This window comes from Aeromonas sp. 603607, assembly GCF_049171595.1.
GTDB lineage: Bacteria > Pseudomonadota > Gammaproteobacteria > Enterobacterales > Aeromonadaceae > Aeromonas > Aeromonas veronii.
Map to the genome: position 1 here is coordinate 1 of NZ_JAAKOV010000026.1, position 47390 is coordinate 47390.

The window sequence follows — 47390 nt, forward strand, 5'->3', positions numbered from 1 at the left end:
GGGTGGAGCAGCTCGGTAGCTCGTCGGGCTCATAACCCGAAGGTCGTCGGTTCAAATCCGGCCCCCGCAACCAACTTCCTGATAGTTTTCTTCTTTTCCCCCTCATTACATTGAATATATCTCCATCGGGTATGCAACCGATGGCGATTAATGCTGTTTCCTGCGCTTTTTCAAGACCATAACTGGTCGTCTCGACCATTTGTTAGGTATCATCAGATATCTCTTCATGGATGAGGCACGCGCCTGTGATCACTCCTTTTACCTATCTTCCTCCTGCTATTGAAAGCCGGGATGCCACGCTGACCGAGACCCTTTCACAGGGCTTGCCATTGCAACTGCTGCTGATCGCCGAAGAGCAAAAGGAGGTATTGCTGTCGCTACCGGCCCTGTCGGGGATCAACACCCAGTTGGCGCTTGGGCAAAAAGCACCTTTCACCCTGATGCATGGTTCCACCCTGTTGCTGGTCATATTGGTGACCGGCAATGTGACGCGGGATCACCGTCTTTATAAGCAGGTCAGAGGTTGGATAGCCCCGCTCTCCGGGCTCAAGGTAGAGCGGCTCGGGCTGCATCTGGAGGGGTTCTCCCCCTCAGAGCGGGTGATGCTGGCTGAATTGATGTTGTCGGCTCTGTTGGCCGCCAATCTACCGTTGCCGACCAGCAAAAGCCGTAGCGAAAGTGGCTGGAACTATCAGCATGTGTCGGTCTCTCCTGCTGTAGTGCTGGATCTCGCTCGTATCTACAGCGAAGCAGGGGGCAATGGGCTGGCTCGTCATTTGGCGGTGTTACCCGCCTCGGAGCTGACTGCGGCCAGCTATCGCGAGTTCGTCAGCCAGCTGGCTCAGGATGAAGGTTGGCAGTGCCATCACTACGATCAGGCGCAGCTGGCCGAGCTGGGAGCGGGGGCTTTTTTGGCGGTAGCCCGCGGTTCGGAAGATAATCAGGGGGCCATGGTCAAGCTCAGCTACTACCCGTCCAAGCCGGTACGCCGCATTGCGTTGGTGGGCAAGGGGATCTGCCATGACTCAGGTGGCTATAACCTCAAGGTTTCCGGCAGCATGTATGGCATGCATCTCGATATGGGGGGCAGTGCGGTGGCGTTGGGTACCCTTTATGCCATCAGTCGGGCTCAGCTGCCCTATGAGGTTCACTGCTGGTTGGCGATTGCCGAGAATCATATCGGTCCCCAGGCTTATCGTCCGGGTGAAGTGGTGACAGCGATGAATGGTCTCACCATCGAAGTGGTGGATACCGATGCGGAGGGACGAATGGTGCTGGCCGATACTCTGACGATGGCGGCGCAGGATACCCCGGATCTGCTGATCGATTATGCGACTCTGACCGGCGCTTGCAAGCGGGCACTGGGCAGTCGCTATAGCGGCGTCTTTACCAATCGCCACGAATGGCTGGCATCGCTGGTCAAGCTGGGTCAGCACAGCGGTGAACGAGTCTGGCCCTTTCCGCTCGATGAGGATTACGATGAAAATATCGAGAGCGAGTGGGCCGATCTGTTGCAGTGTGCACCAGGCAGTTCGCCGGATCACATTGATGCGGCTCGTTTCCTCGCCCACTTCGTGCCCGAGCAGACCCCCTGGCTGCACTTCGACCTGAGCGGTTTTCGCAACAAGGGGGGCAATGGGGTGGTCTCCAGCGAAGTGACCGGCTTTGGTGTGCGGCTCACGCTGGATCTGCTGGCTGGCCCACTCGGTCGAGTGGGGCACTCAGCTTCCGAATAATCTGACTGATAAAAGGATTTCTGTGAAACAACCAAGCTATGACTGGGTGCTGTTCGATCTGGATGAAACCCTGCTCGATTTCCCGGTCGCCGAGGCACTGGTGCAAACTCTGCAGATCTATGGTGTGGAGGCCGATGACGCCAGCATGGCGCAGTACCATGCTATCAACCATGAGCTCTGGCAGCAGTACAACGATGGCGAGATCGATGCGACAGTGCTGCAGCAGACCCGCTTCTCCCTCTTTGCCCAGCAAGTTGCCGCCGACCCCATGGCGATGAACAATACCTTTCTGGAGCAAATCATTGCCCTTAGCATGCCCCTCGAAGGGGTGGTCGAGACCCTGCAGCAATTGCGCAGCAAGGTGCGGATGGGGATCATCACCAATGGTTTCAGCGTCCCCCAACGTGGCAGACTTGGAAAACTGGGCTGGAGCGAGTGGTTCGAGCCCCTGGTGATCTCTGACGAGATCCGGGTGACCAAGCCGGCGCCGGCTATTTTCCAGCACACCCTCTCCCTGATGGGGAAGCCGGATCCGGCCAGAGTGCTAATGGTGGGGGACAATCCGAAAACTGATATTGCCGGGGCTGCGTCACAGGGATTGGCCACCTGCTGGTATAACCCGAGGCGGCACTCGGGGGAATGCGATGCGACCCACGAGATCCACCACTTCGCCCACCTTGCCGACATTGTGCTGGGACGCTGACAGGCAGGAGTAATCCATCACGTTATCGGTGACCAAAACGTCCTGGCAAGTTGCAACCAGGGCTGTTTGAGACAGGATTGGGTTTGCTTGAGACTGCAAGGGGAGCAGATACTCCCCTTACTTATGAGTGTTTTCCTGTGAATGCAGGGATTTGAACTGGTAGCGATCGAGGATCTGCTGATAGTCGGGACTCTGTTTCAATTTATCGATAGCCTGATTGATCCGCTGCAGTTGCGCTTCTGTGGTGCTCTCTTTGCTCAGCATCAGGTGAACCGGTGTCTGTTCGATATGCAGCAGAATATACAGCTTGTCCTGCACGCCATCCTTACCCTGCCACTCCTGCAGTCCGTGGGGGTCCAGAATAAACCCCTGGATCCGACCCCCTTGCAACATCTTCAGCAACTGATCCAGCCGCAGGCGCATCTGCAAACGGGGCTGCAGCTCGGGCCTTGCCATCAAATGGCGGAAGGTATTGCCGTAATCAAAGCCCTTGAGCACCCCGATATGGAAGTCAGGGGTGTTGATCAACTGCTCCAGGGTGTTGATCCCGCGCCAGCGATCGGCATCTTGCCGACGGATGACGATGGCCGTCTCCTCTTCCCGATAGGGGTGGCTGAAGCGGGCATATTGCTGCCGCTCGGCGGTGATATTGGCTGACATGGCCAGTTGAACCGTGCCGAATTTCAGCTCGTGCAGCACGCGAGCCCAGGGCATTTCACTGAATTTGGCCTGATAACCGGCCCGCAGGAAGATGGCGTTGAGCAGCTCCACATCCAGTCCGCGGAGCTGTTGCTGTTCATTGCGATAACTGAAGGGCTGCCAGTCGACCCAGCCTACGACCAATGACTCCTGTGCCGTAGCCTGGCAACACAAACACCATAACAACAAGAGTCTGTACACAACGCATACCCTCGAACAGGCTGATACGGTGAGTATTGGACAGGAACGACGGAGTAACCAGTGCTGAGGGTTGAGCGGATGCACAGATGTGCATCCCTCACAGTTCGTGGGCGTGGAATCCCTTGCGATAGCGGGCTTCGCAGCGCGGGCAGCGTTGCAGGGTCGGATCCTGTTCCAGCTGTTCGATGGAAAGCGGCTCTTCACAATCGGAGCAGAGGCCATAGAGGCCGAGATCCATCTGGCAGAGTGCCGCATCGATCCGCTTGAGGCGGGCCACGCTCTGCTCAACCTTCGGCAGATCCAGCCGGCTGGTCAGTTCCACCAGTTGATCCTGCTCGCAGTGACCGACCTGTTCGGCCCACTCGTCACGGCGGCAGGCTTTGAGCTGACCGATCAGCGTTTCTCGTACTTGGGCCCAGTCTGACAGCAGGCGATTACGCCAGACAGTCAACTGTGCTTGCGTCATTTCACACACATTATCCCCCACAGGACAGACGACAGATTTGGGGCAGTATAGGGATCCGATAACTCTATCAAGATGATATGCGTCAAGTTAAACGTGGTTAGCCGTGGCTTTTGGCTGCTTGCAGCAGGGCATCGCGGATCGGATCCGTCTCTTTGAGCACCCGGATCTCCTGAAACAGCTGGTCCGCTTCGGGATATTCCCGCTTGAGATAGCTGAACCACTGTTTGATGCGGCTGGGGTAGTAGTCGGCTTTTTCGCTGGCCAGATCCTGCTCGGTATAGCTCACCATCAACTGCAGCACCTCGGCCCAGCTCATGTGCGGGCAGCCGGTTTTCATCACGTTGGCCAGATTGGGCAGGGAGATGGCGCCGCGCCCGACCATCAGGGCATCACAACCCGAGGCCTTGGCGCAGGCGAGGGCATCTTTGTGATCCCAAATTTCGCCGTTGGCGGTGACGGGGATGGGCAGGGCGCGGCGAATGGCGTCCACATACTCCCAGTGGGCGGGGGCCTTGTACCCTTCGCGCTTGGTGCGCGCATGAACGGCCAGCTCGTTGGCGCCCCCCTGGAAGACCGCCTGAGCGTTCTCCAGATAGAGATCCTTGTCATCGTAACCGAGGCGAATTTTGGCGCTCACCGGCAGATGGGCGGGCACCGCCTCGCGCACCGCCTTGACGATGCGGTAGATGGTCTCGGGCTCTTTGAGCAGCACAGCGCCACCCTTGCTCTTGTTGACCGTTGGGGCTGGACAGCCGAAGTTGAGATCGACGCCGGGGGAGCCCAGCTCGATGGCGCGCACGGCGTTCTCGGCCAGCCACTCGGGGTGTTGCCCCAGCAGTTGTACCCGCACCGGGGTACCTGCGCGGGTTTTGCCATCTTGCAGCAGTTCAGGGCAGAGGCGGTAGAACACCTTGGCGGGCAGCCGCTGATCGACGACCCGGATAAACTCGCTCACGCAGAGATCGTAATCATTGACGGAGGTGAGTACCTCCCGCATCAGGTGATCCAGTACCCCCTGCATGGGGGCCAAAATAACGCGCATAACAGCTTTCCGACGAGAGTGGCAAGAAAAAAGAGCGCAGATTGTAGTGGGGTTGCGGCCCGCTGTCAGCACCCGCTCAAACTCTGTTAGGCTAGAGGGAGATAAATCACGCAAGGAGACGGAATGAAGCGTTGGTGTCTGATGGCGCTCGGGTGGCTGGCATTTGCCACCGGTATTGTGGGCATTGTGCTGCCGCTCTTGCCGACTACCCCCTTCATGTTGCTGGCTGCCGCTTTGTTTGCCCGCTCGTCGCCCCGTTTTCATCGCTGGCTGTTGACCCATCCCTGGTTTGGCCCGCCCATCGTGGATTGGCAACAGTATCGCGGCATTCGTCGTCAGGCCAGACGGCGCGCCATTATCTTCATTTTGCTCACCTTTTCGGTGTCGCTGGCGGTGGTGCCACTGCTGTGGGTCAAGGGGTTGCTGGTTATCATAATGGTGATCCTGCTCACCTGGTTAATGCGCCTGCCGGTGCTGGAGCCAGTTGCAATGGTGAAGTGAAGTCCCTAAGCTATTGCAGCAATAATGCTATGGAGTCGGCCTGTCATTTTTGCGTGACAGGCTTTTTTATTTCCCGCAGAAGGGAATTGAGAAAAAATGGCCACCCCTGGGTCAAAAAAATAAGCGGTCAACACATGAATCCGGAAACCCTGAAATTTATCGAAGCAAGCATCAAGACCATTCCCGACTATCCGAAGCCGGGCATTCTGTTTCGTGACATCACCAGCCTGATCGAGAACGCCGAGGCCTTCAAGGCCACCATCGATCTGCTGGCCAATCACTATCGTGATCAAGGGATCACCAAGATTGTTGGCACCGAAGCCCGCGGCTTCATCTTTGGCGCCCCGGTTGCCTATGCCATGGGGCTGGGCTTCGTACCGGTCCGCAAGCCGGGCAAGCTGCCGCGCGAAGTGATCGAGGAGTCCTATGCCCTCGAGTACGGCACTGACACCCTGCAACTGCACACCGATGCCATCGTGCCCGGTGACAAGGTGCTGGTCGTGGACGATCTGCTGGCGACCGGCGGTACCGTCGATGCGACCGTCAAGCTGATCCGCCGTGCCGGTGGTGAAGTTGCCGATGCGGCCTTCATCATCTCCCTGCCGTCTCTGGGTGGCGATGCCCGCCTGACTGCTGCTGGCATCAAGGTAGTCTCACTGGTCGAGCTGGCCGGCGAGTAATGCCTCTTCGGCCCGATCCTCTGCATCGGGCCTGCATTGAACCGGTGCCCGTGCGGGCATCGGTTTGAAAATCAAGCGATCCCTCCCGCTCTCACCGATAGCCGATACAGCCAGCCCGCCATTTGTGTTAGCATCCGGCCTCAATGCCCTGTCTTCCCTGCATGATGGATTTATGAGCTATCAGGTTCTGGCGCGTAAATGGCGCCCCCATACGTTTGAACAAGTGGTAGGCCAGCAACATGTGCTGACCGCCTTGACCAACGCCCTGGATCAGGGACGGCTGCATCACGCCTATCTGCTGAGCGGTACCCGTGGGGTCGGCAAGACCACCATCGCCCGTATTCTGGCCAAGAGCCTCAACTGCGAGCAGGGGATCAGCAGCCACCCGTGCGGCGTCTGCGATACCTGCCGCGAGATCGATCAGGGCAACTTTGTCGACCTGCTGGAGATTGACGCGGCCTCCCGCACCAAGGTGGAAGATACCCGTGAGCTGCTCGACAACGTGCAGTACCGCCCGGCCCGCGGCCGCTTCAAGGTCTACCTCATCGATGAAGTGCACATGTTGTCGCGCCACAGCTTCAACGCGTTGCTGAAAACCCTGGAAGAGCCGCCCCCCTATGTGAAGTTTCTGCTGGCCACCACGGATCCGCAGAAGCTGCCCATTACCATTCTCTCGCGCTGCCTGCAGTTTCATCTGAAGAGTCTGGATCAGACCCAGATCGCCAAGCAGCTCGAATGGGTGCTGGATCAGGAGGGGCAGCCCTTCGAGCCACGCGCCCTGCTGGCCCTGGCCAAAGCCGCCGACGGCAGTATGCGCGATGCACTAAGCCTGACCGATCAGGCGCTGGCCCACGGCAATGGTAGCGTGCGCCTCGACAGCGTGCTGGCGATGCTGGGCACGCTCGATCACCGCCATCTGCACCAGCTGCTGGAAGCCATTTTGCGGCAAGATGCGCCAGCGACCATGGCCAAGATCACCGAGATCGCCACCCTGGGCCCCGATTTTGATCAGCTCCACGCCGAGCTGGAAGGCTTGCTCCATCGCATCGCCATGGCGCAGCTGCTGCCTGCCAGTGTGCAGGAGCAGGGGGCGGATGCCGATTCCCTGCTGCAACTGGCCAAGGCGATGAGCCCAGAAGAGGTGCAGCTCTGCTACCAGATCGTGCTGGGTGGCCGTAAAGATCTGCCCTGGGCCCCCGATGGCCGCACCGCGCTGGAGATGACCTGCCTGCGGATGCTCGCCTTCTCGCCAAGGCGCGATGCCCTGCATCCGGCCAGCCTCACTGCATTGCCCCCGTCAATGACGAGCAGTGCGGCGAGCAGCGCCACTCCGGTAGCCTCCTTGCCGGGAAAGCGCCCGGCCGCTGAATCGGCCGCACTGGCACCGATCAGCGGCGCCGTGCCCGCACCGCTAGCCAGCCCTGTTGCCAGCACGCCTGTTGCTATCAGTGCAGTGCCCGCAGTTGATGTCTCCCTGCCTGCGATGACGGATGACATCGGCAACCCCGCCGACAGCGAGGAGGAGACCCAAGCCGCCGAGCTGTTCAGCCAGCAGGATGAGCTGCTGCGCGAAGCCGCAGGCATGGGGTATCAACCCGAGCCCGCGTTGACCCATGTGCAGCCCGATGTGTCTGCGCACTCGGTTGCACAGCCCGCAGATGCTGATGAACAAGCTTCTGCCGCAGCCTACGCGGACCATTCCCGTGGCGAGTCGCTGACTGCCAGCATCGAGCCCGCGCTCGAGCCGACAACCGCGCCGGTTAGCGCACCTGAAGCTGTTTCAGCGGTATCGAGCATGCAGAGCCTGCTTGGCAAGCGAAATATGCTGCGCAGTCGCCAGCGTGGTCAGGATGCCCCGGCGGTACCCGCGCCGCGCGCTGTGCCGGTTGCGCCAGCGCGCCCTGTCGCGCCCGCCGCTGCACCGGTCGTCACCCAACAGCCAGCTCCGGTCAGCCAACCGGCCGGGCAGGGGATGGCGACGATGGGGCACTATGATGATCTGCCACCGGTGGATCTCTATGGCGACGGTTACGAGCCGCAGGGTGACAACGGGGAATACGAAGAGTACCTCAATCAGGGCTTTGCCGGGCAGACTCCGGTGATGAGCCACGCCCCCGTCACGGCACCGGCCCAGCCAACCGATCTGCCACCTTGGGATCTCGACGGGCAGCCGAGCTATCTACCCGGTGAGCGCAGTGCTGGGGTACTTGCGTTGACGCCCGCCCCAGCGACCCAGCCACCCGTTGCCAGCACGGCGGTGGCTGCTACCCCTGTGACGCAGGATGAGCCCGTTCAGCCGGTGATGGAGACCATCGACTGGGATGAGCTCGAAAGCGACAGTGAGCCGCAAGAGGGAGAGGCGACTCGCCTTATCCCCTCCTCGCTACTCAATGGTTGCGGTGACGCTTGGGCCGAGTTGATTGCCCATACTCAGGTAGGAGGGCGGCTGCGCCAGCTGGCCATTAACTCGGTGATGACGCGAGAAGGGGACAAGGTACTGCTAACCCTCAAGCCCGAGCAGCGCCATCTGGTGAGCGACAAGGCTCGCGCCGATCTGGCCGAGATCATCGGGCCGGCGCTGGGTCAACCGGTGCAGGTCGAGGTGACGCTCGGTGTGGTGCCTGACCAGGAGACCCCCCTCGAGATCGAACACCGCCTCTATCTCGGGGTGCGCGAGCAGGTGACCCGGGATCTGGAGCAGGATCCCAACGTGCAGTTTTTAGTTCAGCGGTTTGGTGCCGTGCTCCATCACGAGAGCATCGAGCCCCTCAACCGCTAAATTCCGTGGCCGGGAGCTTGCTTCCGGTTGAAAAGCAGTTTGGCTGTCCCCATCTAGGACAGACAAGCCCACAGCCCGGCGCTGGATGCCGGATTTCAAGACGAGAGACGACATATGTTTGGTAAAGGTGGAATGGGGAACCTGATGAAACAGGCCCAACAGATGCAAGAGCGTATGCAGAAGGCGCAGGAGCAGCTGGCTCAGATGGAAGTGACCGGTGAAGCCGGTGCTGGTATGGTCAAGGTCACCATGACCGGTAGCCATAGCGTCCGTCGCATCGAGATCGACCCCTCCCTGATGGAAGATGACAAGGAGCTGCTGGAAGATCTGGTCGCCGCCGCTTGCAACGATGCCGTGCGCCGTGTGGAAGAGCAGAACAAGGCCAAGATGGGCGAACTGACCGGTGGCATGCAACTGCCGCCAGGCTTCAAGATGCCGTTCTAAGGCGACTCTCCCCGCGCATTCTTGCTCCCTTGTCGCTGGCCATTCGGGTCACGGCAAGGGGGACGGCCGAGAGACCCAAAGACGCAGCGTTATTGCTCAGGCGATACGCTGCGTTTTTTTATGGGCGCCATGCTGGCGCGGGCGTGCTCTAACTATCCCTTCTGGGGAGAGGTTGCCACAGCGAAGGCCGATTACGCCATGAAACGCAGCGCCTTGTATAGGCGGCACTATTTGTCGATACCCGCTATCGGATATCCCGGTTTGGCGTGGCCGGGCTGGATCGGCATAATGGCGGCTTGCCGTATCGAGGAGATTGTATGAAATATATCGGAGCCCACGTCAGTGCGGCCGGCGGGGTGGAGAATACCATCGCCCGCGCCCAGGCCATCGGGGCCAACGCGTTTGCCCTCTTTACCAAGAATCAACGTCAGTGGCAGGCGGCCCCCTTGTCGGATGCCACCATCCGTGCCTTCAAGGCGGCTTGTGACAAGGCCGGTTTTCTGCCGGAGCAGATCCTGCCCCACGACAGTTACCTCATCAATCTGGGCCACCCGGATCCCGATGGTCTGGCCAAATCCCGCGATGCGTTTCTCGACGAGATGAAGCGCTGCGAGCAGCTGGGGCTCTGTTATCTGAACTTCCATCCCGGCAGTCATCTCAAGCAAATTCCCGAGGCGGCCAGCCTCAAGCTGGTGAGCGAGTCCATCAACTGGGCGTTGGAGCGCAGTGAAGGGGTGACGGCGGTAATCGAAAATACCGCCGGGCAGGGGACCAACCTCGGCTGGTCGTTCGAGCACCTTGCCACCATCATCGAAGGGGTGGAGGACAAGAGCCGGGTCGGGATCTGTTTCGATACTTGCCACGCCTTTGCCGCTGGCTACGATCTGCGCACTGCCGAGAGCTGCGCTGCCGTCTTTGCCGAGTTCGACCGCACGGTGGGTTTTCATTATCTCAAGGGGATGCATATCAACGGCGCCAAGTGCACCTTCGGTAGCCGTGTCGATCGCCACCACAGCTTGCGCGAGGGCAATCTGGGGGAGGCAGTATTCCACCACATCATGAATGATGATCGCTTCGATCGCATTCCGCTGATCCTCGAGACCATAGACGAGTCTATTTGGGGCGAGGAGATCTGCTGGTTGCGCAGTCTGGCGCAGTGATACCGAACAAGCGAATCAAAGAGAGGGAGCCGTGGCTCCCTCTCTGCTTTTCCGTTATTGGCGGGCGGGTCTACCAGCGGCGTTTCGAGCGGGCGTTACTCTGCACGGCTCACTTCGGCATTGTTCACCTGAGCCCGGCAGAAGTGGATAAAGTGGCGCAGGGAGGTGGAGTGATACTTCTGCTTGTGCCAGATAAGGGAGAGCTGGCGAGGGAAGCGGCGGGAGAGGGGCAGGGCGATCAGCCGCCCATCTGCCAGGCGATCCGAGGCTGCCAGCCGGGAGATAAAAGAGATACCAAGCCCTTTCTCGACCGCCAGCATCACCGCCTCCAGGGTGTTGAGTTCAAGCCCTGGTTGCCAGCGGGGCAGCTCGGGCTGGACCTGCTGGATAAACTGCTCGCGGCTGCCCGATTGCGCTTCACGCAATACCCAGGTCTCGCCCCCCAGTCGGGAGAGGGATAGCTCCTTCTTGTTGGCAAGCGGGTGACCGGGGGGAGCCACCACCAGCATCTCGTCCTGCAGCCAGGGTTCGGCGAGCAGGTCGGGGTGGTGGTTCTCCCCCTCGATCAGCGCCATATCCAGCTCGAAGTTGGCCAGCGCATGGCAGAGCAGGTGAGTGTTGTTGATGGTCACCTTGGGGGGGAGTCCCAGCTCCTGTTTGCTGCTGGCGAGCAGGGTGGGGAGCAGGTAGTTGCCGATGGTCTGGCTGGCACCAAGGCGCAACTGGCCGCTCGGCTCGGCATCGGGGCTGAACAGGTTCTCGATATCCTGCATCCGGGTCAGCAGCTCTTCGGCGGCCGGTTGCAGCAGGCGCCCCTCGTTGTTGAGCTGCAATCTGGGGTGAATGCGGTCAAACAGCGGGGTGGAGAGCTGGCGCTCCAGCTCCTGCAGCGACTGGGAGACGGCCCCCTTGCTCAGGCAGAGCTCGTTGGCGGCAAGGCCAAGGTTTCCATAGCGGGCAATGGTGGCGAACACTTTCAGCTGCTGCAGGGTCAGTTTCATCGTGTTTGGTTTTCCTGAATGATTGATTTAATTCATTTAGATATCGTAAACGATAAGGGACCATTATCCTATCGCCATCGTCATCAATAGAAAGGTGTCATCATGATCGCAAGAACCCGTAAATCACTGGCTGCCGCCCCAACCCCCATGGCGGGTCTGGCGCTGGGCATCGCCAGCCTTGGTTGGTGTTGGGAAAATGCCGGTCACTTCGATGGCCGGATGCAACTGCTGGGCGCTGCCATTGCGGCCGTGCTGCTGGTGATCCTGACCTTCAAGTTTCTGCTTCACCCCCGTCTGCTGTTGCAGGATCTCGCTCACCCTGTGGTGGGTAGTGTGGTACCGACCTATGCCATGGGCACCATGGTGGTCTCCAAAGCGCTCGGTATGCTTGCGCCGCAAGCGGGCGAGGCCCTCTGGCTGTTTGCCGTGGCGGTTCACCTGCTGTTCCTGGCCACCTTTATCTGGCATCGTGCCAAAGAGTTTGAAATTCACCACATGGTGCCGAGCTGGTTCGTGCCGCCGGTGGGGATCATCGTGGCTGACGTCGCCTTCCCGGGGGGGCAGTTTGCCCCGCTGGCCAACGGTCTGCTCTGGTTCGGGATCATCTGCTATGGCCTGATGCTGCCGCTGATGCTCTATCGCCTGATCTTCAGCCATGAAGTGCCGGATGCCGCCAAACCGACCATCGCCATTCTGGCGGCTCCTGCCAGCCTTTCTCTGGCCGGTTACCTGACCGTCAGCCAGGAGCCGTCACTGCTGCTGGTGGCCGTGCTGTTGGGGATTGCCATCCTGATGACCGGTATCATCTATTTGGCCTTCATCAAACTGCTGCGTCTGCCCTTCTCGCCGGGTTATGCCGCCTTCACCTTCCCGCTGGTGATCGGTGCCACCGCCCTGTTCAAAGTGGCTCATCTGGTTGAAGGGTTTGCGCAAGGCAGTCACTACGTCGAGCAGATCAGACTGCTGGCCCACTTCGAGCTGGGGGTGGCTACCGTCATCGTCGGGTATGTGGCACTGCGTTACCTGATGTTTTTTCTGCCGCAGCGTGATACAGAAATGAACAACGGCATGGCCTGCCAGGGCGCTCACCGTTAAATCTTGAAGAAGATGTGACATCGGGAAATGGATAAGCAGTGCGCTCCGAGAGCGACGGGATAAACGACCAGTCATACGATGGATGGACAAAGAGCCTCCACCCTGGTTGTGTAACGAGCAAAATGCCCCGCAGTGCGGGGCATTTTTTTATGGTTTTTTGATGTGGCACCCGTGGCGGGCTATTTGCTATGGATTTAACTGGTATTACCTGTCAGGACGACTACAATGCAGCACCACTTTTTCGCTCGACCCCGATACATGTCGTCCCAAGATCCCGTATTTGACTCCTCTTTTGAAGCCCGTTTTTTGCATCCCCGCTACTGGTTCAGCTGGCTGGCGCTCGGCGTGCTGATGTTGCTGGCCTTTGTGCCGGTGAGATTGCGCGACCGTTTGGCCGAAGCCTTGGCACCGCTGGTGTTTCGTATCTCGAAAAAACAGATCTATATCGCCAGAACCAATCTGGAGATCTGCTTCCCGGACAAGAGCCCGGAAGAGCGGGATGCCATTGCACTGACCTCGATCCGGGTCGGCCTCAAGAGTCTGTTGGGATTTGGCGAGTTCACCATGCGCAGCCAGCGTTATCTGATGAGCCGGATGCAGGTGATCGGTTGGGAGCATATCGAGGCGGAGCGGGCGGCCGGTCGTCCGGTGATCCTGGTGGTGCCCCATACCTGGCCGGTGGATGCCGCCGGTTACTGCTTCACCCAGCGCGGGGTGCCGATGTGCACCATGATGAAACGGGCGCGCAATCCGGTGTTTGACTGGCACCTCAACCGGGCACGAGCCAAGAACGGTTGCCGCGTCTATGAGCGCAGCGCCGGGATCAAGGCGGTGATCAGGACCATCAAGAGCGGTCGAAGCTTCTTCTATCTGCCGGATCAGGATCATGGCCGCGAGAAGAGCATCTTTGCCCCCTTCTTTGGCTATCCCAAAGCGACCCTGCCTGCCTTGCCCCGTCTGGTGCAGGTCAGTGGCGCCAAGGCGGTGCCGCTGCTCGCCTGCTATGACGAAGCGAACCACTGCTACCGGCTGGAGATTGAGGCACCGTTCGACAACTATCCCACCGAGGATGTGATGGCCGATACCTGTCGCATGAACGACATGGTGCAACAGCAGCTGATGCGCCATCCGGGCCAGTACATGTGGTTCCTCAAGATCTTCGATACCCGTCAGGATCAGGAGGGGCTGGATGGCCTTTACGAGGCGGGGATCCAGCGGATCCGCAAGGGATTGTCGCCCCACGGCTGACCCAGAATTTGCGTTGATTGAAATGGCCCCAGGTGGGCCATTTTTTATGATAACTAGTCTGATCAGTGCCTTGCAGGTCGATGGCCAGCCTCCCCAGGGTAGAAAAAAATGTCAGGATAACTACAATAACCGTTTGTTTTTGATGACTTGATGGCCGCCATGTCTGCGTTAGATCCGGTATTTGATACCTCATTTCATAGCCGCCTGCTGCATCCCAAATGGTGGGGCAGCTGGTGTGCGCTGGGCCTGCTTTCCCTGCTGGCATTTACCCCCGCGAGACTGAGGGATCGCTTTGCCGATATGGTCTCTCCAACCCTGCTGCGTTTTTCGAAAAAGCAGGCCTACATCGCCGATACCAACCTCAAGATCTGCTTTCCCGAGCTGGATGCCGCAGCACGTCAGGCGCTGCTGCTCAAATCGATCCGGGTCGGGCTCAAGACCTTTATGGGCTTTGGCGAGCTCAGCTGGCGCAGCAAGGCGCGGCTGACCCGCCGCATCAAGGTCACCGGCTGGGAGCATGTGCAAGCGGAGCAGGCTGCGGACCGCCCAGTGATCCTGGTGGTGCCTCATACCTGGGCGGTCGACATGATTGGCCGCTACTTCTCCATGATGGGCATTGAGATGTGCACCATGATGAAGAGCCCGAAAGATCAGGTGTTCGACTGGTACATCAACCGCGAGCGGGCCAAAGGGGGCAAGGTGTACGAGCGCAGCGCCGGGATCAAGCCGGCGATCAAGTCGATCCGCGCTGGTGCCAGTTTCTTCTACCTGCCAGATCAGGATCACGGCCGCGAGGCGAGTGTGTTTGTTCCCTTTTTTGGTCGCCCCAAGGCAACCCTGCCAGCCTTGCCCAAGCTGGTGAAGCTGACCGGTGCCAGAGCGGTGCCCATCTTCGCCAGCTATGACGAGGATGAGGGGCGCTATCTGCTGGAGATCGAGCCGCCGTTTGACCCTTATCCCACCGCCGATCTGCTGGCAGACGTCAACGCCATGAACCGGGTGGTGGAGATGCAGGTGGCGCGCCATCCCGAGCAGTACATGTGGTTTCTCAAGATCTTCGAAACCCTGGAGCACCAGGAGGGGGATGACGGCCTCTATGAAGCGGGGATCCAGCGTATTCGTCAGGGCTTGCCGCCCGAACCTTGAAAATTGGCCCGCTTGCGGGCCATTTTTGTTGGCACTGGCGCCTTTCGTATTTGGTCTGCTGCTGGTGGTTTTTAAGGCGAACGGGTGGACAAAAACAGCGCAAACAGGGGATAACAGGGTGTCTTATGAAAGGGAGAGGCAGGTGAGCGTGCGCGGAGCTATCTTCGAGAGCGGAAATAGGGTAAAAGGGCGGCCATGAAAATTCCAAATCGAATCCAACCTTTGGTTGATGACGGCCTGGTCGATGAGGTCGTCAGCCGGTTGATGAGCGGCAAAGAGGCCGACGTCTATGTGGTGCGCTGCGGCGACGAGATCCGTTGCGCCAAAGTCTATAAAGAGGCGTCCAAGCGCAGCTTCAAGCAGGCTGTGGTCTATCAGGAGGGGCGCAAGGTGCGTAACAGCCGCAGCGCTCGCGCCATGGAGAAGGGCTCCAAGTACGGCCGTAAACAGCATGAAGAGGTGTGGCAGAACACCGAGGTCGACGCCCTGTTCAAGCTGGCGGCGGCCGGTGTGCGGGTGCCGCAGCCCTATGTTTGCCTCGATGGCGTCCTCTTGATGGAACTTATCACCGATGAGGATGGCAATGTCGCGCCGCGCCTTAACGATGTGGCACTCACCCCCGAGCAGGCGGTCATCGACCATGCCAAGGTGATCCGCTATGTGGTGCGGATGCTCTGCGCTGGTCTTATCCACGGGGATCTCTCCGAGTTCAATGTGCTGGTGGATGAACAGGGCCCGGTCATCATCGACCTGCCCCAGGTGGTGGATGCCGCCGCCAACAACCAGGCCAAGGCGATGCTGGAGCGGGACGTCAACAACATGCGCAACTACTACGGCATGTATGCCCCCGAACTGCTCAAGACCCGCTACGCCCGGGAGATGTGGGCCCTGTATGAAGATGGCAAACTGACCCCCGACAGCGAGTTGACCGGCTTGTTCGAGGAGAGCCGCGAGCAGGTGGATCTCGATTCTGTATTGCACGAGATCGAGAGCGCCCAGGAGGAGGCACTGGCTCGTCAGGCCAGGATGAAGGCCGAAGAGGAAGACAGCTACTGATCTTGTTGGTGGCCGTGGTCAATGGAAAAAGAGCGCCTAGTGGTGATCTTTTTTATTGTCTGCCGCACAGCCCTGGCCTCTTGGCCGGGGCCAGCCGGTAAAACCGGACCCAGCAGAGATCGCCGGTATGATAGCGGCGATCCAGCCATTGTCCATCTGCAGCTTCAATGACCTTGAGCGAGGCGGGATTTGTCTTGTCACAGCTGATGAGCACAGGTTCGCTGAGCACATGGCGCTGCACTCAACCGAGCAGGATGCGGGCGGCACCTTCACCCCGGCGGGTGGGATGGTCTCGTAATCGATATAGCCAAGCCACTGGTGGGTGGCTTGGCTTGTCGCCGTGGCGCAGGCGCAAGGTGGCGAGGAGCGCTTCCCCTTCGAGGGCAAAATAGGTGGTGGTCGGTAGGTAGCCCGGCGGCAGATGCAGGCCATTGGCATGGGCGAGCAACTCCTGCAGCCACTGAGTCGAGCCGAATTGCGCCACCTGATAGAGCGGCAACCCGGCGGCGCCACATTCGGCCTCGTAGCGGCGGTAGGCGGGGGCGTCGGTCAGCCGAGCGGCCCGGCACTCGATGAGGGGTTGCATCAGGTCTGGGTGGCCAGAGGCCACAGCGGCCAGGGTTCGCTGTGGTGTGGCTCCTGGATGCAGGCGCGCTGGCGGCCAGCCTGTTTGGCGGCATAGAGTGCCCGATCCGCGCGCGAATAGGCCTGCTCAAAGCTCTCGCCCTGCTGCAGCGAAGTGAGCCCTATGCTGAGGCTGATGGGGCCACCGGCCAGCGACCGAGTGGCGTCTGCGACCCGCTGCTGCAGGGTCTGGCAGCAGGCCGGCAGCGTTTGCGAAGTCTCCATCACCAGCAGCGCCAGCTCGTCGCCGCCAAGGCGCCCGGCTAGCCCCGCCGTCGGCAGGCTCTCCCGGATCACCCGTCCCACCGCCCGCAGCATGGCGTCGCCAGCGGGATGACCGTGGCGGTCATTGATCTGCTTGAAGTTGTCCAGATCGATCAGCAGCAGCTGGCCGGGGCTAGCCATCTCGCGGGCACGCAGGGCCACCTGGTGTTCGAAATAGTGTCTGCTGTCCAGTCCGGTCAGGGCATCCAGGTTGGCGCGCCGCTCCAGCTCGCGCTGGGTGGCCAGCAGGGCTTGTTGTTGGCGGGTGTGGACCAGGCTCAGCAAAATGAAGCTGCGGGCAATGGTAAAGAGCAGGCTGAGCAGGATCACCGGGCCGAGCAGGGGATCGGTCAGGCTGGAGGCAGCCGACTCCGGCCACCACTGATGCTTGGCCATCCTGATCAGTTGCAGGGCCAGTTGCAGCGCAAGCAGCAAGATGGCAAAGCGCAGCACCCGGTAGGCGGGTGCCAACCGCTGATAGCGCCAGAGCTGCCACAGCAGCAGGCACATTTGCAGCGAGATGGCCCCGGATAGCACCACGATCCGGCTGTGTATGTCATCCTGCGGTAGCTGTGTGGCGGTGACAGCGAATAGCAGGAAGCCGGCGAGGGCAAGGAGCGGGCAGAGCCAGCCGAAACGGTCGGCCTCGCGCCGGAAGAAGTGGCGCAGCCCCCGCTCATAGAGTAGCGGGGTGGCGATGATCAGCAGATTGGTAAGCAGGATATTGGCAAGGGAGATCTCTCCCGTAAGGGGTCGCAGCAGCAGGCAGCCAAAGGCGGCGGCGATGGCCAGTTCGCTGGCCGACCAGTAGAGCAGGGAGCGCAGCTGTCGCTGGGTATGCCACAGGTAGGCGAAAATGGCCGCGACCCCGATGTGCGACAGGCTGACGAACAGCACCAGACTCAGCAACTGGGCCGAGGAAAACAGACTCTGCATCAAGGGTTTGGGCTCTTCCTGCCGAGAACGGCGCAGCGACCTCAGGGCCGGGTGACTGGGCCGGATCACAGCATGAATTGCGCCGTTGAGCAATGGTTCAAGTGATCCGGGCACGATCGCGGCAACAACCGCCACAAGAGGGCTGCTGACTCGATTAATCAGGGGCGGGGCATGACGCCGGAGCGTTTATGCTTCCCACACTCTTGGGTCAGTCAATAATGACCGGCAGCCGCATGACGTTGGCCTCCCGACCGAGGTGGGCCAGCAGGCGGCGCACATCGTCGAGGCGGATGATCAGGGTAGCGGTGTTGACCAGCGGATGGCACTGCATCTGCTCGGCTTGCCAGATGGCCTCGTCCACCACCAGCTCTACCGCATTTTCCCTGTCGCGCACCATGGCGAGCAGGGTCACCGAGCCCGGGGTGAGGCCGAGTACCGCATCGAGCCGCTCGGGGGAGCCAAAGCTCAGCCGCTTGACGCCGAGCATGGCTGCCAGCGCCTTGAGATCGACCCGGCGCTCCTCCGGACTCACCACCAGAAACAGCCGCTCGCTTTTCGGGTCGCGTAAAAAGAGGTTCTTGGTCTTGGCGGCGGGCAGGTCGGGCAGCAGCTTGCTCGCCTCCTCACAGGTAAATACGGGGGGATGATCGACACGCTAGTAGGGGATAGCCAGCTGATCCAGCAGGGAATAGATTGCCACAAAGACTCCTTTTGTCGGCGAAGAGTGGTCAGAACGGGATGAGCGGGAATAACGACCGGATCGAGCTTACCAGTTTGACTCCCGCCTCGCAGCCAGCATGACGATTGCGAGTAGGCACTGTATGAACGTACAATAGTCCCATTCTCGGACAGCCCCTTTACGCTTCATGACTGCAACCCAGCCCACTGTACCCGCCACTCCGCCCCTCGACGGTTTTATCCTGACCCGCCACGGTCGGGACGTGCGCGGCCGCAACGGGCAGGCAGCCACCACCGAAATCGTGATGTGGCTCTGGAGCGCGCAGGGGCCGGTACGGGTGGTGGTGCCGGGACAGGAGCCGGTGTTCTTCCTGCCGCAGAGCCATATGGCAGAAGCCGCCGAGCTGTTCAAGGGGGCCGGGGTGAGCGGGCGGTTTCGCCGCCTGCCAATGCACACCTTCGACGGTCGCCCTGTGGTGGGCTGCTATTTCGCCACCCTGAGCGCCTTTCACCGCGCCATCGAGCTGCTGCTTATTCGCGGGCTGGAGCACTTTGAGGCGGATATCCGGCTGCCGGAGCGGTTTCTGATGGAGCGTTTCATCACAGCTGGTGTGCGTTTCGATGGCCGGGCGGTGAAGAAGGGAGGCAAGCAGGGCTACTGGGAGGTCAACGAGGCGCGCTGCGCGCCGCAGGCGGTGACGCCAACCCTCTCCTGGGTGTCCCTCGACGTGGAGTGCGCCATGGACGGTGCCCTCTTCTCGGTCGGCCTTTACAGCGAACAGGATGCGCGGGTCATCATGATCGGCACCTCGGAGGCGGATGCTGAGAGCTGGGGCACCCAGGTCCAGTGGGTAGAGGACGAGAGCGCCCTGCTGAGTGCGCTGGAGAGCTGGTTCAGCCAGCATGACCCCGATCTGGTGATTGGCTGGAACGTGGTCAATTTTGACTTTCGCCTGCTGCTGCGCCGCGCCGAGCTTAACAAGCGGCGGCTGCGGCTCGGGCGGGGTCGTGAGCTCTGCTTCTGGCGCTCGTCACGGGGCGATCCCCAGACCGGCAACGTCATCATTCCCGGGCGCATGGTGCTCGACGGCATCGATACCCTGAAAAGCGCCACCTGGCAGTTTGCCAGCTACAGCCTGGATGCGGTGGCGAGCGAACTGCTTGGCCGTGGCAAGGATATCGAGGATGTGGCCAATCGGGGGGAGAAGATCACCGAGCTGTTCCACTCCGACAAGGAGGCGCTGGCTCGCTACAACCTGGAAGATTGCAAGCTGGTGTGGGAGATCTTCGACTACTGCCACCTCATCCCTTTTGCCATCGAGCGCGCCTCCCTCACTGGTCTTGAGCTGGACAGAGTAGGGGGCTCGGTGGCGGCCTTTACCAACCTCTATCTGCCGCGGCTCCATCGTGGCGGCTACGTGGCCCCCAATTTGCCGGCCGACGGTGGGCTGGCGAGCCCCGGCGGCTATGTGATGGACTCCAAACCCGGTCTCTATCGCCATGTGCTGGTGCTCGATTTCAAGAGCCTCTATCCCAGCATCATCCGCACCTTCTGCATCGATCCCATGGGACTCATCGAGGGGTTGCAACACCCCGACCACGCCATTCTAGGTTTTCGCGGCGCCATGTTCTCCCGCGAGCGGCACTTTTTGCCGGATCTCATCGCCACCCTGTGGGCGGCGAGGGACAGAGCCAAGGCTGCCAGCAACAAGGCACTCTCCCAGGCCATCAAGATCATCATGAACTCCTTCTACGGGGTGCTGGGGTCGGGGGGCTGCCGTTTCTATGATCCGCGACTTGCCTCGTCAATTACCTTGCGTGGTCACAGCATCATGCAGCAGACCCGCGAGTGGATTGAGGCGAAGGGGTTCGAGGTGATCTATGGTGACACCGACTCCACTTTTGTCCATCTGGGGCGCGAGACCAGCCCGGATGAGGCGGACGAGATTGGCCAGCGACTGGCGCAAATGATCAACGATAACTGGGCTGCACTGATCAGGCGAGAGTTCGACCTGCCGAGTTATCTCGAGATCCAGTACGAGACCCACTATCGCCGCTTTCTGATGCCCACCATCCGCGGGCTGGAGAAGGGCAGCAAGAAGCGCTATGCGGGGCTGGTTGGCAAGGCCAGTGAGGGGAGTGAACAGCTGGTGTTCAAGGGGCTCGAATCGGTGCGCACCGACTGGACCATGCTGGCCAAGCAGTTTCAGACCCGCCTCTACGAGCTGGTGTTTCACGATGAAGATCCCAGCGGCTATGTGCGCACCATGGTGGATGAGACCCGCGCCGGTCGTCACGACGATCTGCTTATCTACCGCAAACGGCTGCGCCAGAAGCTCGAAGAGTATCAGAAGAATGTGCCGCCCCATGTGCGTGCGGCGCGGCTGGCCGATGAGGAGAACCTGCGCCGCGGGCTGCCCCAGCGCTATCAGCATCGGGGCGCCATCGCCTATCTGATGACCCTCAATGGCCCCGAGCCGCTGGAGTACCGGCGCAGCGCCATCGATTACGAGCACTATATCGACAAGCAGTTGCGGCCCATTGCCGATGCCATCCTGCCCTTTATCGGCGAGTCGTTCGACCGGATCTGTGGTCAGCAGCTGGATCTTTTCTGATTGGTGCAAGTTGGCACTTTACTTCCCATGAATACTGGATAAAAATACAGTTATAAATCATGGAGAAGTTTCCTATGCGTCTTGAAATCATCATCGACAGAAAACATCAGATCCCGACCTCGACCATGGAGGCGCTGCGTCAGGAGCTGCTCAAGCAGCTTGGCGAAAAATTTCCCGACATCCATGTGCGGGTCGCGCCGGGCAGTACCATGGCCCTGACCGTCAGCCGTGCCAGCAAGGAAGACAAAGAGCTGGCCGAAGCTATGGTGCAGGAGGTGTGGGAGAACGCCGACAGCTGGATGCCGGAAGAGAACGTCGCATCCTGATCCCCATGGTCAGTGGATAATTCTGGGCGGTGGATAAATGGGCTGCGGATAAACGGGCATGCCTGCTAATGCACTGCTGATACCCATACAACAAAAAACGCAGCCAGGTGGCTGCGTTTTTTGTTGGTGGTGAGTCGCAGTGGCTTGTCTGGCTCTGGGTTGAGCCATGCCGTTACAGTCCCGCCCAGCTTTTCAGGCTCTGCTGCTGCACCCGGCGGTTGGCTTCGCGGATCTCCCCTTTGGCGCGCAGGTCGGCCAGCGCAATGGGCAGTGCGGCGCGGATCTCGGCACTGCTCATTCCGGCTTTGAGGGCCGGGTGATAGGCCATCTTGAGCAGCACATAGTCCAGCCCGGTCAAAAAGCTGTCGATGCTGTTGTCATTGAAGATGGAGGGAAACACCTTGTCCGAGTCGTTGGGCAGACCCATCACCTGGGTGAACTCCTCCACCACGCAGTCGAGAAAACGCCCCTTGGCTCTGCTGTAGTCTACCGGAATGATGATGGTGGCACGGCTGATCTCGTGTTTCGCATTGGTTGCGAAGTTGGCAAGGCAGAGCCCTTCCTTGAGTGCCATCTTGACTGATGGATCCCCCCCCATGGTGCGGTTGGCCCAGCTCTTCATCTTGCTGTAGTCGGTCATGATCAGGGTGAGGTTGGGCTTTGCGGTCACCATGCTGATGGAGTGGCCGGTGATGCGGGCCAGATGGGCTGCCTGTACCTTCACCACGTCGGCCTGCAGCGGCTTGTCACCCGATTCGTTGATAAGTTGCAGCCGGATCGGCTGCTGCCAGCGGGCAAAACGGGTCTGCCTGGCTTCGCCATATTCCCGCTCCATGGCGATGGCCATAAAGCTCTCGGTGAGATAGCTGTCGCTCTGCCAGCGCTCATCGGCCCGGGCGCTGTGGCCCGCGAGCAGAAGCAGCAGGGCCAGCAGCCCACGTGACGCGCTGCGGGGATAGTCAGCGCGGCCCAAGCTGGTCATTACCAAAGTGGCAATAAGGCGGGTGGCACCAAAGGGGGTGGCGGCAAATGACATGTTTCCTCCCTGAAACGGTTGTCTACCTAGCGGTTGGCCTTGTCGATATCGCGCCAGGTGAGCCAGAGCCTGAGATCAAACTCCAGTTGATGATAGTCGGGCTCCATGTGCTGGCAGAGCTGGTAGAAGCTCTTGTTGTGATCCTTCACTTTGATATGGGCCAGCTCGTGCACCACGATCATTTTCAGGAATGGGGGCGGTGCCTCCTTGAACAGGGCGGCGATGCGGATCTCGTTCTTGGCCTTGAGCTTGCTGCCCTGCACTCGGCTGACGTAGGTGTGCAGACCGAGGGCATCCTTGATCACGTTGATCTTGCCATCGAACACCACCTTTGACAGGGGCGCCGAGCTCTTGAGGTAGCGGTTCTTCAGCTCCATGGTGTAGGCGAGCAGCGCCTTGTCGCTCTGGATCTGGTGGCTCTCCGGATAGCGTTTGGCCAGCATCTCCCCAAGCTTGCCCGCCGCAATCAGCTGTTGTACCTGTGCCTTGAGGGGGTCGGGATAGCCGCCCAGATAAGTCAGTTCCGCCATGGTGTCACTCGTTACATCAAAAAGAGCGTCATTGTAGTTATCTCGGGCGGGCTTGCCTACTGCGGGCCGCTGCTGCAAGGGGGCTCTGGCGCAAGAAAAAGGGCGGCCATTGCAACAATGGCAGCCCTGCGGGGCGTATTGACGATCAGCGTCGGCGATAGAGACCCGGATCCACCTCTTCATAGTGGCTGGTCAGGTATTGATAGAAGGCGAGATGGGAAGGGGAGCTCGGCTTTTTCAGCTCCTCGCTCACCCGATCCGGCTTGGCGATGATGAACTTCGGGCTCTGGCGCTGGATATCGGCCAGCACCCGCTCGCGCACGTCATAGGGCGGATTGACGTTGGCAAAGAAGAGGTAGGCGGAAGCCGGCTGGCGATCGGTCCAGAGATAATATTGCGGCTGGATGCCATCGACCCAGATCTTGTCGCTCGGGACTGTCTCGGCCTTGATGCGATCAACCCGTACCTGAGCTGCCGGATTGAAAGGGCGACCTTTGAGGGTGCCTTCCCAGGCGTTGTTGATCATCAGCAGCAGCATGGCCAGCGTTGCCAGCCAGGGGGTGGCACTGCGCACATCCCAGGCGCGCCAGAGAGGGATGAGGATCAGCACCGGCAGCGCCCACAGCAGGCTGGTGCCGAGCACCTCGTTGACCCGTTCGAGGGACCACTCCTTGGTGCTCCAGCCAAAGGCGAGCTGCTGGGCCAGCAGCCAGCTGGCAGTGAGTACCACCAGCGAGATGCAGAGCAGGCCGATCGCATCAGCCTGTTGTTCGCTGCGATCCAGCAATACCGCCAGCGGCAGCACTGCCAGTTGCAGATAGAGCACGTCGTAGTGATCGAACACATGGCCGGAGACCGAGTTGGCGATCAGGGTAAACAGTACCCCAAACAGGGTCGCCAGCAGGGCGGGCAGATACCACTCCTGACGGCGGCTCAGCATCAGAATGATGAAGGCGGGTAGCAGCATGATAAGGCCGGTGCGCAGCAGGCCGACGGCGCCCACCATGGGGGAGAAGCCATTGCCGTAGCTCCCTTCGAAGAAGATGTCGAAGGCGTAGTATTTGAAGGCCGCCAGCAGATCATGCTGCTGGAAGTAGGCGTAAAGCGGGCCGCCAATCAGCGCCAGCCCCAGCAGGCTGGAGATGAGCAGCAGAATGGCGTCACGCCACTTCTCTTGCAGACACCAGTGGCAGAACAGCACCAGATACCAGGCCCCCCAGAAGGCGCCGTTGTTGGTGCGCATCCAGGCGACGATGGCGAAGGTGAGTGCCGCCACCAGTGCCGGCCACCAGCGAAATCCCTTGTCCAGCAGCAGGGTAATGAAGGCCCACTGGGCGATGAGGGCGAGGTGGAAGGTCCAGTCCTCAGTCATGTTGCCGTAGTAGTAACGGGTGCCGTAGAGAGCCAGCACCGCCAGCATGGCGCCGAGGCGTGCCTTGAACGAGAGTCCGAGCTGTGCAAAGGCCTGCCAGCTGGCCAGCAATCCGAGCCAGCAGAGCACCCACTCCAGTGTCCAGATCCCGACAAATCCCCCCATTCGATAGCCCAGCGCATCGAGGGCGAAGATCATCGGCCCCTTGATGTCGATCATGTCGCGATAGAGCACGCCACCTTCGCTCCACATCTTGCCCATCACCGCGAACAGCGAGGCATCAAAGCCTGGCGCCATGGTATGGAAGAGCGGGTTGCGCAGACAGAAGAGCAGCGCCAGCAGGGCGGTAAGCAGCACGATGGCTGGCTTGATACCCGGGTTGACGCGAGGGGGAGTGAAACGGATGGAGTGATTCATGAAGTCGCCTGTTCCTGCAGCTGGTCTTGAAAGCGGGCCTATCTTGCCGAGCTAGTGAGTGCGATGCAATGGGGCGGGCCCGTGTGGGGCAAATATTCTCGAAAAAGCCCGGTTCTTGCAGGGAACCGGGCGCTGGCTGCGGCAAAATTGGCCGTCAGGGGATGTAGCAAGCCATCCCCCCTCTGCATCAACTGAGGTACTCAAGCAGGGGCGGCTGCGCTTCCAGTGTCGGCAGGTGACGGGCCCAGCGGATAAAGGCGTCGGCCAGGGTGATGCCGAGCTCCTGATTGTGCTGGGTCAGGGTACGCGCCAGTGCGGTGTAGCCCTCCTTGCCGGAGGCGGTATAGGCGCTCGACACTCCGCGATAGACCTGTTCGGCATTGACCGCTTGCCACTGGCCGGGGGCGGCTTCCCACTCCAGTCGGGTGATGCGCTGGCCCTTGGGCCGATCGGCCTGATAGGTGAATCGCACCCCCGCGGTGTAGGGGAAGCTGCCGTTGCCATTGCCGACCACGCCGTTGTTGGTGGCGTTGTCGATGGCATTCTCCAGTGCCTCCGCCAACTCGTGACCGTGCACCCGATAGAGGGTGAGGGGAATGGCAAACGGCAGCAGGCGACCGGCGATATCCGCTTCGCTCAGGGGGCCCGGCTCCAGCGAGCAGCGCACGCCGCCAGCATTGTGCAGGGCAAAGTCCACCTCGCCTACCTGTTCACGGGCGGCGGTCAGCATGGCGCGGGCCACCAGCGGGGCGAGCTGGCTGCCGTGGGGCTGGGTGGCATCCGGCAGCCGCTGATGGGGAAGTGGCGCCGCCAGTCGGGTGACGATGCGCTGGCTCATGGTTTCAATCTCCGGCCGGTAGCGTTTGGCCAGATGTTGTTCAAGCTGTGGGTCCGGCTCACAGAAGGTGAGCCCGACAGGTGGCGTGGAGGCGTACGGCCAGGGCTGCCAGGGGAGCCACTCCAGCTGACCCTGACTCTGCACGACGCGGCCCGCCTCATCGAAGGTGAGCTCGCAGACACCGAGGCAGAGGGCGCTGTGGCCAGCATGCAAAATAGCCACCCCGTTGTTCATCAGCGGATAACTGCCTTCGCTTGGCAGACCCAGCGGCGCGAGATCGCCGAGCAGGCTGTGGGTGTGGCCGCCGATGATGAGACTGAGCTCGGGGAAGCGTTCGGCCAGCAGCTTGTCCTGATCCAGCCCGAGGTGGCTCAGCAGCACGATATGCTGGATCCCTTCGCGCTTGATCTCCTGCAACACCCTGGTGAGGGTGTCGGCGACCGCGTGGAAACGGGTGTGGGGATCCGGGTTGGCGATGGCAGCCATCTGGGCGAGGGTGATGCCGAGCAGTGCAAAGGGAACCCCGTCGATCACCCGACGATGCCAGGGCTGATGGGCGTCGTAGAGGTGGGGAATATCCCACAGCCCCAGCGGCGTGTCGGCTGGCTCCTGACTGTTGTCCAGATTGGCGGCCAGCACCGGAAAATCGAGCTGGCGCAAGAACTCCACCAGCGGGCCGTTGCCCAGATCGAACTCGTGGTTGCCAAGTACCATGGCATCGGGGGCCAGCATGGCGAGCAGGTCGGCGTTGGCGCGCCCTTTGAAGCGGTTGAAATAGAGCGAACCCTGAAAGGAGTCGCCACCGTGCAGAAATAGAAAACGCTGGCCGGCTGCTGCGGCTTTGGCACGCAGTTGGGTCAGTCGGGTCAGGATCCGGGCATAACCGCCGCACTGGGTGCGCCACTGGCCTTCACCGACAGGGGAGAAGCTCATGGGCGCGCCATCGAAGTGGGAGTGGCAATCACTGAAATGGGCAAGTTGAACCGTAATACTCATCTCGGTCCTCCTTAGGGGGAAAATGAGCACCGAGTCTACTGCAAAGGAGGGGTAGGATACCAGCCCGGCAGGGTGCCGGGCTGGTCAGCGATCAGGCGGGTACCATGATCTGGGTGGCGACGATCACCACCAGCAGGCCGACGGCGACCGGCATACTGGTGCGCTTGACCACCTCGAACGGCGAGAGCTTGCCCATCCCCGCACAGGCGACCACCACCCCGGAGACCGGAGAAATGGTGCGACCCAGGTTGGAGGCTTGCAGCATCGGGATCACCAGATAGGCCGGGTTGATGCCAAGGCTGCTGGCCAGGTTGGGGATCAACTCCACGAAGGCGTAGAAGGGAGCATTGCCCGAGCCGGTGGTGAAGGCGGCCAGGGTGGTGATCACTACCAGTGACAGCATCATGATCAGACCACCCGAACCGAGATCCTGCGCGTGAGCCAGCAGGGTGTCGATAAAGCCGACGGTCATCAGACCCTGGGCGAAGACACCGGCACCGACCAGCAGCATGACCACACCGGCAAAGGCATCAGCCATGTTGCGCCAGCAGACCTGCAGACCGTCCAGCAGCTCCTTGCCATTGCGGATCCGCACCAGCTCCAGCAGGCTGGCCAGCACCATGCACATGACGATGATGGTGACGATATCCAGCTGCGGACCCCATTTGCCGTCAAACACCAGCACTCCGATGATGGGGGTAAAAGGCAGGATGGCGTAAAAGGCAGGCGCAGTCGTCACCAGATCACCCGGGGCGACCGGCTCGTTGTGCTCACCGGATTTTTGATCAAGGTAGCGCTGCCAGAAGAAGTGGGTCACCGCCATGCAGGCGATCGCCACCAGCGAGATGGGCAGGGTCAGCTTGAAGGCAAAATCCAGCAGCGGCATGTTGGCGGCCTGAGCAGCCATCACCACGTCCCCTGAGGTCGGTGCCAGAATGATAGCGGCTGGCGAGGCGCACACGGCCGCAGCCGCGCCACGGGAGATCCCCATGTTGACCATCAGCGGGAACAGGGTGGCCATCAGCAGCACGCCGAGGCCGGTAGCGGAGCTCACCGCCAGCGACATGGCGCAGGCCACCAGATAGGCAGCCACCAGCAGGATATAGGGGGATTTGATGATGCCGAGCGGTTTGCTGGCCAGCTTGACCAGAATGGTGTTGGCGCCGATATGGCTCATGTAGCCGGCGAAGCCACAGAGCACCATGATCAGCATCCCCAGTCCACCGCCACGATCATTGAGCAGGAAGCGGACGTATTCGAAGATATCGGTTGCGATATAGCCGGTGCTGACCACCTTGCTCGGCAATACCGGCTTGCCCATCATGGCGGTGATGACCAGCAGCAGCAAGCCGCCGCTCAGCAGCACCCCGGTTGCGGAGTATCCTTTGAAAATGGCACGGCCCACCACCAGGGTGACCAGGGTGCCAACAATGAGTTCCAGCATATGTTGCCTTCTGATTGGATGAGAGTGGAAGGAGTCTATTCCGATAGGGGTAGAGTGGCGACTGGAAACAGGATGTTGTGTGAGCTAAATCAACGTTTAACCCCATGAACAGAATTAAAGAAAGGTAAAGGTACTTTACCCAGCGGGTTTGGCTACCTACCCTTGCCAGCCTTGGTTGTCTTTTGAGGCTTTTATATGGTGATTGGTGATTTTTCAGGCATTAAACGCTCTCTTTTCCTGCTCGCGATGCTATTTTCACCTACTTGCGTGTTTGCGGTAACCAATGACGGTTTTCATCAAACCGGTCCTCATCAGGCGGTCGCCATGCGGCGTCTCATGGCTCCTCACTCTTACGGCGTACTGGTGGTTGCCGAGGGGAACAGACCCCGTTTTGCCGCGCTGGCATCCAAAACCACCGAAGCAAACTGCCTGGCCCGTCATGCCATCCGGGTAGATGGGGTCGCGTTGCTGGTCACCCCGAGATTTTATGCCAAAGAGGGAAAACGGGGACTTTGCGAGCTGTGGCTCAATGAGGGGGCAGATCAGGACTTTTTTGCCAACCGTCTTAAAAATGATCATTTCATTCAGATAGATGGTCATGACATCAATGTGAAAAACTATCACCTCGACTGGCAGCGCATCAGTCGTCCTGCTCAATAAAAATACAGTTTCATCCTTGTGCCATACTTTGCTCACGCAACCTGTGAGCTTGCTCTGATTTCTGGGCTCATCATTGTATTGCGCCGCCTCTTGGTCACACATAGGCTATACCCGTCATCTGTGTGGCGGTGGGTTTCACCAAGGTTGGTACTCCGCCCGTGCAATCAAGGAAGGTAGTCTGGCATGGTCAGCAAGGTTTATGGAGTAGTGGGGAGCGTGCTATTGCTGTTGCCCCTGATGAGTCAGGCTCAGCCGAGCCGGCCGCAAGTGGTGCCAGAGTCCCGCATCAATGTCCGTTTTTATGAGGTCAATGCAACCGGTCCGGAGCAGCTTGCCCGGGCGATTGCCCAGAGTGCTCCCAAGGTGAATGGCAAGCCTGTGCTCGGCAAGGCGAGTTATCAGGTGGACTGGCAGCTGGAAACCGACCAGTTGCCGGGGCGTTGCCAGCTCAAACGGGTAACGGTAACGACTCATGCCACTGTATTGTTGCCCCGCTGGCGTCAGAGTTCGGAGGGGAGTGACCCTGCTCGCCAGCGCTGGGGTCGGCTGCTCTCCAGCATGTTTGACTATGAATCCCGTTTCAAAGAGATGGTGCTGCAAGGCGGAAATCAGGTGGGCGGGGCGATTGCGGCACTACCAGGCCATGCAGATTGCCAGGCGTTGCGCTATGCCGCCTGGGCTGCGGGCAGTGGCGAATTGAACAAGGTGAAGGCACGGGTAGACGATTTCCAGCGTCAGACGGGTTATGGCGAACAGCTCGGGGTGCATTGGCCCAAGTGAGCGCTATAGAGGGTCCGATATCCTGCCAACACGCCTCTTTATCGAATGATTTGATAAATAGAATGGCCGCCCGATGGGCGGCCATTCTATTTGTTTGCAGAGTCCGGTTCAGACTAGTGCTTTGCCCTTGAGCAGCTTGCGTACCCAGTAACGGGCAGGGTGGAGCACTTCCAGCAGATCGGCGGCCAGCGGCAGGGGATCGCCGCAGATCTCGCTGGCGAGCAGCTCACCACAGAGCGGCGCCGAGCAGAGGCCCCGCGAGCCGAGCGCCCCCAGCACATAGAGGCCGGGGTGAAGGGGGAGTGGCTGGGCATTGTGCTGATCATGCTGCAGCTGCGCATAGTGATCCGCCAGACCTTGCAATCTGGCCACTGGCCCCACCACCGGAAGGTGATCCCGACTGGCACAACGCACCCCTACGCGCGCCTCGTTGCCGCTCACATCCACTTCGGCGGGCCAGGTTTGCTCCGGCAGGCAGGCTTGCAACCGCACCTGATTCTGGATTTGCTCCTCGGCACGAAACTCAAGGCTGCTCTGGTTGCGGCCATAGCTGGCACCAATACAGTGTTGATCGTTGTGCATAGGTGTGAGGTAGCCATCGTAGCAGAGCACGGTCTCGAGCTGACGCAAGCTGGCCGAGGTCGGCACATGGCTTACCTGACCGCGCACCGGATAGAGCGGCAGCTCGGCAAAGGGGAGCAGTGCTGGCAACTGGTGACCGGCGGCGACCACCAGATTGGGGGCCTGCCAGTGGCGACCGTCCTGGCTCTCTATGTGCCAAGCATCTGTCTGCTCGGCAATGGCAACCACCTCGGTGTTGAACACCACCTCAAGCAGGCCGCTGGCTTGTGCTTCTTTAATAGCGGCTCGGGTGAGATCGGCCGGACAGAGCCAGCCTCCCAGCGGGTAACTGACGCCGCTGTGGCCACAGGGCAGGCCAACCACCTGCTCTACCTCTGCTGTAGAGAGGGGATGCATCAGTTCGGACGGGAAGGGGCCCTGGCTCATTTTCACCAACTTGGCTGCCGATTTGTCGTCATAACCGAGCTGTGTCACTCCGCATAATTCGAAAGCGATAGGATGGCGTTCGGCCAACGTCAGCAGCCGTTGGCGGGCATAGCCAAAGGCGAGGGAATAGAAGCGTGACAGGGCATCGTGCTCGCCGTTGAGCAGGGGGTAGAGCGCGCCCTGGCGGTTGCCGGAAGCGCCGGTGGCCGGTTCGCCATCTGCACACAGCAACGTCACCTTGCGACCCCGCTCCACCAGAGAGAGCGCCGTCATGGCCGAGGCGATGCCGCCGCCGATGATCACCACCTCGCCAGTGCGTCCGGCAGGACGGGCATACCAGGGGGCGATGGTATGCTGCGGCTGCTTGTCGGTGCGATCACCCACCAGCATCTCCCGCTTGCTACCATGCCCTTTCACCTTCTTCATGGCAAAGCCTGCAGCAATCAGGCCGCGACGGACAAAACCGGCACAGGTAAAGGTGGCGATGGAGCAATCGGGACGGGCGAGGCGAGCGAGACCATCAAACAGCTCCTGTGTCCACATTTCCGGGTTCTTGGCCGGGGAAAAACCATCCAGATACCAGGCATCCACCAGCCCCTCAGCGTGGTGGGGCAGTTGCGGCATCATGTCCTTGATATCGCCCAACCAGAGATCGAGGCGAATGCGGCCGCCCGCAAAATGCAGGCGGTGGCAACCGGAAAGCGGCAGCGGCCACTGGGCGACAAGATCCTGGCTCAAGTGGCCAAGTTCAGGCCAGGCGGCCAGCGCCTTGCGCAGATCGTCTTGGGTCAGGGGGTATTTCTCGAAACTGATGAAGTGCAGACGGGAGCCGTTACCGGATTGGGGCGCCTGTTCCAGGAAGGCTTGCATTGTCGCCAGAAAGTTAAGGCCTGTGCCGAAACCTGTTTCACCTATCACGAAACTGTCACTATCGTGGTGCGAAAATCGCGCAGGTAGCCGGTTTTGCTGCAAAAAGACGTAGCGGGTTTCACTTAGACCGTTATCATTGGAAAAGTACACATCCCCGAAGTCACTGGAGACAGGAGTTCCCGCTTCATTCCAGTCCAATCGGGCATGATGTAAGGATGTTTGACTCACGTTTTCCTCGGCTCGCGTCACAAAATCGCGGGCATTCTACGTGAAAGCAGACCAGTTTGGCAGCCGAAAGCGGGTAGACTTGGCGCCAGTTTTTCCAGACGAGATGAATTAATGAGAAGAGCAGTGATCACCGGTATCGGCGTCATCTCCAGTATCGGCAACAACAAGGAAGAAGTGCTGGCCTCCCTGAAAGCAGGTAAATCCGGCATCACCTATTCCGAGCAGTTCGAGCAGCACAACCTGCGCAGCCGTGTCTGGGGTAACATCAAACTCGATCCGTCTGAACTGATCGACCGTAAAGTCATGCGTTTCATGGGCGACGCTGCGGCCTACGCCTATCTCTCCATGCAGCAGGCCATTGAAGATGCCGGTCTGGCGGAAGATCAGGTCTCCAACGAGCGTACCGGCCTGGTTGTCGGTTCAGGTGGTGCCTCCGGCAAGAACACCTCGGAATCTGTGGACATCGCCCGCGAGAAAGGGGTCAAGCGTGTGGGCCCTTACATGGTGCCGCGCACCATGTCCTCCACCACCTCTGCTTGCCTGGCGACCCCGTTCCAGATCAAGGGTGTCAATTACTCCATCAGTTCAGCTTGCGCCACCTCTGCTCACTGCATCGGTCACGCGCTTGAGCTGATCCAGCTTGGCAAACAGGATGTGGTCTTCGCCGGTGGCGGTGAAGAGCTGGACTGGTCCTCTACCATCCAGTTTGACGCCATGGGGGCCCTCTCCACCAAGTACAACGACATGCCGGAAAAAGCCTCCCGTACCTATGATGCGAATCGCGATGGTTTCGTTATCTCCGGTGGCGGCGGCATCCTAGTGATCGAAGAGCTGGAACATGCGCTGGCCCGTGGTGCTCACATCTATGCCGAGCTGACCGGTTACGGTGCTACCTCCGATGGCTATGACATGGTCGCGCCGAGCGGCGAAGGCGCGGTGCGTTGCATGAAGATGGCAATGCAGGGGGTTGGCAAGGTTGATTACATCAACACCCACGGTACCTCCACCCCGGTTGGCGATACCAAGGAGCTGGAAGCCATCCAGACTCTGTTTGGTGCCAACGGTCCCAAGATCTCTGCCACCAAGGCGATGACCGGCCATGCGCTCGGCGCTGCCGGCGTGCACGAGGCTGTCTACTCACTGCTGATGATGGAGCACGGCTTTATCGCTCCCAGCATCAACATCGAGACTCTGGACGAGAAGGCCGAAGGTCTGCCCATCGTGCGCGAGTACGAAGAGGCCGAGCTCAACACCGTCATGTCCAACAGCTTCGGCTTTGGCGGTACCAACGCCTCCCTGGTGTTCAGCAAGTTCAAAGCATGATTATCCGGTTGATATGAAAAAAGCGCCTCAGGGCGCTTTTTTTGTTTCCGTGATCTGCCATCACTCATTGCAGAGCAGAGCAGAGCAGAGCAGAGCAGAGCAGAGCAGAGCAGAGCAGAGCAGAGCAGAGCAGAGCAGAGCAGAGCGTCAACCATTGTAGGATAGGGGGCAGAGTTCAGCGCTGATGGTTGGTGTCAGGTGAGATTACACCAATAAGCCTGCTCCGCATCTTGGGAGAAAGGCAGATAGCAAGAAGGGAGCCTGATGCTCCCTTCTTTGTTAGCGGTAATTTGATGGTTACTGGTTAGAACCAGAAGCCGATAATAAAGGAGCCTGCCAGCGTCAGCATCACGTTGGCCACCGCATAGGTACCTGCATAGCCAAGCGCCGGAATGGAGCTGTTGGCGGCCTCGTTGACCACATCCATCGCCGGGGCACAAGTACGGGCACCTGTGATGGCACCGAGCAGCAGCGCCGGGTTCATCTTGAGCACCCAGACCCCGAACAGATAGCCAACCAGCACCGGCAAGGTGGTCACCAGCATGCCGGAGAAGAGCACTACCGTACCCACCTCGCTGAGGTGGTCGAGGATGCCGCCACCGGCTTTCAGGCCCGTGCTCACCATAAAGACCGCCAGACCGAGATCCTTGGCCAATCTGAGCGCGCCGGGCGGCACATAGCCGACCGTCGGGTGGTTGGCCCGCAGGTAACCCATCAGAATGCCTGCCAGCAGCAGGCCGACTGCGTTGCCGAGACCGAATTCGATCTGACCGAACACCAGCGAAACGGAGCCGATCAGCAGGCCGAGTACGAAGAAGGTGGTGAAGGCCACCAGATCCGTGGTCTGGCTGTGGATGCTGATAAAGCCGATCTTGTTGGCCAGCAGTTTGACCCGCTGCTTCTCGCCGCTGATCTGCAACACGTCGCCCTTTTGCAGCATGATGTTGCGATCGAACGGCATCTCGATCTGGGAGCGTACCACCCGGTTGAGGAAGCACCCTTTCTCGGTGAGGTTGAGCTCCACCAGATGGCGGCCTACCACGGAGTCATTCTTTACCACGATCTCTTCGGTGACGATCTGCAGGTCGAGCAGGTTGCGATCAAACACCTCTTTACCGTTGCGGTAGTTGACGTCCAGCTTCTCGTGGCTCTCGGGATAGCCGACCAGCGCGATCTCGTCCCCTTCCTGAATGACGGCATCGCCATCGGGACTGGCGAGAATGCCGTTGCGGCGGATCCGCTCCACATAACAGCCGGTGTGGGGATAGATGCCGGTTTCACGCAGGGTGCGGCCACCAATCCAGGCAGCCAGTTCGGGGCCAACCCGATAGGCGCGGATGATGGGCAGGTAGGTCTTGCGACTGTCGCTGTCGGAGAGACCCCGCTCACGGGCAATTTTTTGCGCCTCGGTGTTGAGATCGAGCCGTGCCAGCGAAGGGAGGTATCGCACGACCAGCATCAGACCCACCAGGCCCACCAGATAGGTCAGGGCGTAGCCGATGCCCATGTTGTCGAGCACCGCCTGCATATCGGTCTGATGGGGCAGGTTGAGCAGACCACTGCGCAAGGCATCCTGGGCACCCACCAGCGCCGGGGTCGAGGTGAGGGAACCCGCCAGGATCCCCGCCGCCATGCCCGGCCCCAGATTGAAGAACTTGGCCAGCCCCACCGTCAGCAACAGGGCGGTCAGCAAGATCACCAGGGTCAGGGTGATGTAGTGGATGCCGTCGCGCAGGAAGACGCTGAAGAAGTGAGGGCCCGCCTCGATCCCTACACAGAAGATGAACAGCATAAAGCCGACGTTTTCAGTGGTGGCTGCAAATTCGAAGCCCATCTGGCCGAACAGCAGGGCGGTGAACAACACGCCGATGGTGTTGCCAATCTGAAAGTTGCCAATTCGCACCTTGCCCAGCAGCAGGCCGAAGGCCAATACCACGAACAGCAGCAGGGAGTCGCTTTGATGTAGCAGTGTCACGAAATCTATGGTCATGCCCGGAAAAACCGAGGAAAAAAGTGGGGTCGATATTGTGCCGGATCTATCCCCAATAAAGAAGCGCAAGGGTGCGATTAATCGGACGTTATCGGACGCTATTTGTGGAACCTGCGGCGTGATAGGGAGACAAGCGGATGAAATCTGGCAATTTTTGCTGTAACCGTCGTTGTCAATTAGTGAAATCTGCTGCCCGCGACCGAAGTGCTCTGGCGCAGGCCGATATTTTAGATTCTGCTGTTCAGCCGCTTGGCGGGGATCAGTTTCAGCAGATTCAACCGATGGCCGCCATGGTTGGCTGAGGGGCAAGTCAGCTTGATATTTGCCCGTTCGCCCACGGGAAAAGGGTTGGCAAAAAGATGCCTCTGAAAAGTGCCAATAGAGCCTGTCACCCCGCTGTTCCTGAGGGGGCTAAAAAACAGCATAAAATCAGGTTGGCCAGCAAAATGACTCTTTGCCGGGGGCCATCAAGGGCAATCCCGCGTCCTGACAGGGCTTGCTGCACTTACCCACAGAATCTGTGGATAACCCTGTTTATGAAACTTGTTCATCGCCCTGAAAGCCGCGCCAGTACTGGGATGCAAGGGCTGTTCAAAAAATACCGGAAGAAAAATGTTTGTATAAAAATCAAATAGTTAGATGCGACAGGAGAAAACTCTGTCGAGCCGGGACGGGTAACAAAAGGGAGCGTCAGCAGCAAGAAGGATCTTGTGCATTAAAATTGGCAGGAGAGGGCACTAAAGTGGATAACTTGCACCGAGATGGTGAGGAATTGGCTCCCCCGACTGGACTTGAACCAGTGACATACGGATTAACAGTCCGCCGTTCTACCGACTGAACTACGGGGGAACATCAGGCAAGGAGGAGCATCATACAGAAGGTGTCCTGGGTGGTCAAGCCATTCGCGGGATGATGGCACGGGTGTACCGCTGCCAAACCCTCGGTTACACTGCTCCTTTGCTGTTTTGTGTCGGGAGTGTTCATGAGCAAATTGTTCAAGTTAGCCAGCCAGTTTCAACCCGCCGGGGATCAGCCCACGGCGATTGCCCAACTGCTGGATGGCATCGAGTCGGGGCTGGCCCACCAGACCCTGCTCGGGGTGACCGGTTCAGGCAAGACCTTCACCATGGCCAACGTCATCGCCACTCTGAACCGCCCGACCATGATCCTGGCTCCCAACAAGACCCTGGCCGCCCAGCTCTATGGCGAGATGAAGGAGTTCTTCCCCGACAACGCTGTAGAGTATTTCGTCTCCTACTACGACTACTACCAGCCCGAAGCCTATGTGCCGACCACCGACACCTTTATAGAGAAGGATGCCTCGATCAACGATCACATTGAGCAGATGCGATTGTCGGCCACCAAGGCGCTGCTGGAGCGGCGCGACGTGGTGATCGTTGCTTCGGTGTCGGCCATCTATGGTCTGGGGGATCCCCAAGCTTATCTGAGCATGATGCTGCATCTCAAAGTGGGGGATGTGATCAACCAGCGGGATATCCTGCGCCGTCTCGCCGAGCTGCAGTACACCCGCAACGACATGGCGTTTCAACGCGGTACTTTCCGGGTGCGCGGTGAAGTCATCGATATTTACCCCGCCGAATCTGACAAGCTGGCGCTGCGGGTAGAGCTGTTTGATGAAGAGGTGGAGCGCCTCTCCCAGTTCGATCCCCTGACCGGCGCTATCGAGCAGACGGTAGTGCGCTACACCATCTACCCCAAGACCCACTACGCCACCCCGCGCGAGACCATTCTGGGGGCTATCGAGCATATCAAGGAGGAGCTGCGCAGTCGCCGTGAGCAGCTGTTGTCCCTCAACAAGCTGGTGGAAGAGCAGCGCATCAGCCAGCGTACCCAGTTCGACATTGAGATGATGCAGGAGCTGGGTTACTGCTCCGGTATCGAGAACTACAGCCGCTACCTCTCCGGCCGTGCGCCGGGGGAGCCGCCGCCCACCCTGTTTGACTACCTGCCGGGGGACGGTCTGCTCATCATCGACGAGTCCCACGTCACGGTGCCGCAGATCGGCGCCATGTTCAAAGGGGACCGCTCCCGCAAGGAGACCCTGGTGGAGTACGGCTTCCGGCTCCCCTCGGCGCTGGACAACCGGCCGCTCAAGTTCGACGAATTTGAAGCGCTGATGCCGCAGACGGTGTTTGTTTCGGCGACTCCCGGCCCCTACGAGCTGGAGAAGTCCGGCGGCGATTTGGTGCAGCAGGTGGTACGCCCAACCGGCCTGCTCGATCCGGAGATCGAGGTGCGTCCGGTGACCACTCAGGTGGACGATCTCCTTTCCGAGATCCGCAAACGGGTCGCGGTGGAGGAGCGGGTGCTGGTTACTACCCTGACCAAGCGGATGGCGGAAGACTTGACCGAGTATCTGGCGGAGCACGACGTCAAGGTGCGCTATCTCCACTCCGATATCGACACGGTCGAGCGGGTGGAGATCATTCGCGATCTGCGCCTTGGCAAGTTCGATGTGCTGGTGGGCATCAACCTGCTGCGGGAAGGTCTCGACATGCCGGAAGTGTCGCTGGTAGCAATTCTCGATGCAGATAAAGAGGGCTTCCTGCGCTCCACTCGTTCGCTGATCCAGACCATCGGCCGTGCGGCGCGTAACCTCAACGGCAAGGTCATTCTCTACGGCGATACCATCACCAACTCGATGAAGGTAGCCATTGAGGAGACCGAGCGGCGCCGCGCCTTGCAGCATGCCCATAACCTCAAGCATGGGATCACCCCCAAAGGGCTCAACAAATCCATTGGCGATGTGATGGACATGGGGGGCAGCCGCACGGCAGGCAAACCAGGCAAGGGGATGCGCAAGGCAGCCGAGCCGCAAGGGGAATACCATGTCCGCTCAGCCAGCGAGATTGCCAAAGAGATCAAGCGGATGGAGGAGCAGATGTTCCAGCATGCCCGGGATCTGGAGTTCGAACAGGCGGCGGCACTGCGGGATCAGATCCAGCGGCTGCGCAGCGCGTTGATCGAATCATGAGCCGCAAACGCTGGCTTGTCTGGCAACGACTTCGTCGTCTCTATCAGGGCTTTCGCCATCCCGGTACCCCCTGGTGGGCGAGAGCCCTGGTGATCCTTATCCTGCTCTATGGCATCAGTCCGGTGGATTTTATCCCCGACGTGGTGCCCTTGCTGGGTTGGTTTGATGATGTGACCCTGCTGCTGGTGTTGCTATGGGGTTGGGAGCGTTGTCTTCCCCCTGCAGTGCGCAGCGATCTGGAACAGGCCTCCTAGTTCACCTTTTCAACACCACGCTCGACATCACTCTGTGCGCTCCCACCCTCGAAGGAAGCGGAAAAACGGTTTCATTTGAAGGTGGGCTCTGCAGGATGAAAAAGAGGCTGGCCGGTGATTGTCGCCCGAATGGCATTGGCGTAGACTCCACGCCGTTCACTTTATGGGTATGGAAAAAATGGATCTGATCCTCTTTGCAATCGACTTTATCCTGCACGTTGACGTGCATCTGAAAGAGCTGTTCGAGAACTATGGCGTCTGGGTTTACGCCATCCTGTTTCTGATCATCTTCTGTGAAACCGGGTTGGTAGTGACGCCGTTCCTGCCGGGTGACTCCCTGCTGTTTGCCGCCGGTGCGCTTACTGTGGGCAGCGTGCTGGACGTCCATACCCTGGCGGCCGTGCTGATCATCGCTGCCGTGCTGGGCAACGTGGTCAACTACACCATTGGTCACTTCTTCGGCGAGCAGCTGTTCCGCAACCCGGACTCCAAAATCTTCCGCCGCGACTATCTGGAGAAGACCCATGCTTTCTACGCCAAGCATGGCGGCAAGACCATCATCATCACCCGCTTCCTGCCCATCGTGCGTACCTTTGCGCCGTTCGTGGCAGGGATGGGGGCCATGACCTATCCGCGCTTCCTGGCGTTCAACCTGGTTGGCGGCCTGCTGTGGGTACTCTCCTTCGTTTATGCCGGTCACTTCTTTGGCAATCTGCCGGTGGTGCGTCACAACTTTACCCTGCTGATCTTCGGCATCATCGGTATCTCCCTGTTGCCCATGGTAATTGGCGCGGTCAAGGCCAAGATGAGTACAGCCAAGGCATAATCAGAAATACGGTCAACCAGAACGAGAAGGGGGAGCCATAATGGCTCCCCCTTTTTATCTTCACGCGGGCATGACACTCAGTTGCAGCAGCGCCCTTTCACCAGATTGCCGATGGCCACTACGGTGAAGACCAACAGGTAAGCGGCGAAGATTACGACCAGCCACTGGGGCATGGAGTAACCGAAGAACTGCCAGGTGATCTGGGCACAATCCCCTTCTGGCATAAAGAGCCAGGGGAGCCACTGATCGAGCGGAGCCCAGCTCGGGAAGTCGGCAAACGGGCTGCAGACGTTGAACGGGGAGGGGTTAACCTGATAGTCCACATGCTTGAGGGCCAGCTGGAAGCCACGGAAGGCACTGTAGCCCCACAGCAACATGGCACTCCAGCGAACATACCACTTATCCGGCGCCACCATGCCGAGCAGACCGGCGGCCAGCACCCCCAGGGTCGCCAACCGTTCGTAAACACACATCACGCACGGGGAGAGGCCCAGCACATGCTGGAAGAAGAGGGCACACAACTCGAGGAACAGGGCTGATGCTGTCAACAAGCCCCAGGCCAGCCGATGGGCGGCGATACGGCGGAGAAACTCGATCATCTAATTGATCTCTCAGAAAAAACAGTGGCTGAATTAGAGCAGAGCGGGGCAGAAAAGAAAAGGGCCCTGAAAGGGCCCTCGGAAACCATATCAATGGATTAATGCAGCGCTGGCTGTACCGCTGGCAGCGTACTCTCCATCACCAGCCATCCGTGCTGATAGAACCACTCGGTGGCAGGGCCAAGCAGCAATTCGACAGAGAAAAAGCCGATCAGCCCCAGCACCAATGTGTAGGGCAGCGCCATCCAGACCATGCGGCCATAGGAGAGACGCAGCAGCGGCGCCAATGCAGAAGTGAGCATAAACAGGAAGGCGGCTTGACCATTGGGGGTGGCGACCGACGGCAGGTTGGTACCTGTGTTGATGGCTACCGCCAGCAGATCGAACTGGGCGCGGTCGATGGCACCATTGAGCATGGCCGTCTTCACCTCATTGATGTAGACAGTGCCGACAAAGACGTTGTCACTGACCATGGAGAGCACCCCGTTGGCCAAATAGAAGAGGGCCAGCTGGTTCTCCGGTTTGGCTGCCAGTACCAGCTGGATCACCGGCTTGAACAGCTGCTGATCGATGATGACGGCGACCACGCTGAAGAAGACCGCCAGCAGGGCGGTGAAGGGGAGTGCCTCCTGGAAGGCTTTACCCAGCGAGTGCTCCTCGGTGATCCCGGTCAGGGAGGTGGCCAGCACGATAACCGAGAGGCCAATCAGGCCAACGGCTGCCAGGTGCATGGCCAGGCCGACAATCAGCCAGACCGCAATCAACGCCTGAACGATCAGCTTGGCCTTGTCTTGCGGGCTGCGTTTTGCCTCTTCGTAGCGATTGTACTCCTCCATGATGGCACGCACCGTGTCCGGCAGGCGTGCACCATAGCCAAACCAGCGGAACTGCTCTACCAGCACGCAGGTCAGCAGACCGCAGATAAAGACGGGGACGGTGACGGGTGACATGCGAATGGCAAATTCGGCGAAGTTCCAGCTGGCTTGCTCGCCGATGATGAGGTTTTGCGGCTCGCCCACCAGGGTGCAGACACCACCCAGCGCGGTACCGATGGCGGCATGCATCATCAGGCTGCGCAGGAAGGCGCGAAAATCGTCGAGATCCTGGCGATTGAGCTCGGCGACTTCCTTATCATTGGTATGGTCATGGCTGTGACCAAACTCCTTGCCGGACGAGACCTTGTGATAGATGGCATAGAAACCGGTGGCGACGCTGATCACCACGGCAATCACGGTCAGGGCATCGAGAAAAGCTGACAGGAAGGCGGAGACCAGACAGAAGGAGAGGGAGAGCAGGATCTTGGAGCGTACGCCGATCAGCAGCTTGGTGAAGACATAGAGCAGCAGCTGCTTCATGAAATAGATGCCTGCCACCATGAACACCAGCAACAACAGCACTTCGATATTGGCGACCAGCTCGTGTTTGACCTGATCGGCGGAGGTCATGCCGATCAACACGGCTTCGATCGCGAGCAGACCACCTGGTTGCAGGGGGTAGCATTTGAGGGCCATGGCCAGGGTGAAGATAAACTCAACGACCAGTAACCAGCCCGCAATGAAAGGATCAAGGTGGAAGGCAATCGGATTGATCACCAGAAATAGCAAGATGGCGCTTTTATACCACTGTGGTGCATTGCCCAAGAAGTTCTTGGCGAATGCCTGCCCTAGGCTTATTGGCATGATAATGGGTCTCAACTTTGTTGTTAGGATCTGCTTCTATGCAGTCAAGGATGATTCGACCTGTGCCTCCGGATGTTGGCCTTTATCTGTCTGATTACTCGTGATTTTAATCAAAAAGCGTGACGATTATAAATGATAGCCGATGGAACTCTGCCCATCTGTCTGTTTTATAACCACCTTGTCGGGGTTGGCTGGCTCCCTCGTGGCGATTAGATGCATATTCCCAACACTATATTTGCCATATGTGAGCAGAGGACTGACCTTATGCTTGCCAGCCATCATCGCTTTGATATCATTCGTCAGCCTTTTTACGCATTACAACAGAGTCAATTCATGGTTATAAAAGCGCAGAGCCCAGCTGGGTTTGCCGAGGAATACATCATCGAGTCCATCTGGAACAATCGCTTTCCTCCCGGATCTATTCTGCCCGCCGAGCGTGAATTATCCGAGTTGATCGGGGTGACGCGGACGACCTTGCGCGAAGTGCTGCAGCGACTGGCCCGTGATGGCTGGTTGACCATACAGCATGGCAAGCCGACCAAGGTGAACAATTTCTGGGAAACCTCCGGCCTCAATATTCTGGAGACGTTGGCCCGTCTGGATCAGGACAAGGTACCTGATCTGATAGCTCAGCTGCTCTCCGCCCGTACCCACATCTGCACCATCTTTATCCGCGGGGCGATCCGTCACAATCCGGAGCAGGCCGCCGAGATCCTGCGTGGCGCCGATGGGGTCGAGAACAACGCCCAGGCTTATGCCGAGTTCGATTATCGCCTGCACCACCAGCTGGCGTTTGCTTCCGGCAATCCGATCTACGCCCTGATCCTGAACGGTTTCAAAGGGTTGTACAGCCGGGTCGGCAGCTACTACTTCTCCGACAAGCAGGCCCGCGAGACCGCAGATGCCTACTACAAGACCCTGCTCAATCTGGCGGAGACCAAGAACCACGAAGCCGTGTTCATGACGGTGCGTCAGTACGGTATCGAGTCCGGCAAGCTGTGGACCCGCCTGCGTCAGGACATGCCAAGCGATCTGTGCGACAACTGATCCCTTGCCTGTGCTGTCCAAGAAACGCGCCATCCGGCGCGTTTTTTTATTCTGCCGTGTTTGTGTCTATCCTTGATTGGCGGTGGTAATTGCTTGAACTGCATGGATATTTGGCCAAAAAGCTTGATCCAGCGCAAATGAACCCTGCATTTATCACTTTGGTGGCATAGGACCCAACCGCTGATTGAGGTCAAATGGAGGCATCAAGAGCGGAGCCAATATCCGCCAGAAGGAACACACCTTTCACCGGATGAAGGACACAACAATGAGTCTTCTTGAACACACCATCTGGACAGTACTGGGATACGGGGCCATGCCCTTTATCTTTCTGAGCGGATTCGTGGCGGTGGCAGTGACCTGTTGCATGCTGCTGAACGCATTCGGGGTACAGTCCGCCGAGAAGTGAGTCGCTTCTCCATGCCGCCAAATGCCAGTCTTCGGACTGGCATTTGTTTTTTGTGTCTTTTAAAACACTTATCCCGGCAGGGAAGGGGAAATCTTTGGTCAGGATGGTCGAACCTGCCGCCGATTTTGATTACACTGGCGCCCGTATTTCCCACTCCCCCTTCTCTTATCAGGTGTTCAAGGTTTTCTATGGCTCTCAAGGCAACCGTATTCAAGGCCCAGATCAGTTTGTCTGATATGGATCGCAATCTGTATCAGGACTTCTCCCTCACGCTTGCGCGCCACCCCTCCGAAACCGATGAGCGGATGATGATCCGGCTGGCGGCCTTTGCCTGGCACGCCGCTGAGCGACTGGAATTCACCAAGGGATTGAGCGCCGATGATGAACCCGAGCTCTGGTGCAAGAACTACTCGGACGAAATAGAGCTCTGGATCGAGCTGGGCCAACCCGATGAGAAACGGCTCAAAAAAGCCTGCAACCGCGCCCGTCAGGTGGTGCTCTATCTCTACGGCGGTCGTGGCACCAGCGTCTGGTGGAAGCAGAACCAGGGCAAGCTGAGCCAGCATGACAACCTCAGCATCATCGAACTCTCCGACAGCCAGACTCTTCCACTCACCGCTATGGTCGAGCGTACCATGCAGCTCACCTGCACTATCTCCGATGGTCAGCTCTGGGTCAGTAACGGCGCACTGGAAGTGACGCTGGATCCGGTGGTGCTGATGGGCAAACCGGCCCGCGAACTGTAACGGACGCCGCCCATGTTCAGCGCCTTGCTCAATATCGTCATCCCGGTGTTCGGTGTGGTCGGGCTCGGTACACTCTACGGGCGATTGCGACCGGGGGCCGCGCTCGGTTACGTCAATCGGGCCAATATCGAGCTGTTTACCCCGGCGCTGGTCTTCTCCGCGCTGGTCAAGTATCCGCTGGCGCTGGCGGAGCATCTGCCGCTGATTGCGGCGGGGGCGCTGGTTATTCTGTTACCCGGTCTGCTGCTCGCGCTGCTCAAACTCAAAGGGATTGAGCGGGCAGCGCTGATCTTGCCCGCCATGTTCCGAAATACCGGCAATCTTGGTATCCCCTTGATGGTGCTGGCGTTTGGCGAGCAGCAACTGGGGGCCATCGTGATCCTCTTTGTGCTCTCCAATCTGCTGCACTTTTCGGTCGGCATGTTTATCCTCTCGGCCAATACCTCCCGCTGGTTGTGGCTGCACAGCCCTGTGTTATGGGCCGCGCTGGCCGGTTTGCTGGTGGCCAACCTGCACATTACGCTGCCGGAATATGTGGTGACCACGGCCTCGCTGCTCGGCCAGATCTCGGTGCCCCTGATGCTCTTTGCGCTGGGCATTCGCCTGATGGAGGGAGAGCTCGATCACCTTGGCCTCGCGCTCAAGTGCAACCTGCTCTATCTGCTGGCGGGGGGATTGTCGCTGCTGCTGGCGATCTGGCTGTTGCCGCTCAAGACGGAGTGGATCCCGCTGTTGATGTTGTCGGTTTCCTTGCCCCCTGCGGTCTTGAATTACATGCTCTGCGAGCAGTATCACTGCCAGCCGGACAAGGTGGCCAGTATCGTGCTCGGCGGCAATGCCCTCTCTGTGCTGGTTATCCCGCTGGCAGTCTGGCTGGCACTTCATCTGCCCGGCTAAGCCAGATTGAATCGCTGCGGCGGTGCGACTCATTGGTCAATTGCTTGATCGAACCGAGTCACAGTCGTTCGCATCTCATGCATGCCATCTCTGTCCATCATTGCCTCCGTAATATATCTGTCGTCCCCCTATCCAACCCTGAGCCCGGGGCCTAACGGCGGCAGCTATAGTTGAAAAAGAGCTGACTGACACTGTTTAACCAATGCCAGTGAGGGAAACCGGATGAGCACAAGTGAGCAATCTGATCCTGTGGGGCAGGCAAAATCGCGCTATGACCCGGCATTGCCTACCGGTTATGACTGGCGCAGACACCGCCGTTTTATCCTCAGTGGTGGTGGTTACAAGGCGGAATGTCGCCGTCGCAACTGGTTTTTGGAGTTGCTCAACCCTGTGCCCTATGTGGTGGTGCGCGACATAGCCATCGGCGGCATCGGCATTCTGGGGGCCATACGGTTGAAAGAGGGTGATGAGCTGGTGATTGCCATTCCCTCTGGCGAGAAGCTGCGCGGTCTGGTCGTGAGATCCCAGCCAGACCCACTTTTTCCCAAACTCTATCGCACCGGTATTCGCTTGCATCGTTATCCGACGGCCGAGCTGTTTGCCCGCTGGCAAAGTTACATTCAGCCGCAAGATAAAGCAGATTTCGACCATGAGTGCCAAGTCTTGAAACAGGTACGTGGTGCGTGAACCAAATGCCATTTCAGAGGTTGTTTTCCCCACAGCCAGCATGCTCTGTCGATGGACTTTGCGGATCAGCAGGCTTGGCTGGGTGGTTTATCTCACTGCATGTGTTTTCATCTTTATGTTTTTATTGAATTTTATCTGTGCCTCTGAAGTCGCGGAGGATGCAGATCATTTTCCCTTTTCGTGATCCCCCCTGAAGTAGTTCCCCCTGATATCCCTTAGTATCTGGCCAGCATGACTCCCTTTAGGGGGAGGATAACAAGAACAAAAAGGAATGATGGATGAGATCCGTGAGCAACCAGTGTCTGTTGATGCAGATCCAGCCGACCATCTTGCGCTTTGCCAAGATGCTGGCGAGTGTGCTGCAGCTTGAGGTCGAAATTGTGGATGCCGATATGGTTCGGGTGGCTGGCACCGGGCCCTATGGCAAATTCTTTGGACGTCAGCTGGAGGGGGATTCCCGCCTGCTGCGCTATGTGATTGATAACCAGCGGGAGAAGATCGTTACCCACACCAGCGATGATCCGGTGTGTGACGGTTGTACCTGCAAGGAGAGCTGCCGTGAGCGCGCCTTCCTCGGGGTGCCCATCATGGTGGACGAGCGCTGCATCGGGGTGATCAGTCTGGTGGCCTTCAGCGACGAGCAGCAGGCGCGCCTCAACAACAATCTGCAGGATGTGTGTGACTATGTGCGCCACATCTCCACCATCTTTGTAGCCAAGTTGCTCGATTCGCGCGGGTTGTCGGACGGGGTCAACAAGGTGTTCCTCAATCTGATGACCAACATGGATCAGGGCTGCCTGCTGCTCGATGACAAGAGTCAACTGCTCTATGCCAACGAGGCGGCACTCCATCATCTGGGTTGCCAGCAGGAACAGCTGCAGGGGCGCGAAGTGGGGATCCGCCCACTCACCTTCTCCCAACAGGGGCTGAGTGGTCATCTTCAGCACATCATCACCTTTGAAGGTCGTCAGGAGCTGATCATCGGTCAATTGCACCATGTGCAGGGCCAGCAGCTCTTTCTGATGGCCTTTCACCAGTCCCACTCCGGTCAGGTTCAGGAGCCGGATCCGGATGTGCGGATCGATCAGCTGATCGGCGAGAGCAAGCCGATGCGCACCCTCAAGCGACTGCTGCATCGCATCGCCCAGAGTCCCTCCAGCGTGCTGATTTGTGGCGAGAGTGGCACCGGTAAAGAGGTGGTGGCCCGCGCCGTCCATCGCCTGAGTCCACGACAGGACAAGCCCTTTATCGCCATCAACTGTGCCGCCATTCCCGAACAACTGCTGGAGAGCGAGCTGTTTGGCTATGTGAAGGGCTCCTTTACCGGTGCTTCCAGCGGTGGCAAGCAGGGCCTGATTCAGGCAGCCCATCAGGGCACCCTGTTCCTTGACGAGATTGGCGACATGCCGCTCACCATGCAGGCCAAGCTGCTGCGGGTGCTGGAGCTGCGGGAGGTGACCCCCATCGGGGCCAGCCGACCGGTGCCGGTGGATATTCGCATCATCGCCGCTACTCACCAGCATCTCGATCAATACATCGTCGAAGGGAAGTTTCGCGAGGATCTCTACTACCGCATCAACGTCATCCCCCTCAACCTGCCGCCACTGCGGGAGCGGGAAGGGGACGTGGAGCTGCTGACCCACTACTTCCTCAACCTGCACACCAGCCGCATTGGCATCGTCTATCCCGGTTTGGCTCCCGAGGTGATGGCGCTGCTCAAGGGGTATCGCTGGCCGGGCAACGTCCGCGAGCTCAGCAACCTCATCGAATATCTGGTCAACGTCAGCCAGGCGGGCGAAGTGATTGACGCCAGTCTGCTGCCCCCCAACATCATCCGCAATCAGGAGCCCCATCACGTGGCGGCCCAGTCGATCCCGGTGACCAACCTGGATGCGGCGTTCAATGTGCCTGCCACAGCTCCGCTCGCCGCCCCGCCGGAGAAGCTGCCTGAACCCGTTCCGGGTGAGAGCGGCCTTGAGAGCATGGAAAAACAGATGATAGAAGAGACCCTGCAGCGGCTCGGCAACAAAAAACTGGCCGCACAGGCGCTGGGGATTGGGATTGCCACCCTCTATCGCAAGATAAAGAAGTACGAGATTGCCGTGCAGAGCTGAGGCGCTGGCGGCGTTTATCCGGCCCGTGTCATTCATCGGATGGCACGGGTTTTTTTATGGGAACAAGGCTCTGTGTCATTGCCGAATTGTGCTGAACGGATTGGTGGGGCAGGGGGAGTGGCTAAATGGCAGAATGCAAAAAGCCCGCTCGATGAGCGGGCTTTTTTAATCTGGTGCGTCCTAGTGGATTCGAACCACCGACCCCCACCATGTCAAGGTGATGCTCTAACCAGCTGAGCTAAGGACGC

Annotated in this window: 42 protein-coding genes, 2 tRNA genes and 1 pseudogene; 26 read left to right on the top strand and 19 right to left on the bottom strand. The window is 59.3% G+C overall.

What is annotated here, in order from left to right; genetic code table 11:
* Positions 1 to 199: hypothetical protein (locus tag G5315_RS19450; protein WP_421207280.1), on the bottom strand; the 199-nt coding region annotated here is incomplete at its 3' end.
* Positions 200 to 245: 46 nt separating this feature from the next.
* On the opposite strand from G5315_RS19450, the gene G5315_RS19455 reads away from it, so the two are divergent.
* On the top strand, positions 246 to 1736 hold the full coding sequence (locus tag G5315_RS19455) for a M17 family metallopeptidase (RefSeq protein ID WP_421262568.1): 1491 nt from the start codon (positions 246 to 248) through the stop codon (positions 1734 to 1736).
* Positions 1737 to 1758: 22 nt separating this feature from the next.
* Complete coding sequence (gene yjjG, locus G5315_RS19460) at positions 1759 to 2439, top strand: pyrimidine 5'-nucleotidase (protein ID WP_421249974.1); 681 nt, start codon at positions 1759 to 1761, stop codon at positions 2437 to 2439.
* A 117-nt stretch (positions 2440 to 2556) separates the two neighbouring features.
* On the opposite strand, the gene G5315_RS19465 is transcribed toward yjjG, so the two are convergent.
* The 3 genes from G5315_RS19465 to dusC all read right to left on the bottom strand — a co-directional run bounded on the left by G5315_RS19465 (position 2557) and on the right by dusC (position 4847).
* The gene (locus G5315_RS19465; protein ID WP_421333782.1) at positions 2557 to 3282 is read right to left on the bottom strand and encodes a substrate-binding periplasmic protein; all 726 of its coding nucleotides are present in this window, start codon (positions 3280 to 3282) and stop codon (positions 2557 to 2559) included.
* A gap of 154 nt (positions 3283 to 3436) precedes the next feature.
* Complete coding sequence (locus tag G5315_RS19470) at positions 3437 to 3805, bottom strand: TraR/DksA family transcriptional regulator (RefSeq protein WP_019445807.1); 369 nt, start codon at positions 3803 to 3805, stop codon at positions 3437 to 3439.
* Positions 3806 to 3902: 97 nt separating this feature from the next.
* Entirely contained in the window at positions 3903 to 4847 is a 945-nt protein-coding gene (dusC, locus tag G5315_RS19475; RefSeq protein ID WP_421333784.1) for a tRNA dihydrouridine(16) synthase DusC, read from the bottom strand.
* A gap of 123 nt (positions 4848 to 4970) precedes the next feature.
* Between dusC and G5315_RS19480 the strand changes: the two genes are divergently transcribed.
* The 5 genes from G5315_RS19480 (at position 4971) to nfo (ending at position 10411) form a co-directional block, all read left to right on the top strand.
* Positions 4971 to 5348: a YbaN family protein gene (locus G5315_RS19480; RefSeq protein WP_064335934.1), complete on the top strand. Its 378-nt coding sequence runs from the start codon at positions 4971 to 4973 to the stop codon at positions 5346 to 5348.
* Between the two features lie 134 nt (positions 5349 to 5482).
* Positions 5483 to 6028, top strand: a complete 546-nt coding sequence (apt, locus tag G5315_RS19485; protein WP_005352403.1) for an adenine phosphoribosyltransferase — start codon at positions 5483 to 5485, stop codon at positions 6026 to 6028.
* A 172-nt stretch (positions 6029 to 6200) separates the two neighbouring features.
* The gene (gene dnaX / locus G5315_RS19490; protein ID WP_421333786.1) at positions 6201 to 8807 is read left to right on the top strand and encodes a DNA polymerase III subunit gamma/tau; all 2607 of its coding nucleotides are present in this window, start codon (positions 6201 to 6203) and stop codon (positions 8805 to 8807) included.
* 114 nt (positions 8808 to 8921) lie between these two features.
* Complete coding sequence (locus G5315_RS19495) at positions 8922 to 9251, top strand: YbaB/EbfC family nucleoid-associated protein (RefSeq protein ID WP_005333445.1); 330 nt, start codon at positions 8922 to 8924, stop codon at positions 9249 to 9251.
* A gap of 317 nt (positions 9252 to 9568) precedes the next feature.
* Positions 9569 to 10411: a deoxyribonuclease IV gene (nfo, locus tag G5315_RS19500; RefSeq protein ID WP_421333788.1), complete on the top strand. Its 843-nt coding sequence runs from the start codon at positions 9569 to 9571 to the stop codon at positions 10409 to 10411.
* Positions 10412 to 10506: 95 nt separating this feature from the next.
* Here the strand turns inward: nfo and G5315_RS19505 are convergent, their stop codons facing one another.
* Positions 10507 to 11412: a LysR substrate-binding domain-containing protein gene (locus tag G5315_RS19505; RefSeq protein ID WP_421333790.1), complete on the bottom strand. Its 906-nt coding sequence runs from the start codon at positions 11410 to 11412 to the stop codon at positions 10507 to 10509.
* Positions 11413 to 11514: 102 nt separating this feature from the next.
* Here G5315_RS19505 and G5315_RS19510 point away from each other — a divergent pair, with 102 nt between their 5' ends.
* From G5315_RS19510 to G5315_RS19525, 4 genes are all read left to right on the top strand, one after another.
* Positions 11515 to 12507, top strand: a complete 993-nt coding sequence (locus tag G5315_RS19510) for a TDT family transporter (protein WP_421333792.1) — start codon at positions 11515 to 11517, stop codon at positions 12505 to 12507.
* A 258-nt stretch (positions 12508 to 12765) separates the two neighbouring features.
* Positions 12766 to 13755 carry a lauroyl-Kdo(2)-lipid IV(A) myristoyltransferase gene (lpxM, locus tag G5315_RS19515; RefSeq protein WP_031227861.1) on the top strand — a complete coding sequence of 330 codons (990 nt, stop codon included), beginning with the start codon at positions 12766 to 12768 and terminating at the stop codon, positions 13753 to 13755.
* Between the two features lie 150 nt (positions 13756 to 13905).
* On the top strand, positions 13906 to 14901 hold the full coding sequence (locus G5315_RS19520; RefSeq protein WP_421333794.1) for a lauroyl-Kdo(2)-lipid IV(A) myristoyltransferase: 996 nt from the start codon (positions 13906 to 13908) through the stop codon (positions 14899 to 14901).
* Positions 14902 to 15096: 195 nt separating this feature from the next.
* Positions 15097 to 15957 (top strand): PA4780 family RIO1-like protein kinase, encoded by an 861-nt coding sequence (locus tag G5315_RS19525; protein WP_421252645.1) that lies wholly within the window; start codon positions 15097 to 15099, stop codon positions 15955 to 15957.
* Positions 15958 to 16198: 241 nt separating this feature from the next.
* On the opposite strand, the gene G5315_RS19530 is transcribed toward G5315_RS19525, so the two are convergent.
* The 3 genes and pseudogenes from G5315_RS19530 to G5315_RS19540 form a co-directional block, all read right to left on the bottom strand.
* Positions 16199 to 16543 (bottom strand): hypothetical protein, encoded by a 345-nt coding sequence (locus G5315_RS19530; protein ID WP_421207272.1) that lies wholly within the window; start codon positions 16541 to 16543, stop codon positions 16199 to 16201.
* Positions 16543 to 17781, bottom strand: a complete 1239-nt coding sequence (locus G5315_RS19535; RefSeq protein WP_219296629.1) for a GGDEF domain-containing protein — start codon at positions 17779 to 17781, stop codon at positions 16543 to 16545. Before G5315_RS19535 ends, G5315_RS19530 begins: the two co-directional genes overlap by 1 nt.
* 208 nt (positions 17782 to 17989) lie before the next feature.
* Positions 17990 to 18481: pseudogene (locus G5315_RS19540) on the bottom strand (prolyl-tRNA synthetase associated domain-containing protein).
* A gap of 166 nt (positions 18482 to 18647) precedes the next feature.
* Here G5315_RS19540 and G5315_RS19545 point away from each other — a divergent pair.
* Both G5315_RS19545 and G5315_RS19550 read left to right on the top strand, forming a co-directional pair.
* A complete protein-coding gene (locus tag G5315_RS19545; protein WP_421249972.1) occupies positions 18648 to 21074 on the top strand; it encodes a DNA polymerase II in 2427 nt (808 codons plus the stop codon).
* A gap of 74 nt (positions 21075 to 21148) precedes the next feature.
* Positions 21149 to 21400: a DinI family protein gene (locus G5315_RS19550; protein ID WP_129503940.1), complete on the top strand. Its 252-nt coding sequence runs from the start codon at positions 21149 to 21151 to the stop codon at positions 21398 to 21400.
* A gap of 172 nt (positions 21401 to 21572) precedes the next feature.
* Here the strand turns inward: G5315_RS19550 and G5315_RS19555 are convergent, their stop codons facing one another.
* The 5 genes from G5315_RS19555 to dcuC form a co-directional block, all read right to left on the bottom strand.
* On the bottom strand, positions 21573 to 22436 hold the full coding sequence (locus G5315_RS19555; protein ID WP_421333796.1) for a DUF2927 domain-containing protein: 864 nt from the start codon (positions 22434 to 22436) through the stop codon (positions 21573 to 21575).
* A gap of 26 nt (positions 22437 to 22462) precedes the next feature.
* Complete coding sequence (locus tag G5315_RS19560; protein WP_227342756.1) at positions 22463 to 22966, bottom strand: M48 family metallopeptidase; 504 nt, start codon at positions 22964 to 22966, stop codon at positions 22463 to 22465.
* Between the two features lie 145 nt (positions 22967 to 23111).
* A complete protein-coding gene (locus G5315_RS19565; RefSeq protein WP_227342758.1) occupies positions 23112 to 24755 on the bottom strand; it encodes a hypothetical protein in 1644 nt (547 codons plus the stop codon).
* Between the two features lie 187 nt (positions 24756 to 24942).
* Positions 24943 to 26589 (bottom strand): bifunctional metallophosphatase/5'-nucleotidase, encoded by a 1647-nt coding sequence (locus G5315_RS19570; protein WP_227342759.1) that lies wholly within the window; start codon positions 26587 to 26589, stop codon positions 24943 to 24945.
* Positions 26590 to 26680: 91 nt separating this feature from the next.
* Positions 26681 to 28033: an anaerobic C4-dicarboxylate transporter DcuC gene (gene dcuC / locus G5315_RS19575; RefSeq protein ID WP_227342761.1), complete on the bottom strand. Its 1353-nt coding sequence runs from the start codon at positions 28031 to 28033 to the stop codon at positions 26681 to 26683.
* Positions 28034 to 28228: 195 nt separating this feature from the next.
* Between dcuC and G5315_RS19580 the strand changes: the two genes are divergently transcribed.
* Positions 28229 to 28693: a hypothetical protein gene (locus tag G5315_RS19580; RefSeq protein ID WP_216953505.1), complete on the top strand. Its 465-nt coding sequence runs from the start codon at positions 28229 to 28231 to the stop codon at positions 28691 to 28693.
* Positions 28694 to 28876: 183 nt separating this feature from the next.
* Positions 28877 to 29473, top strand: coding sequence for a DUF922 domain-containing protein (locus G5315_RS19585; protein WP_421333798.1), 597 nt, complete (start codon positions 28877 to 28879; stop codon positions 29471 to 29473).
* 108 nt (positions 29474 to 29581) lie between these two features.
* On the opposite strand, the gene mnmC is transcribed toward G5315_RS19585, so the two are convergent.
* A complete protein-coding gene (gene mnmC, locus G5315_RS19590) occupies positions 29582 to 31600 on the bottom strand; it encodes a bifunctional tRNA (5-methylaminomethyl-2-thiouridine)(34)-methyltransferase MnmD/FAD-dependent 5-carboxymethylaminomethyl-2-thiouridine(34) oxidoreductase MnmC (protein ID WP_421333799.1) in 2019 nt (672 codons plus the stop codon).
* A gap of 90 nt (positions 31601 to 31690) precedes the next feature.
* Between mnmC and fabB the strand changes: the two genes are divergently transcribed.
* Positions 31691 to 32902: a beta-ketoacyl-ACP synthase I gene (gene fabB, locus G5315_RS19595; RefSeq protein WP_216978860.1), complete on the top strand. Its 1212-nt coding sequence runs from the start codon at positions 31691 to 31693 to the stop codon at positions 32900 to 32902.
* 304 nt (positions 32903 to 33206) lie between these two features.
* Here the strand turns inward: fabB and G5315_RS19600 are convergent, their stop codons facing one another.
* Positions 33207 to 34892: an aspartate:alanine antiporter gene (locus tag G5315_RS19600; protein WP_128815308.1), complete on the bottom strand. Its 1686-nt coding sequence runs from the start codon at positions 34890 to 34892 to the stop codon at positions 33207 to 33209.
* A 137-nt stretch (positions 34893 to 35029) separates the two neighbouring features.
* Here G5315_RS19600 and G5315_RS19605 point away from each other — a divergent pair, with 137 nt between their 5' ends.
* Complete coding sequence (locus tag G5315_RS19605; RefSeq protein ID WP_162628421.1) at positions 35030 to 35194, top strand: hypothetical protein; 165 nt, start codon at positions 35030 to 35032, stop codon at positions 35192 to 35194.
* Between the two features lie 471 nt (positions 35195 to 35665).
* Here G5315_RS19605 and G5315_RS19610 read toward each other — a convergent pair.
* Positions 35666 to 35741: transfer RNA gene (locus G5315_RS19610), tRNA-Asn, on the bottom strand.
* Positions 35742 to 35874: 133 nt separating this feature from the next.
* On the opposite strand from G5315_RS19610, the gene uvrB reads away from it, so the two are divergent.
* The 3 genes from uvrB (at position 35875) to G5315_RS19625 (ending at position 38967) form a co-directional block, all read left to right on the top strand.
* The gene (uvrB, locus tag G5315_RS19615; RefSeq protein ID WP_421333801.1) at positions 35875 to 37887 is read left to right on the top strand and encodes an excinuclease ABC subunit UvrB; all 2013 of its coding nucleotides are present in this window, start codon (positions 35875 to 35877) and stop codon (positions 37885 to 37887) included.
* A complete protein-coding gene (locus G5315_RS19620; RefSeq protein WP_368171680.1) occupies positions 37884 to 38141 on the top strand; it encodes a YkvA family protein in 258 nt (85 codons plus the stop codon). Before uvrB ends, G5315_RS19620 begins: the two co-directional genes overlap by 4 nt.
* 178 nt (positions 38142 to 38319) lie before the next feature.
* A complete protein-coding gene (locus tag G5315_RS19625; protein ID WP_041202713.1) occupies positions 38320 to 38967 on the top strand; it encodes a DedA family protein in 648 nt (215 codons plus the stop codon).
* Positions 38968 to 39044: 77 nt separating this feature from the next.
* Here the strand turns inward: G5315_RS19625 and dsbB are convergent, their stop codons facing one another.
* Both dsbB and nhaB read right to left on the bottom strand, forming a co-directional pair.
* A complete protein-coding gene (dsbB, locus tag G5315_RS19630) occupies positions 39045 to 39566 on the bottom strand; it encodes a disulfide bond formation protein DsbB (RefSeq protein ID WP_139734721.1) in 522 nt (173 codons plus the stop codon).
* A gap of 98 nt (positions 39567 to 39664) precedes the next feature.
* Entirely contained in the window at positions 39665 to 41245 is a 1581-nt protein-coding gene (gene nhaB / locus G5315_RS19635) for a Na(+)/H(+) antiporter NhaB (RefSeq protein ID WP_421333804.1), read from the bottom strand.
* A gap of 333 nt (positions 41246 to 41578) precedes the next feature.
* On the opposite strand from nhaB, the gene fadR reads away from it, so the two are divergent.
* The 6 genes from fadR to G5315_RS19665 all read left to right on the top strand — a co-directional run bounded on the left by fadR (position 41579) and on the right by G5315_RS19665 (position 47142).
* On the top strand, positions 41579 to 42292 hold the full coding sequence (gene fadR, locus G5315_RS19640; protein ID WP_026034983.1) for a fatty acid metabolism transcriptional regulator FadR: 714 nt from the start codon (positions 41579 to 41581) through the stop codon (positions 42290 to 42292).
* 265 nt (positions 42293 to 42557) lie between these two features.
* Complete coding sequence (locus tag G5315_RS19645) at positions 42558 to 42698, top strand: TIGR02808 family protein (protein ID WP_005345965.1); 141 nt, start codon at positions 42558 to 42560, stop codon at positions 42696 to 42698.
* Positions 42699 to 42886: 188 nt separating this feature from the next.
* Positions 42887 to 43444 (top strand): YaeQ family protein, encoded by a 558-nt coding sequence (locus G5315_RS19650; protein WP_005336887.1) that lies wholly within the window; start codon positions 42887 to 42889, stop codon positions 43442 to 43444.
* A 12-nt stretch (positions 43445 to 43456) separates the two neighbouring features.
* Positions 43457 to 44341, top strand: coding sequence for an AEC family transporter (locus G5315_RS19655; protein ID WP_421333806.1), 885 nt, complete (start codon positions 43457 to 43459; stop codon positions 44339 to 44341).
* A gap of 222 nt (positions 44342 to 44563) precedes the next feature.
* Positions 44564 to 45028 carry a hypothetical protein gene (locus tag G5315_RS19660; protein ID WP_005360970.1) on the top strand — a complete coding sequence of 155 codons (465 nt, stop codon included), beginning with the start codon at positions 44564 to 44566 and terminating at the stop codon, positions 45026 to 45028.
* Positions 45029 to 45306: 278 nt separating this feature from the next.
* Positions 45307 to 47142: a sigma 54-interacting transcriptional regulator gene (locus G5315_RS19665; RefSeq protein WP_421333808.1), complete on the top strand. Its 1836-nt coding sequence runs from the start codon at positions 45307 to 45309 to the stop codon at positions 47140 to 47142.
* A 171-nt stretch (positions 47143 to 47313) separates the two neighbouring features.
* On the opposite strand, the gene G5315_RS19670 is transcribed toward G5315_RS19665, so the two are convergent.
* A tRNA-Val gene (locus G5315_RS19670) sits at positions 47314 to 47390 on the bottom strand.

Coding starts and splice junctions, on each gene's coding strand:
- dsbB (WP_139734721.1), bottom strand. CDS start 39,566: ATGATCGAGTTTCTCCGCCGTATCGCCGCCCATCGGCTGGCCTGGGGC.
- G5315_RS19530 (WP_421207272.1), bottom strand. CDS start 16,543: ATGCAACCCCTCATCGAGTGCCGGGCCGCTCGGCTGACCGACGCCCCC.
- G5315_RS19580 (WP_216953505.1), top strand. CDS start 28,229: ATGGTGATTGGTGATTTTTCAGGCATTAAACGCTCTCTTTTCCTGCTC.
- nfo (WP_421333788.1), top strand. CDS start 9,569: ATGAAATATATCGGAGCCCACGTCAGTGCGGCCGGCGGGGTGGAGAAT.
- G5315_RS19625 (WP_041202713.1), top strand. CDS start 38,320: ATGGATCTGATCCTCTTTGCAATCGACTTTATCCTGCACGTTGACGTG.
- G5315_RS19585 (WP_421333798.1), top strand. CDS start 28,877: ATGGTCAGCAAGGTTTATGGAGTAGTGGGGAGCGTGCTATTGCTGTTG.
- fadR (WP_026034983.1), top strand. CDS start 41,579: ATGGTTATAAAAGCGCAGAGCCCAGCTGGGTTTGCCGAGGAATACATC.
- G5315_RS19550 (WP_129503940.1), top strand. CDS start 21,149: ATGCGTCTTGAAATCATCATCGACAGAAAACATCAGATCCCGACCTCG.
- G5315_RS19510 (WP_421333792.1), top strand. CDS start 11,515: ATGATCGCAAGAACCCGTAAATCACTGGCTGCCGCCCCAACCCCCATG.
- G5315_RS19545 (WP_421249972.1), top strand. CDS start 18,648: ATGACTGCAACCCAGCCCACTGTACCCGCCACTCCGCCCCTCGACGGT.
- G5315_RS19525 (WP_421252645.1), top strand. CDS start 15,097: ATGAAAATTCCAAATCGAATCCAACCTTTGGTTGATGACGGCCTGGTC.
- G5315_RS19560 (WP_227342756.1), bottom strand. CDS start 22,966: ATGGCGGAACTGACTTATCTGGGCGGCTATCCCGACCCCCTCAAGGCA.
- G5315_RS19650 (WP_005336887.1), top strand. CDS start 42,887: ATGGCTCTCAAGGCAACCGTATTCAAGGCCCAGATCAGTTTGTCTGAT.
- G5315_RS19655 (WP_421333806.1), top strand. CDS start 43,457: ATGTTCAGCGCCTTGCTCAATATCGTCATCCCGGTGTTCGGTGTGGTC.
- G5315_RS19470 (WP_019445807.1), bottom strand. CDS start 3,805: ATGACGCAAGCACAGTTGACTGTCTGGCGTAATCGCCTGCTGTCAGAC.
- G5315_RS19645 (WP_005345965.1), top strand. CDS start 42,558: ATGAGTCTTCTTGAACACACCATCTGGACAGTACTGGGATACGGGGCC.
- G5315_RS19480 (WP_064335934.1), top strand. CDS start 4,971: ATGAAGCGTTGGTGTCTGATGGCGCTCGGGTGGCTGGCATTTGCCACC.
- lpxM (WP_031227861.1), top strand. CDS start 12,766: ATGTCGTCCCAAGATCCCGTATTTGACTCCTCTTTTGAAGCCCGTTTT.
- G5315_RS19665 (WP_421333808.1), top strand. CDS start 45,307: ATGAGATCCGTGAGCAACCAGTGTCTGTTGATGCAGATCCAGCCGACC.
- G5315_RS19600 (WP_128815308.1), bottom strand. CDS start 34,892: ATGACCATAGATTTCGTGACACTGCTACATCAAAGCGACTCCCTGCTG.
- dcuC (WP_227342761.1), bottom strand. CDS start 28,033: ATGCTGGAACTCATTGTTGGCACCCTGGTCACCCTGGTGGTGGGCCGT.
- nhaB (WP_421333804.1), bottom strand. CDS start 41,245: ATGCCAATAAGCCTAGGGCAGGCATTCGCCAAGAACTTCTTGGGCAAT.
- dusC (WP_421333784.1), bottom strand. CDS start 4,847: ATGCGCGTTATTTTGGCCCCCATGCAGGGGGTACTGGATCACCTGATG.
- G5315_RS19520 (WP_421333794.1), top strand. CDS start 13,906: ATGGCCGCCATGTCTGCGTTAGATCCGGTATTTGATACCTCATTTCAT.
- G5315_RS19535 (WP_219296629.1), bottom strand. CDS start 17,781: ATGCAGAGTCTGTTTTCCTCGGCCCAGTTGCTGAGTCTGGTGCTGTTC.
- G5315_RS19570 (WP_227342759.1), bottom strand. CDS start 26,589: ATGAGTATTACGGTTCAACTTGCCCATTTCAGTGATTGCCACTCCCAC.
- G5315_RS19505 (WP_421333790.1), bottom strand. CDS start 11,412: ATGAAACTGACCCTGCAGCAGCTGAAAGTGTTCGCCACCATTGCCCGC.
- G5315_RS19565 (WP_227342758.1), bottom strand. CDS start 24,755: ATGAATCACTCCATCCGTTTCACTCCCCCTCGCGTCAACCCGGGTATC.
- uvrB (WP_421333801.1), top strand. CDS start 35,875: ATGAGCAAATTGTTCAAGTTAGCCAGCCAGTTTCAACCCGCCGGGGAT.
- G5315_RS19495 (WP_005333445.1), top strand. CDS start 8,922: ATGTTTGGTAAAGGTGGAATGGGGAACCTGATGAAACAGGCCCAACAG.
- G5315_RS19660 (WP_005360970.1), top strand. CDS start 44,564: ATGAGCACAAGTGAGCAATCTGATCCTGTGGGGCAGGCAAAATCGCGC.
- G5315_RS19555 (WP_421333796.1), bottom strand. CDS start 22,436: ATGTCATTTGCCGCCACCCCCTTTGGTGCCACCCGCCTTATTGCCACT.
- G5315_RS19605 (WP_162628421.1), top strand. CDS start 35,030: ATGAAATCTGGCAATTTTTGCTGTAACCGTCGTTGTCAATTAGTGAAA.
- dnaX (WP_421333786.1), top strand. CDS start 6,201: ATGAGCTATCAGGTTCTGGCGCGTAAATGGCGCCCCCATACGTTTGAA.
- G5315_RS19620 (WP_368171680.1), top strand. CDS start 37,884: ATGAGCCGCAAACGCTGGCTTGTCTGGCAACGACTTCGTCGTCTCTAT.
- fabB (WP_216978860.1), top strand. CDS start 31,691: ATGAGAAGAGCAGTGATCACCGGTATCGGCGTCATCTCCAGTATCGGC.
- apt (WP_005352403.1), top strand. CDS start 5,483: ATGAATCCGGAAACCCTGAAATTTATCGAAGCAAGCATCAAGACCATT.